The sequence below is a fragment of the Mariniflexile maritimum genome (assembly GCF_009746565.1).
Lineage (GTDB): Bacteria > Bacteroidota > Bacteroidia > Flavobacteriales > Flavobacteriaceae > Mariniflexile > Mariniflexile maritimum.
In genome coordinates, this window is record NZ_WRPN01000014.1 from 1 (window position 1) to 57,671 (window position 57,671).

The 57,671-nt window shown below is 36.7% G+C and carries 53 protein-coding genes and 1 tRNA gene (1 of these 54 running past the window's edge); 20 read left to right on the forward strand and 34 right to left on the reverse strand.

Going from position 1 to position 57,671, the window contains the following annotated elements:
• Positions 1-64: 64 nt before the first annotated feature.
• The 10 genes from GQO80_RS14475 to GQO80_RS14520 all read right to left on the reverse strand — a co-directional run bounded on the left by GQO80_RS14475 (position 65) and on the right by GQO80_RS14520 (position 11,195).
• Positions 65-514, reverse strand: a complete 450-nt coding sequence (locus tag GQO80_RS14475) for a hypothetical protein (RefSeq protein ID WP_157209083.1) — start codon at positions 512-514, stop codon at positions 65-67.
• Positions 515-521: 7 nt separating this feature from the next.
• On the reverse strand, positions 522-1,439 hold the full coding sequence (locus tag GQO80_RS14480; RefSeq protein WP_026726497.1) for a helix-turn-helix domain-containing protein: 918 nt from the start codon (positions 1,437-1,439) through the stop codon (positions 522-524).
• Positions 1,440-1,515: 76 nt separating this feature from the next.
• Positions 1,516-1,884, reverse strand: a complete 369-nt coding sequence (locus GQO80_RS14485; RefSeq protein WP_051604491.1) for a DoxX family protein — start codon at positions 1,882-1,884, stop codon at positions 1,516-1,518.
• 1 nt (position 1,885) lies between these two features.
• Complete coding sequence (locus GQO80_RS14490) at positions 1,886-2,809, reverse strand: oxidoreductase (protein WP_157209084.1); 924 nt, start codon at positions 2,807-2,809, stop codon at positions 1,886-1,888.
• Positions 2,810-3,081: 272 nt separating this feature from the next.
• Positions 3,082-6,255: an efflux RND transporter permease subunit gene (locus tag GQO80_RS14495; RefSeq protein ID WP_157209085.1), complete on the reverse strand. Its 3,174-nt coding sequence runs from the start codon at positions 6,253-6,255 to the stop codon at positions 3,082-3,084.
• Between the two features lie 78 nt (positions 6,256-6,333).
• The gene (locus GQO80_RS14500) at positions 6,334-7,401 is read right to left on the reverse strand and encodes an efflux RND transporter periplasmic adaptor subunit (RefSeq protein ID WP_157209086.1); all 1,068 of its coding nucleotides are present in this window, start codon (positions 7,399-7,401) and stop codon (positions 6,334-6,336) included.
• Positions 7,402-7,406: 5 nt separating this feature from the next.
• The gene (locus tag GQO80_RS14505) at positions 7,407-8,747 is read right to left on the reverse strand and encodes a TolC family protein (protein ID WP_157209087.1); all 1,341 of its coding nucleotides are present in this window, start codon (positions 8,745-8,747) and stop codon (positions 7,407-7,409) included.
• 3 nt (positions 8,748-8,750) lie between these two features.
• Positions 8,751-9,347 carry a TetR/AcrR family transcriptional regulator gene (locus tag GQO80_RS14510; RefSeq protein ID WP_157209088.1) on the reverse strand — a complete coding sequence of 199 codons (597 nt, stop codon included), beginning with the start codon at positions 9,345-9,347 and terminating at the stop codon, positions 8,751-8,753.
• A gap of 263 nt (positions 9,348-9,610) precedes the next feature.
• Positions 9,611-10,837 (reverse strand): site-specific integrase, encoded by a 1,227-nt coding sequence (locus tag GQO80_RS14515; protein WP_157209089.1) that lies wholly within the window; start codon positions 10,835-10,837, stop codon positions 9,611-9,613.
• A gap of 273 nt (positions 10,838-11,110) precedes the next feature.
• Positions 11,111-11,195, reverse strand: a tRNA-Ser gene (locus GQO80_RS14520).
• Positions 11,196-11,385: 190 nt separating this feature from the next.
• Here GQO80_RS14520 and GQO80_RS14525 point away from each other — a divergent pair.
• The 3 genes from GQO80_RS14525 (at position 11,386) to GQO80_RS14535 (ending at position 14,696) form a co-directional block, all read left to right on the forward strand.
• Complete coding sequence (locus tag GQO80_RS14525) at positions 11,386-12,015, forward strand: NAD(P)H-dependent oxidoreductase (RefSeq protein WP_157209090.1); 630 nt, start codon at positions 11,386-11,388, stop codon at positions 12,013-12,015.
• A 74-nt stretch (positions 12,016-12,089) separates the two neighbouring features.
• Positions 12,090-13,283: a DegT/DnrJ/EryC1/StrS family aminotransferase gene (locus GQO80_RS14530; RefSeq protein ID WP_157209091.1), complete on the forward strand. Its 1,194-nt coding sequence runs from the start codon at positions 12,090-12,092 to the stop codon at positions 13,281-13,283.
• A 285-nt stretch (positions 13,284-13,568) separates the two neighbouring features.
• On the forward strand, positions 13,569-14,696 hold the full coding sequence (locus GQO80_RS14535; RefSeq protein WP_198037793.1) for a T9SS type A sorting domain-containing protein: 1,128 nt from the start codon (positions 13,569-13,571) through the stop codon (positions 14,694-14,696).
• Between the two features lie 70 nt (positions 14,697-14,766).
• Here the strand turns inward: GQO80_RS14535 and ribB are convergent, their stop codons facing one another.
• From ribB to GQO80_RS14570, 7 genes are all read right to left on the reverse strand, one after another.
• The gene (gene ribB / locus GQO80_RS14540) at positions 14,767-15,912 is read right to left on the reverse strand and encodes a 3,4-dihydroxy-2-butanone-4-phosphate synthase (protein ID WP_232333201.1); all 1,146 of its coding nucleotides are present in this window, start codon (positions 15,910-15,912) and stop codon (positions 14,767-14,769) included.
• A gap of 31 nt (positions 15,913-15,943) precedes the next feature.
• On the reverse strand, positions 15,944-17,905 hold the full coding sequence (locus tag GQO80_RS14545; RefSeq protein WP_157209094.1) for an LptF/LptG family permease: 1,962 nt from the start codon (positions 17,903-17,905) through the stop codon (positions 15,944-15,946).
• Between the two features lie 11 nt (positions 17,906-17,916).
• Entirely contained in the window at positions 17,917-18,558 is a 642-nt protein-coding gene (locus tag GQO80_RS14550; protein ID WP_157209095.1) for a LolA family protein, read from the reverse strand.
• Between the two features lie 10 nt (positions 18,559-18,568).
• A complete protein-coding gene (locus GQO80_RS14555) occupies positions 18,569-20,971 on the reverse strand; it encodes an FtsK/SpoIIIE family DNA translocase (RefSeq protein ID WP_157209096.1) in 2,403 nt (800 codons plus the stop codon).
• Positions 20,972-21,037: 66 nt separating this feature from the next.
• Positions 21,038-21,406 carry a diacylglycerol kinase family protein gene (locus GQO80_RS14560; RefSeq protein ID WP_157209097.1) on the reverse strand — a complete coding sequence of 123 codons (369 nt, stop codon included), beginning with the start codon at positions 21,404-21,406 and terminating at the stop codon, positions 21,038-21,040.
• Between the two features lie 14 nt (positions 21,407-21,420).
• The gene (gene tpx / locus GQO80_RS14565) at positions 21,421-21,924 is read right to left on the reverse strand and encodes a thiol peroxidase (RefSeq protein ID WP_157209098.1); all 504 of its coding nucleotides are present in this window, start codon (positions 21,922-21,924) and stop codon (positions 21,421-21,423) included.
• 152 nt (positions 21,925-22,076) lie between these two features.
• The gene (locus GQO80_RS14570; RefSeq protein WP_157209099.1) at positions 22,077-23,234 is read right to left on the reverse strand and encodes a THUMP domain-containing class I SAM-dependent RNA methyltransferase; all 1,158 of its coding nucleotides are present in this window, start codon (positions 23,232-23,234) and stop codon (positions 22,077-22,079) included.
• A gap of 326 nt (positions 23,235-23,560) precedes the next feature.
• Between GQO80_RS14570 and GQO80_RS14575 the strand changes: the two genes are divergently transcribed.
• From GQO80_RS14575 to GQO80_RS14585, 3 genes are read left to right on the forward strand one after another with little or no spacing between them, the layout of a single operon-like run.
• Positions 23,561-24,292, forward strand: coding sequence for a class I SAM-dependent methyltransferase (locus GQO80_RS14575; RefSeq protein WP_157209100.1), 732 nt, complete (start codon positions 23,561-23,563; stop codon positions 24,290-24,292).
• A gap of 32 nt (positions 24,293-24,324) precedes the next feature.
• A complete protein-coding gene (locus tag GQO80_RS14580) occupies positions 24,325-25,002 on the forward strand; it encodes a ZIP family metal transporter (RefSeq protein WP_157209101.1) in 678 nt (225 codons plus the stop codon).
• A 57-nt stretch (positions 25,003-25,059) separates the two neighbouring features.
• Entirely contained in the window at positions 25,060-25,488 is a 429-nt protein-coding gene (locus tag GQO80_RS14585; RefSeq protein WP_157209102.1) for a DUF4268 domain-containing protein, read from the forward strand.
• Positions 25,489-25,527: 39 nt separating this feature from the next.
• On the opposite strand, the gene GQO80_RS14590 is transcribed toward GQO80_RS14585, so the two are convergent.
• From GQO80_RS14590 to GQO80_RS14600, 3 genes are read right to left on the reverse strand one after another with little or no spacing between them, the layout of a single operon-like run.
• A complete protein-coding gene (locus tag GQO80_RS14590; protein WP_157209103.1) occupies positions 25,528-26,025 on the reverse strand; it encodes a GNAT family N-acetyltransferase in 498 nt (165 codons plus the stop codon).
• A gap of 45 nt (positions 26,026-26,070) precedes the next feature.
• Entirely contained in the window at positions 26,071-26,703 is a 633-nt protein-coding gene (gene trhA / locus GQO80_RS14595; protein ID WP_157209104.1) for a PAQR family membrane homeostasis protein TrhA, read from the reverse strand.
• A gap of 1 nt (position 26,704) precedes the next feature.
• Positions 26,705-27,388 carry a DUF4294 domain-containing protein gene (locus tag GQO80_RS14600; RefSeq protein ID WP_157209105.1) on the reverse strand — a complete coding sequence of 228 codons (684 nt, stop codon included), beginning with the start codon at positions 27,386-27,388 and terminating at the stop codon, positions 26,705-26,707.
• Between the two features lie 196 nt (positions 27,389-27,584).
• Here GQO80_RS14600 and GQO80_RS14605 point away from each other — a divergent pair, with 196 nt between their 5' ends.
• Both GQO80_RS14605 and GQO80_RS14610 read left to right on the forward strand, forming a co-directional pair.
• Positions 27,585-28,667 carry a M42 family metallopeptidase gene (locus GQO80_RS14605; RefSeq protein WP_232333202.1) on the forward strand — a complete coding sequence of 361 codons (1,083 nt, stop codon included), beginning with the start codon at positions 27,585-27,587 and terminating at the stop codon, positions 28,665-28,667.
• A gap of 123 nt (positions 28,668-28,790) precedes the next feature.
• Positions 28,791-29,345, forward strand: a complete 555-nt coding sequence (locus GQO80_RS14610) for an NUDIX hydrolase (RefSeq protein ID WP_157209106.1) — start codon at positions 28,791-28,793, stop codon at positions 29,343-29,345.
• Positions 29,346-29,711: 366 nt separating this feature from the next.
• Here the strand turns inward: GQO80_RS14610 and GQO80_RS14615 are convergent, their stop codons facing one another.
• The 8 genes from GQO80_RS14615 to GQO80_RS14650 all read right to left on the reverse strand — a co-directional run bounded on the left by GQO80_RS14615 (position 29,712) and on the right by GQO80_RS14650 (position 37,383).
• The gene (locus GQO80_RS14615) at positions 29,712-31,295 is read right to left on the reverse strand and encodes a helix-turn-helix transcriptional regulator (protein ID WP_157209107.1); all 1,584 of its coding nucleotides are present in this window, start codon (positions 31,293-31,295) and stop codon (positions 29,712-29,714) included.
• Between the two features lie 129 nt (positions 31,296-31,424).
• Positions 31,425-32,111: a DEAD/DEAH box helicase gene (locus GQO80_RS14620; protein ID WP_317163244.1), complete on the reverse strand. Its 687-nt coding sequence runs from the start codon at positions 32,109-32,111 to the stop codon at positions 31,425-31,427.
• Between the two features lie 37 nt (positions 32,112-32,148).
• Entirely contained in the window at positions 32,149-32,727 is a 579-nt protein-coding gene (locus GQO80_RS14625) for a YceI family protein (RefSeq protein WP_157209108.1), read from the reverse strand.
• Positions 32,728-32,841: 114 nt separating this feature from the next.
• The gene (locus GQO80_RS14630; RefSeq protein WP_157209109.1) at positions 32,842-33,423 is read right to left on the reverse strand and encodes a Crp/Fnr family transcriptional regulator; all 582 of its coding nucleotides are present in this window, start codon (positions 33,421-33,423) and stop codon (positions 32,842-32,844) included.
• A 25-nt stretch (positions 33,424-33,448) separates the two neighbouring features.
• Positions 33,449-33,907, reverse strand: a complete 459-nt coding sequence (locus GQO80_RS14635) for a DinB family protein (protein ID WP_157209110.1) — start codon at positions 33,905-33,907, stop codon at positions 33,449-33,451.
• Positions 33,908-33,929: 22 nt separating this feature from the next.
• A complete protein-coding gene (locus tag GQO80_RS14640) occupies positions 33,930-34,598 on the reverse strand; it encodes a 3'-5' exonuclease (RefSeq protein ID WP_157209111.1) in 669 nt (222 codons plus the stop codon).
• Between the two features lie 27 nt (positions 34,599-34,625).
• Positions 34,626-36,545, reverse strand: coding sequence for a DUF294 nucleotidyltransferase-like domain-containing protein (locus tag GQO80_RS14645; RefSeq protein ID WP_157209112.1), 1,920 nt, complete (start codon positions 36,543-36,545; stop codon positions 34,626-34,628).
• Between the two features lie 223 nt (positions 36,546-36,768).
• Complete coding sequence (locus GQO80_RS14650) at positions 36,769-37,383, reverse strand: fumarylacetoacetate hydrolase family protein (protein ID WP_157209113.1); 615 nt, start codon at positions 37,381-37,383, stop codon at positions 36,769-36,771.
• Positions 37,384-37,514: 131 nt separating this feature from the next.
• Here GQO80_RS14650 and ahr point away from each other — a divergent pair, with 131 nt between their 5' ends.
• Together ahr and GQO80_RS14660 are read left to right on the forward strand one after the other, a co-directional pair.
• Positions 37,515-38,522, forward strand: a complete 1,008-nt coding sequence (gene ahr / locus GQO80_RS14655; protein WP_157209114.1) for an NADPH-dependent aldehyde reductase Ahr — start codon at positions 37,515-37,517, stop codon at positions 38,520-38,522.
• Between the two features lie 349 nt (positions 38,523-38,871).
• A complete protein-coding gene (locus GQO80_RS14660) occupies positions 38,872-40,638 on the forward strand; it encodes an ABC transporter ATP-binding protein (RefSeq protein WP_157209115.1) in 1,767 nt (588 codons plus the stop codon).
• A gap of 94 nt (positions 40,639-40,732) precedes the next feature.
• Here GQO80_RS14660 and acs read toward each other — a convergent pair whose 3' ends face one another.
• From acs to GQO80_RS14675, 3 genes are read right to left on the reverse strand one after another with little or no spacing between them, the layout of a single operon-like run.
• On the reverse strand, positions 40,733-42,688 hold the full coding sequence (gene acs, locus GQO80_RS14665) for an acetate--CoA ligase (protein ID WP_262885583.1): 1,956 nt from the start codon (positions 42,686-42,688) through the stop codon (positions 40,733-40,735).
• Positions 42,689-42,711: 23 nt separating this feature from the next.
• Positions 42,712-44,439: a sodium:solute symporter family protein gene (locus tag GQO80_RS14670; RefSeq protein ID WP_394351011.1), complete on the reverse strand. Its 1,728-nt coding sequence runs from the start codon at positions 44,437-44,439 to the stop codon at positions 42,712-42,714.
• Entirely contained in the window at positions 44,432-44,686 is a 255-nt protein-coding gene (locus GQO80_RS14675; protein ID WP_157209118.1) for a DUF4212 domain-containing protein, read from the reverse strand. The genes GQO80_RS14670 and GQO80_RS14675 overlap by 8 nt, the downstream gene beginning before the upstream one ends.
• Before the next feature lie 180 nt (positions 44,687-44,866).
• Between GQO80_RS14675 and GQO80_RS14680 the strand changes: the two genes are divergently transcribed.
• From GQO80_RS14680 to pckA, 7 genes are all read left to right on the forward strand, one after another.
• Positions 44,867-45,967: a heparan-alpha-glucosaminide N-acetyltransferase domain-containing protein gene (locus GQO80_RS14680; RefSeq protein ID WP_198037794.1), complete on the forward strand. Its 1,101-nt coding sequence runs from the start codon at positions 44,867-44,869 to the stop codon at positions 45,965-45,967.
• 163 nt (positions 45,968-46,130) lie between these two features.
• On the forward strand, positions 46,131-46,580 hold the full coding sequence (locus tag GQO80_RS14685; RefSeq protein ID WP_157209119.1) for a hypothetical protein: 450 nt from the start codon (positions 46,131-46,133) through the stop codon (positions 46,578-46,580).
• A gap of 172 nt (positions 46,581-46,752) precedes the next feature.
• Positions 46,753-47,790, forward strand: a complete 1,038-nt coding sequence (locus GQO80_RS14690; RefSeq protein WP_157209120.1) for a DUF4932 domain-containing protein — start codon at positions 46,753-46,755, stop codon at positions 47,788-47,790.
• 136 nt (positions 47,791-47,926) lie between these two features.
• Complete coding sequence (locus tag GQO80_RS14695) at positions 47,927-48,679, forward strand: NYN domain-containing protein (RefSeq protein WP_157209121.1); 753 nt, start codon at positions 47,927-47,929, stop codon at positions 48,677-48,679.
• A gap of 106 nt (positions 48,680-48,785) precedes the next feature.
• On the forward strand, positions 48,786-49,391 hold the full coding sequence (locus GQO80_RS14700) for a transcriptional regulator (RefSeq protein WP_157209122.1): 606 nt from the start codon (positions 48,786-48,788) through the stop codon (positions 49,389-49,391).
• Positions 49,385-50,098, forward strand: coding sequence for a DUF3307 domain-containing protein (locus GQO80_RS14705; RefSeq protein WP_157209123.1), 714 nt, complete (start codon positions 49,385-49,387; stop codon positions 50,096-50,098). Before GQO80_RS14700 ends, GQO80_RS14705 begins: the two co-directional genes overlap by 7 nt.
• Positions 50,099-50,495: 397 nt before the next feature.
• Positions 50,496-52,115 carry a phosphoenolpyruvate carboxykinase (ATP) gene (gene pckA / locus GQO80_RS14710; protein WP_157209124.1) on the forward strand — a complete coding sequence of 540 codons (1,620 nt, stop codon included), beginning with the start codon at positions 50,496-50,498 and terminating at the stop codon, positions 52,113-52,115.
• Between the two features lie 239 nt (positions 52,116-52,354).
• On the opposite strand, the gene GQO80_RS14715 is transcribed toward pckA, so the two are convergent.
• The 3 genes from GQO80_RS14715 to GQO80_RS14725 form a co-directional block, all read right to left on the reverse strand.
• Positions 52,355-53,302, reverse strand: coding sequence for a phosphoribosylaminoimidazolesuccinocarboxamide synthase (locus tag GQO80_RS14715; RefSeq protein WP_157209125.1), 948 nt, complete (start codon positions 53,300-53,302; stop codon positions 52,355-52,357).
• Positions 53,303-53,516: 214 nt separating this feature from the next.
• A complete protein-coding gene (locus tag GQO80_RS14720; protein ID WP_157209126.1) occupies positions 53,517-54,029 on the reverse strand; it encodes a hypothetical protein in 513 nt (170 codons plus the stop codon).
• Positions 54,030-54,290: 261 nt separating this feature from the next.
• Entirely contained in the window at positions 54,291-55,244 is a 954-nt protein-coding gene (locus GQO80_RS14725) for a PhoH family protein (protein ID WP_157209127.1), read from the reverse strand.
• A gap of 241 nt (positions 55,245-55,485) precedes the next feature.
• Between GQO80_RS14725 and GQO80_RS14730 the strand changes: the two genes are divergently transcribed.
• From GQO80_RS14730 to GQO80_RS14740, 3 genes are all read left to right on the forward strand, one after another.
• Positions 55,486-56,352 (forward strand): SAM hydrolase/SAM-dependent halogenase family protein, encoded by an 867-nt coding sequence (locus GQO80_RS14730; RefSeq protein WP_157209128.1) that lies wholly within the window; start codon positions 55,486-55,488, stop codon positions 56,350-56,352.
• A gap of 166 nt (positions 56,353-56,518) precedes the next feature.
• Complete coding sequence (gene gldF / locus GQO80_RS14735; protein WP_157209129.1) at positions 56,519-57,238, forward strand: gliding motility-associated ABC transporter permease subunit GldF; 720 nt, start codon at positions 56,519-56,521, stop codon at positions 57,236-57,238.
• Positions 57,235-57,671, forward strand: partial view of a hypothetical protein gene (locus tag GQO80_RS14740; protein WP_157209130.1) — the 5' portion only. It continues 58 nt past the right edge of the window; 437 of the gene's 495 nt are visible here — the first part of the coding sequence; the start codon lies at positions 57,235-57,237; its stop codon lies off the right edge, out of view. Before gldF ends, GQO80_RS14740 begins: the two co-directional genes overlap by 4 nt.

Below are 57,671 nucleotides of genomic sequence, written 5' to 3' on the forward strand. Positions count from 1 at the left end.
TCCATGCGTAAAAAATTGAAAAATAAATACTAAATTTAACCACAAATGAATCGATTTTGAGCGCTTACTTAGCTATGCTCACTTTCATCCGCTGCAAGTGGTTCACTTTGCCCGCCCTATCCACTATAGCGAAGGTGTGAAAATGTTCATATTTGTTACTTGTATAATTAGTAGAACTAGATACATTTTCGACATCAGAGAAAACAAACTCATTAAACCTGTAGTTCAGTGAGCCTGTATATGTCCATTTTTTGTTTTTGTATAATGGAATGTTTGAAATAAAATTTACTTCTCGCTGACTATCAATTGTACCTTTACTAAAGTTCTCATCAAATAGTTTTGAAGTGAATGCCGTTGGTCCTTGTAGATTGTATTCGAGGTTAAACATTCTTGTTTTAGGAAATTCTCCTTTAATTTTTTTACTAAAGGTAGCTTTTAAAATGGAGTCATTATTTTGAGCCAAAAGTATAGAAGCACTAATTAATGCTATGAATGTGAATTGAAGTTTTAACATACTATATTTAATTAAAAGTCGATCTGAAATCTTTGGGTGTTACCTTGGTTTTATTTTTAAATAATTTACTAAACGATTGCGGATGCTCAAAGCCTAGCTGATACGCAATCTCACTTACAGATAAGTTAGTTGTTACTAATGTTTCTTTTGCCTTTTCTATTAATTTGTTGTGAATATGCTGTTGTGTACTTTGTCCTGTGAGTGTTCTCAACATATCACTTAAATAATTGGAAGAAACGTTCATTTTTTCTGCAAAATATTGAACTGTTGGAAGTCCTAATTCTATATGTTTATCTTTTTTAAAATAGTCATCAAGCAATTCTTCCATTTTGCTCAATAAGTCATTTCCTGCTTTTTTTCTCGTTAGAAATTGTCTGTTGTAAAAACGATTACAATAATTCAACAATAATTCAAGATGCGAAACCATTACATCTTGACTAAACTGATCTATTGATGTCTGATATTCTTGCTCTATATTATTAAATATTCCTTCGAGCATTTTTTCTTCTTTTTCTGAAAGATGTAGGGCTTCGTTTACTGCATAAGAAAAAAAGCCGTAGTTTTTTATAACTTTTCCTAATGGATAATTTAAAATAAAGTCAGCATGAAAAACTAACCAATATCCTAAGACTTTGTATTTATCTTCGCTGCTTACTGATAAAATTTGTTTTGGTGCTGTCATTGCCAATACACCTTCATCAAAGTCATAGTAGTTCTGTCCGTATTTTAATTTACCACTTACATTTTTTTTCAGGGAAACGCCATAAAAATGAAGCAGAAAATGTAGTTCTTCTGTTTTTTCAGATGATTCTACATCACCCATATTAATCAAACTGATTAACGGATGAAGTGGTTTAGGTAATCCCATTAAGCGATGCAGCTCTGAAATGGAATTGATAGCGAAATGATTTACAATTTTTGCCATTGGTCAAATTAATAACAATCAACAACACTTGTTTTGAACTTACATTGTTGACTTTTAAGGTTACTATTATAGTAGATTACTTTTTCGCAAATATCCAAGCCCACGCAATAAACAGAAACTGAATAGGTAGTCTTATGATGCTTGCCACAAACTTCTCATTACCTGTTTTGTAGTAGCCTATGCCTTCAGGAATGTGAATTGCAAATAAAAATACTATCAACTTTGCAATTATCAACTTTGCAGCAATTGCTCTTGTTTTAATTGGTATCAACAGCACTGCTAAAAAAATTTCCACAATGCCACTAATAATGATTAAAGTTTTTTGAGCTGGCAACCAAGAAGGCATCATTGCAAAATACTGCTCAGGTTGTATAAAGTGCATTGACCCCATAAAAAGAAAGAAAGTTACTAACAGGTAGAGTAATACGATTTTTATTGTTTTCATATTAAAATTCATATGTAAGGTTCGTTAATTTTTCAGACACTTTCCATAATTTTTTTGCTAAATCTTTGTCATAAGATTTATCACTTGACTTTACCAATTTAGGGTATCCTTTCAATTCCATCATTTTGGTTGGTCCAAAATACTCAGAACCTTTTACATTCTCGTCTGTGGCTGCTCGTAAAATGGGCAGTGTTCCAATTTTGACATTTTGGGCAAGAATATTATTTAATATAACAGACATTAAAAACCCTGAATTTGCTTGTAGGTTTGTTTTTGTATAACCTGGATGTGCCACAGTTACAATAGTATTGATATTGTTGGTTTTCAAACGTCTGTCTAATTCATAAGCAAAAAGCAAGTTAGCCAATTTGCTTTGGGCATAAGCTTGGTCTCTGTTATATGATTTTTCAAAGTTCAAATCATCAAAGTGAATATCAGGCTTCATACTTTCTGTTTTATGAACGATGCTGCTTTGAACCGAAACTCTTGAATTTGGTGTGTTTTTAAGTATATCCAAAAGCAAGCCTGTAAGTAAGAAATGCCCTAAATGATTAGTGCCAAATTGAACTTGAAAATGCTGTTTTGTTACTTCTCTTTTGGGTGGATTCATCACACCAGTATTATTTACCAAAACATCAAGTTTTGAATACTTGGAATGAAATTCATTTGAAAAATTTCGGATTGAATAAAAGTCAGCCAAGTCCAATTGCATTAAGTCTAATTTTGCATTTGGATTTTCTTTCTTGATAGCTTCTAAAGCTTCATTCCCTTTCTGCAAGTTTCGAGCGGTCATGATAATGTGAGCCCCTTTTTTACTCAACACTTTTGTTGCTTCAAAACCAAGTCCACTGTTTGCACCTGTGATTAAGAATGTTTTTCCTTGCTGCGAAGGAATGTTGTTTGTTGTCCAATTTACATTTTCCATATTATTAAATATTTTTAATTAGAGTGTAAAATTGAGTTGTTTTCAAATTTTATAATTAGCTTAATCAAGGAATATTGTGTTTAAAACACTTGACTTTAGTTGTAATTAAAATGAATTTTAAAGTTTAATCATCCTAAAAACTAAAAAAAATGAAGGTTTTGTTTAGTTTCAAATAATAGAGAAGGTAACTAAAGAGCAGTTATATAAATAATAATAAATTGAAACTAACGAGCAATATAAAAATACTCCTCGTTAGTTTAATTTTGAGCGCCTTATTGAATATGTTTTGGATTAAATCCGTCTTCACTCAGTTCCTGATGAACATAATCGGCAACCATTTCAGCTTCATAATCTACTTTTTCTTCTTTAGAGAATTTAGAGATTAATTTTTCCATTGCTTCATATATTGCAGGAACAACAATTAAAGTTAAGAATAACGATGAGATTAATCCACCAATAATTACCCAAGCCAAACCGTTTTTCCATTCAGCACCAGCACCAGAAGCCAAAGCAATTGGTAACATACCGAATACCATCGCAATAGTTGTCATCAAGATAGGACGAAGACGAGCGTGATTAGCTTGAATTAATGCAGTTCGGATGCTTTCACCAGCTGCTCTACGCTGGTTTGTATAATCCACCAACATAATCGCATTTTTACACACTAGACCAATAAGCATAATAATACCCAAAATGGTAAAGATGTTCAATGAATTATTAGTTAAAGCCAAGGCTAACAAGGCACCAATAAACGATAAAGGAACGGCGAATAATACCACAAACGGGTGCGCAAAGCTGTCATATAAACCAACCATAACCAAATACACTAATATAATAGCTGCTAACAATGCAACTCCTAATGTACCAAAACCTTCACTTTGGTTTTCTTGGTCACCACCCCAAATGTAACTTACACCTACAGGTTTTTCTAATTTATCTAATCGTTCTTGCCATTGTTGTACAATTGTTCCTGATGGTACCCCAATATTTTGTCCTTGAACCGTAACCGAAGCCGATTTATCTCTACGTTCTAACTGGCTTGGTCCTGAACCTTCGGTAATAGTTGCAAACTGACTTAATTTAATTTGTTGACCAGCATTGTTTACAAAGATTAAGTTACTTACATCATTAATATTTTTTCTGTCGAATTCGTTATACTTAATGTTAATATCATATTCATATTCTCCAGCTCTAAATTTACCATCAGTATTTCCACTATAAGCCGTTTGCATAGTCATACCAACAGTTTGAAGTGTTAATCCTAAAGAAGACATTTTATCTCTATCAACTTGAACATTAATTTCTGGATTACCATCTTCAACAGTTAATTTAATTTCATTTGTACCTGGAATTTGACGTAATTCAGCTTCAGCCATTTTTGCAAACTTCATTGCACTTTCTACATTTGGACCTAAAACCACTAACGCCAATGAAGCGTTTTCAGCAGTACCAATAATACCTACTGGAACGGTTTTTACTTTAGCTCCAATTAATATTTTTTGAAGTTCACGTTTTACTTTTGCAGCATACACTTTGGCTTCATCTTCACGTTCGCTTTTATCTACCATCTTCACATCAATCTCTGCTTTGTAGGCTGTAGCTTGTGATGCTCCCATACCTTCGCTGGTTTGACCTACGGTTGTAAATTGTGTTAAAACATCTTTTTGATTTTTTAAGAAAGCTTCCGCTTTTTGAGTCATCAAGTTGGTTTGTTCTAATGAGGCCTCTTTTGGCATTTCAATTTGAACTAAAAACTCACCACTATCAGAAGAAGCGAAGAATTCACCACCAATAAATCCTGCAGGAATTAAAGCAATTGAAGCAAAAAAGATAAATGAAACAATAGCTAAAGTAGTTTTATAATGATCTAAACACCAAGTTAATAAACCTGAAATCCAGTTAGTAAAACGAGTTAAATAGTTTTCAAATCCAAGGATGATTCTTCCGAAAAGATTTTTTCCTTCAATTTTTTCCAATTTTCCAAAACGAGATGACAACCAAGGAATAATTGTAAACGAAGCCAATAATGATAATAGAGTTGAAATTACAACCGTCATACAGAATTGGGTAATAATGTTAGAAACCAAACCAGTACTCATAGCAATAGGCAAGAATACTACTACGATTACCAATGTAATTGAAGTTACTGTTCCACCAATTTCGGCTGTTCCGTCATATGCGGCACGAATACGGCTTTTACCCATTTCCATATGCCTGTATATATTTTCGAGTACAACAATGGCGTCATCCACCAAAATACCTACAACCAACGAAAGTCCTAATAAACTCATTAAGTTTAAGGTATAACCTAAAAGTGAAATTCCAATAAAAGTTGCAATTAACGAAGCTGGAATCGATACCATTACGATTAATGAGTTTCTAATACTATGTAAGAAGAAAAGCATTACTAATGCCACCAAAATAACCGCAATTAATAAATCGTGAATTACTGAATCGGCAGCTTCAAGTGTAAAAATAGTACTGTCTTTGGCAACGGCTAATTTTAAATCGTTTACTTTATATTCGGTTTCAAGTTGATTAATAGTACTCATTACTTTTTCACTTACCGCAACAGCATTTGCATCAGACTGTTTGATAATTTGCAAGATGATAGCACTTTTTTGGTCAACACGAGCAATTTTCTCAGCTAGTTTTTGAGTGTCTTGAACATCGGCTATATCTTTTAAACGAATTTGAATTCCGCTTTGTGATGACACTACCAAATTTCTTAATTCGTCTACATTTTTATATTTTCCAGCTAAACGGATTAATATTTTTTGATCGCGGGTTTGAATATTTCCAGTAGGGAAATCTAAGTTTGATGCTAAAATCATTTGCTGAACTTGTGGAACAGATAACCCGTAACCCTGCATTTTAGTTGCATCAAGATTTACTTGAATTTCTCGTTCTTGACCGCCAATGATATTTACTTGCGCAACGCCTTCAACACGTGATAAAACTGGCGATATTTTTTTGTCAATTAAATCGTAAAAAGCAGCTTCGTCCATTTTTCCATTTGCTCCCAATGTCATAATAGGCATATCGCTTAATGAGAATTTTGTCAGTGCAGGTGGATCAGCGTCATCAGGTAAATCACCTAAAATAGCGTTGATTTTTCGTTGCGCATCGTTCATTGAAATATCAACATCAGCATTAGATGTTAACGTAATTGAAACGATTGACAAACTTTCGTATGATTTCGAATCAATTTTTTTGATGTTTTCCAAAGATGCAATCGCATCTTCCACTTTTTTGGTAACCGTATTTTCAATTTCACTTGGCGAAGCACCAGGATATACGGTAGAAACCGTAATTACGTTGGTTTCAAATTTAGGAATCAATTCGTAACCTAAATTGCTATAACTGAATAGTCCACCAAGTGTTAGAATTGTAAACAATACAATTACTAACGACGGACGTTTGATCGATATTTCTGCTAATTTCATTTTTTTTATTTGCTTTAGGCTTTAAGCTTTAGGCTTTAAGCGGTTTCTTTATGACTTTAAGACTTTCGGCTTTAAGACTTATTTAATAACTTCAACATTGCTTCCATCTTGTAAGTTGATTTGTCCGGTTATAATTACAATTTCTCCGTTAGATAATCCGTCTAAGATTTCTACTTTGTCTCCTAAAATTCTACCTGCTGTTACTTTTTTAAGTTTTGCTGTTCCGTTTTCAACTACAAAAATTTCGTTGCTGCTAACACTTCCAACAAATGCATTTCTTGGTACAATTTTCAACATTTGTTTTTGTTGGTTTGAAGCAAATTTTGCTGTTCCATACATACCCGCTTTTAAGTCGTTTGAAGTATTGTTTGTGATTTCAATTTCAACTGGGAAGTTTAAACTTGCATCTGCTTTTGGAGCAATAAAAGTAATTTTTCCAGAAAATTCTTTATCAGGAATCACATTTGAACCTACTTTAATTACGCTTCCTACTTTTAAACTTGCAACTTGATTTTCATTAACCGTTACGTTTAATTTTAATTTAGAAACATTTACAATTTCGAATAAATCGGTAGATGGCATTCCTGTCAATATCGAACCTGGTTCAATGAATCTTTTGTTGATAAAACCACTGATTGGTGCTTTAATTTTAGTGTCGTCAACATTAATGTTTGCTTGAGTTAAATTTGCTTTTGCATTTACCATTGCTAATCTTGCTTGGTCTAATTGTTGTTTGGTTACACCACCAGTTTTAAAAGCATTTTCAAATCTAGTATAATCTGCAACAGCATTTTGATATACTGCATTTGCGTTTTGTGCATTTACATTTATTACATCACTTCTTACAATAGCAAGCGTTTGTCCTACAGTTACATAATCACCTTCTTTAACCAAAACTTGGGTTACTTTTCCAGATTTTTCAGCTTTGAAGATTAATTCTTGAATAGGTTCAAAGTTTCCGTTTGATACGAAATCTAATGAAACTTCCTCTGTTTTTACAGTATCAATTTTTACAGAAACTGACACGTTTTTTTCGGCAACAATTGCTATTTTTGCTTCGTTCTCTGCTTTGTTTTTAGTTAATATAAATCCAATTAAACCTAATGAAGCTAAAATGATTACTATGGTTATTATTGTCTTTTTCATTTTAATTATTTATTGGTTAGTGTTTTAAGTTCGCCTTTTGATTTTATGAATTGAATTTCTGCTAATTTGTATTCTAAAATAGCATTAGTATAATTGTTTTGTGCTTCAACCATTGCGTTTTCAGCATCTAATAAATCGGTTAATGCAGCTAAACCTTGCGTGTAATTGTTATTGGTATTATCAAAAACTTCTTGAGCAAGTTGAGCGTTTTCTTTTTGATTGTCGATGGTTATCAAACTGTTTTCAAGTTGTTTTTTTGCATTATCAAAAGCTAAATCCAGTGCTAATTTTGTGTCATCAAGGTCAACTTTTAAAGAACTTAAAGAGTTGTTAGCTTGTCTTACTTTTGCTCTTGTTCCAAATCCAGTAAATAGTGGAACTCTTAAACTCAATCCAATAGAAGCAAAATCTGACCAATAAACGCCATCTAATGGTTTTGCAAATAATGGCATTTCTGGACCTTGACCGATATAGTTGTAACTTCCGCTTAATGAAAGTGTCGGATAATAGGCTGCCTGAACTGCCTTTTTTTGGTACGTTAGTAATTGTTCTTGTTTTTTTAGTAACAAATATTCGGTTCTCCCCGTAACATCAGCTATTGATGATAAATCTTGTGGTGTAACTTCGAAAGCAGTATTAGGAATGATGATTTTGTTTTCCATTGGCATTCCCATATAAAATTTTAAAGCATTTTCTTGAAGCGAAATCGCATTTAAAATTTGTTGACGTTGTGAATTGATATTATTTACACGAACCGTAATTCTATCAAAATCAATTTTTTTAGCCAAACCATTATCATATTGACCTTTGATGATGTCTTTTACTTTGTTTGTATTTTTTAAGTTATTATCAATCACAATAAGTTTTTGTTGCTGCACATACACTTGATAATACGCATTTGCAACACGTTCAATAACTTGTTCTTCGGTTAATTGGGCATTTACTTGATAAAATTCTCTAGTAGATTTCGCTGCTTTCAAACCTGTAAAAACAGATTGATCAAATAAAGTTTGGGAAAGTGAAACGCCTGCAATTGAGTTCCATTCTTGTCCAAGTGGTGCTAAAATAGTAGTTCCTGGTGCTCCAAAAAAATCGCCAGGTAAAGCATTTAATTGAAGAATAGGATTGTATGTCATGCTTCCATTAGCCGAAATTTGCGGTAAAGCTCTTGAACGAACTTCTTGAATTTTATACTCGCTATTTTCTACTTCTAATTTTGCTTTCTTAGCTTCTGCTTTGTTTTCAAGGGCAAAAGTGATAGCATCTTTTAATGTTAGTGGTGCCACTTCTTGCGCACTTACCGACAGTGTAAAAGTTAATAATGTTATGAGGATTGTCTTCTTCATTGTTTATATAATTGGGTTTTTAAGGTGTTTTTCTAATTCAATAATTCCAGCTAATGTTGCCATAGCTCTAATGTGATATTCTAATGCTTTATGCTCTAGAATATGAGAGTCTTTTTCTAGTATGATGGTTTCATTTATATTAAAAATTAAAATCTGATAAAATTTCACATAGTCATCAATAGCTACATCCTCTCTATATAAGCCTTCTTTGATTCCTTTAATGATGTTTTTTCGAAAACAAACTGATAAAATATCAATTTGTACTATGTTTACTTTTTCATAGATATCAGGATAATGTTTTTTGAGTTGATAAAGTAGTGAGGTATCCGCTCCTTTAAACATTTCTCTGAACATTCTTTTCATTTCAAAATTATCTTCTATAGCATTAAAACCTTGTTCATCAATTATAGCTATAATTTCTTGTACTTCTTTATGAGCCAGTTCTATAGTGTTTTCTATCAGATCATCTTTGTTACTAAAATATTTATAAATAGTTTTTTTAGATATTCCCATTTCACTTGCAATATCATCCATTGTTACACTTTTGAAACCTAACTTCAAAAACATATCTTTTGATTTACTTATAATTTGTTCTTTCATCCGTATTATTTTTTGACAAATATAGACAAGAAACTCTGAAACTAAAATAGTTTCCAAGTTTTTATGAAATAAATAACATTTAAAGATTTAATAATGAAAGATTTAATTAAGTATTATGGCTTGTTTTATAGTAATCTTAAAGTTTTATAGATCATTTAGGTTTTGAAAATATACTGATTAAAAGGTTATTAATCATGAAAATATGTTTGTTTTAATTATCAATACTATAATCTATTTTAAATAGAAAAAGTGGAGGTAATTCTCTAAGAAATTTTAGTTAAGGATAATTTACCTTTCAAAATCTTCATATCCTCACTTACTTTTCTATCTAATACTTTTGCATAGTGTTGGGTAGTTCTCAAATTTTTATGCCCAAGCATTTTACTCACACTTTCAATAGGAACACCATTAGTGAGAGTTACAGTTGTTGCGAAAGTATGTCGGGCAATATGGAAGGTTAGTTCTTTTTCAATTTCGCAAACAGCTGCTATTTCTTTTAAATAGGCATTCATTTTTTGATTGGATAAAATGGGGAGTAATTTATCTTGATTATTACTTTGTGGATGGTTTTCATATTTATCGATTATCATTTGGGTCATTGGTAGTATTGGAATTTTAGAAGCACTTTCGGTTTTTTGTCTATGAGTGAATATCCATTGCTCTCCATCAATACCAAAGCTGATATGCGACTTTGTTAAGTTTTTGACATCTATGTAAGCTAAACCAGTAAAGCAGCTAAAAAGGAAGATATCGCGAACTAAGGATAGTCTTTCTGTTTTAAATTCTTTTTCAATTATAGCTTGAACTTCTTCTTCGGATAAATAAACTCGTTCCACTTCTTTTACTTTTGATTTATAGTTAGCAAATGGGTTTTTATCGAGCCAATCATTAGCCAAACATATCTTGATAATCTTATTGAAGTTCTTGATGTATTTAACCGCCGTGTTATTAGCACAGTTTCTAACACTTCTTAGCCAAAACTCGTAATCGGAGATAAAAGCATGATCAATCTTTGTAATATCGATATCTGAAATATTGTATTTCCATTGCATAAATTCAATGGTATGCTTGAGTGATGTCGTATAACGCTCTAATGTACCCGAAGCATATTCTTTACCAACTAATTCTTTTATTTTGTTGTTGTGGTCTTGGAAGATAGGAACGAGCATTCTTTGACGTTCTTCAGTACCAAGTAACTTATTTTTGAAATTTTCTATAGATAGGGTCTCGTTTCGATGAAGCAGTTCCATTTGTGCATCTAATACTTTTGATTTCATTAAATCAAGGTAACTATTGATTGAACGAGCTTCATCTGTTGTACCTTTCATTTTAGCTAATTCGCTTGACCATTTTGATTTTTCTACAAACTTTTTGGTACTGAATTCAAGTCGCTTCCCGTCAACTGTTAGTCTTACATAAATTGGAAGTAGTCCATTTGCATTGGCTTTTGTGCTTTTGGCATAAAAGTGAAGTGTGATTTTTGTTTTCATTGTGGTGACCAATTAATTATTACTCAATTTAAATTCCTAATTGAAATCAAACAAGATGTTTACTGACTGAACAAGCTATTGAACCAGTCGTTGAACCCAATGTTTGTAGGTGTTGAGGTAATTTAGCGAGACCCTAATTTTTGAATTTTCTAGGGTCTCGATTTTATCTCGATTTAAATAAGATTGAATGAATAATTTGGAATGTCTGCAAAAGAAAAAACCCTGTAAATCATAAGATTTACAGGGTTTTGCTACCGTTTAGGATTTTTTCAGCGGAGAAAGAGGGATTCGAACCCCCGGAGGTATTACCCTCAACAGTTTTCAAGACTGCCGCAATCGACCACTCTGCCATTTCTCCAGTATGTTGGTCTTGTTAGGTATTCCCTGAATGCGGGTGCAAATATAATGTCCTTTTTCTTTCTTTTCAAATAAAAAACATGATTTTTTAAAAATAAATCCCTCAGTTTTTACTTTCAGTATTTTTTATGTACCATTTCATCGAAAATAACCGTTCCAAAGCGTATTTTTGCCAAAATTAAAAAGGCATTATGCAAATTATTGAACATCTAAAATGGCGCTACGCCACCAAAAAGTTTGATCCAACAAAAAAGCTTGCTCCCGAAAAAATAGATATTCTTAAACAGGCTTTCAACCTAACCGCAACGTCTTTTGGCCTGCAAACCATCAAATTGGTCGTTATCGAAAACCAGAGCTTAAGAGCTCCTTTGGTCCTTCATGCCTACAACCAAAAACAAGTCTTGGAAGCTTCCCATTTGCTTATAATATGCGTTCAGGAAGATATTCTGGACACCGATGTGATAACCTATTACGACCATATCAAACAAAAAAGAAGCACCTCCGAAACCATCTTAAAACCCTACAGGGACGACCTCATTAAAACCATGCGTACAAAGTCTGTTGCCCAACGTCTCGAATGGTCCAAAAACCAAGCCTACATCGCCTTAGGCAACTTAATGACCGTTTGCGCCATAGAACGTATCGACTCTTGCCCCATGGAAGGATTTATACCCGATGCTATCGACAGCACCCTCGAACTTAACAAAATAGGATTGAAATCGGTACTGCTCCTCCCCGTTGGATATCGCTCGGAAACCGATATATTTGCAGATTTCGCTAAAGTGAGAAAACCAATTGAAGAAACCATTATAGAACTGTAAAAAACAGTTCCAACAACGCCTCAATGCCTAATTTAAAACAGGTAACCTAAAACATCAAATTAAAAATACACGCTATGCCAGGATTTGAATTATTTGGAAATTTAGAAAAAAAAGAAGTAACCGATGTGCTTGAAAACGGTGTGCTGATGCGCTACGGTTTTGACGGTATGCGCAACGGCCATTGGAAAGCTAAAGAGCTTGAAAAAGAGCTACAAAACACCTTTCAAGTAAACCATGCACAATTGGTATCAAGCGGAACAGCTGCCATTTCGGTTGCCTTGGCAGCAGCAGGTATTGGCGCTGGCGACGAGGTTATTTTACCAACCTTTACTTTTGTAGCCAGCTTTGAAGCCGTTATGATGCTGGGCGCTATTCCTGTTTTGGTGGATATTGATGACACCCTAACCCTATGTCCAAAAGCGGTTGAAAAGGCTGTAACACCAAAAACGAAAGCAATTATGGTGGTACAGATGTGCGGCAGTATGGCCAACATGGATGCGCTCCAAATAATATCCAAAAAACACGATTTACTGCTTATAGAGGATGCATGTCAAGCCATAGGCGCAACTTACAAAGGCAAGCCGCTAGGTAGTATAGGCCAGTTGGGGTGCTTTTCGTTCGATTTTGTAAAAACCATAACCTGTGGCGAAGGTGGCGCGGTTATTACCAACAACAAACAATACTACACCAATGCCGACCATTACAGCGACCACGGGCATGACCATACTGGCACCGATAGGGGTGCCGAATCGCATCCTTTTTTAGGGTATAACTTCCGGATTTCCGAACTTCATGCGGCGGTTGGGTTGGCACAGATAAAGCGGTTGCCCGAGTTTTTAAGTATTCAAAAGAAAAATTATAGTATGCTTCGCGAAGCATTGGCCCAAATTCCTGAGGTTACCTTTAGAACGGTGCCAGAAGGGGGTATAGAAAATTTCAGCTTTTTAAATTTCTTCCTGCCAAGTTTGGAAATTACCACAAAAGTTTCGGAACAATTTAGCCAACAAGGCATTGATGGCTGTTTTCATTATTACAACAATAATTGGCACTACGTTCGTAAATGGGCACATTTAAAAGAACTAAAGTCGTTGTTTCCTGTTCCCAATGAAGTGAAAGAGGGCTTAAAATACCTTCAAACGAACGATTTTTCCCAATCCGATCATTATGTATCCAGAAATCTGTCGTGTTTAATAAAATTATCGTGGACTGAAGAGCAGGTGCAAGCACGCGCCCTTAAAATGGTTGAAATTATTAAAAGTATTTTATAGTATTTACTTCACGTAATTTTAATACAGATAAAATTAAAGCATAAACATTTGATTATTAGTAATTTATTTTCTAATTTTAAATTATTGGAAATGCCTTACGCAGGACTCCATTATTTAATTTAAGGCATGGTTCCTTTTTTTAATAAAAGGGTATGTTTGAAATAGTTCCTTTTTGAATTGTTAATAGCAAAAATACCGTTCAATAGAAGTAATTGTAATTGGAAATGCTCACATTTTCAATACAATGAGATGTAACTATATATTAACCATTAAATGCCAATAATTATGAAACAAATGCTACTTTTCGCGACTTGCACCCTGTGTTTGTTGGTCGTTTTCCCTTGTGCTTCGCAAACTGTTTACAAACTAGACCAACTTTTAAGTTATGATAACGACTCCAACGTTCCGGCCGTTTGGGAACAGCAAACCACATTGCAATTTACCTATGCCAACGGTGGCAATAAAGAAACCAAGATACTGGCACTATCTTTTCCTGAAGGCGATAATTTGTACCAAGTAATTAAAACCTATAATGCAGGCAATTATGTTCAATTGGAAGTGGTTCAATATTGGAATGAAAGTTTATCGCAATGGTATGATGCCTCACAAACCATTTACACCTACGATGAGTCAAATAATTTAATTGAGGAAAAAGCTCAAACATACAATCCCATTACAATGGGATATCTCAACAATTATAGGGTTTTGAATGGTTATAGCGGCAATAATTTAACAACCGAAACCCGCCAAACATGGAATATAGGCACCAATACTTGGCTAAACATCGAAAAAAACGATTATACCTACTCGGGTAATTTGCCCACTTTAAAAATCTCCAGTACTTGGGATACCCCAAGCATGTCTTGGATACCCAACGAGCGGGATACCCCAACTTACTCAGGTAATTTGGTTACCAATGTTAAGGTGGACAAATATAATGGGGGCGTTTGGGAAGATTACGAAAGGATTGCCTTTACTTACAACGGGCAAGGTTTGGAAACGGAATATTTAAGCGAAATATGGAATGGTGCCGCATGGGTAAATGAATATAAAGACACCAGTATTTATGATGCCAATGGAAACCGTTTGGAATTTATTGAAGCCGTTTGGAACGGTACCGAGTGGGTTGGCGAACAACGGGTTGTAGCTTCTTATTCTATTGCATCGCCTTTAGCAACACGTTCCTTTGAAGTTGAAAGTTTCAAGGTATATCCAAATCCAGCATCCAATTTTATTACTGTTTCTTCTAATATACCTATTAACAATTTTGAAATGTATGATGTTTTGGGCAAAAAAGTCTTGTCTTCTTCTGAAGGCAAACAAATTAATATCGAGCACTTAAAATCTGGGGTTTATATATTAAAAGCATTTGGAAATAACCAAAGTGCAACCCAACGCGTGATCAAAAAATAGAAATACAACAAAGGTAATTACTTAAATGAAGAGGTTGGTTTTAAGTTTCTGTGCTTAAACCGGCCTTTTTTTAATAGTTTATATAATCTACAATCTCAATGCCATAACCAATCAAACCAACACGTTTACGCTGTTGCGTATTGGAAATTAAACACAATTTATGGATATCCAAATCGTGTAAAATTTGTGCACCAATACCAAAATCGCGTGTATCCATAGCGAGTTTTGGCGCTTTAAAAATATGATTGGGCTGTTGGTTTTCTTTTATTACCGCCAACCTATTCAAAATATCCATAGATGGTATTTCTTGATTGATGAAAATAACAGCGCCTTTGTTCGCATCGTTAATCACTTTAAACATGGCCTCTAGTTGCTTATCCACATTATTGGTAAGTGTGCCTAAAATATCATTGTTGATTAATGATGAATTTATACGGGTAGGTACTTCTTCCTGTGCGTTCCAGCTACCTTTTGTTAAGGCAATATGTATTTGGTTGTTTGTGGTTTGTTTGTAAGCGCGCAATCTAAAATTGCCAAAACGTGTTTCAATTTGAAAATCTTCCTTTTTCTCGATTAACGAGTCGTGCTGCATTCTATAGGCCACCAAATCTTCAATGGAAACAATTTTTAAATCCAGTTTTTTGGCAACTTCAATAAGTTCGGGTAGGCGTGCCATGGTACCATCTTCGTTCATAATCTCTACAATGACGCCTGCGGGTTTTAAGCCTGCAAGTCGGGCAAAATCGATGGCAGCTTCGGTATGTCCTGTACGGCGCAGTACCCCGCCCTCTTTAGCCACTAACGGAAAAATATGCCCTGGCCTCGACAAATCGAAAGGTTTTATATTGGGGTCTGTAAGTGCTTTTACTGTTTTGGCCCTATCAATTGCTGAAATACCGGTGGTTACCCCGTGCCCTCTTAAATCTACCGAAACGGTAAATGCCGTTTCCATGTGGTCGGTATTGTTTCTAACCATCATGTTAAGGTCCAATTCTTTGCAACGATTTTCAGTAAGTGGCGTACAAATAAGCCCTCTACCTTGAGTTGCCATGAAGTTTATCATTTCGGGAGTCACTTTATCGGCTGCAGCCACAAAATCGCCTTCATTTTCGCGGTTTTCATCATCAACAACAATAATTACTTTGCCGTTTCTAATGTCTTCTATGGCTTCTTCAATAGTGTTTAATTTAAAATTGCAAGCTGTGTTTGGTATCATGGTTTCAGTTATCATAGCGCAAAGATATTGGTTATTTTAAAGAATCAAGGCAATTTTGTTTCAAGTCTTCCTGAATTTTAACATTTAAGAAAACGTGGGTGATAAAGTAAAACGGAAATCCTATAACCAACAAAAATGGGTTTGGATTTTTATCCTTGTTTTTCAAATGCTTATAGAATTTGAATATGTTTAGCAACGATTTAATATAGTAAACTACAAATAAAAATATCGACACATAACATAGTTGTATGGATGCTATGGCCAACGATGGCAGTTTATTGTTTTTAAACACAAAATGAAGAATGAGCAACACTACCCCCAAGACGTATAAAGTAATGGCGAAATTTGAATGGTCTTTATAATCTTTGACCATGCGCTCTGAAACATCAAAACTCGTATCCAAACACAAGCCCTGTTCGCGCAATTGCTGGGTTGTTATACCTCGTTTATTAAGTAGGTTAAGTGCCTCAAATCGGGCATTTTCATCTAGGTTTAGTGTTTGGTAGTTTGTAATTACGTTTAACAAGGCGTCATTCTTATAAGCGTTTAAAAAGGTGTAACTCACACTGTCCTTTTCTTTAATATGGAACACTTTTTTTAAGGGCTCTAAAATACTGTCAAATTCAAACAATCCTTTATCGGCGGTGGCACGCTTGGTTAAAAATATGCCAAGTGGCAGCATGACCAATGTAGAAAACCAACTTGCCAATATGGGGTTGAAACTTCCGTTTCGGGCACTGTTTGTAGCAAAAATACCAATAAAATGGTAGGTTAAAAACAATATGATGGCCACGACCATGGGAAGCCCAATACCGCCCTTACGGATAAGAGCCCCAAGGGGCGCGCCCACAAAAAATAGGATTACACAGGCAAAACCCAAAGCAAATTTTTCGTGCAGGGAAATAATGTGCTTGTTTAACCATTCTTTTGAAACCTTCTGGTTTGCTTCCTTAGTTTCTATAAGTTGTTTTGCCGCTGAAAGACTGTTTAGTGCCATATCAACCATTTCTTGTTTTTTTGTGGTATCAAATACGTCTAAAATGGGCCCTAAATAAACAGAGTCTTTTGAAACTTCTTTTAGCATGGCGGTGTTGGCAACATTGGAATACCGCAAAAGGCTTTGTGAAAACATATCTTGTTCAAGGTCTTGCTTTTTTTCCAAGGAATCGATGGTCTTGTTCAATCCAACAACATTTAGCATGTTGTACTTGTCGGTTTGGTCTTGTTCATCAAAATCGACATTATTCATTTGCGACAGGTCGATATTGATGATGTACTTTTGAAATTTGCTTTTGGCAAAAGGTTTTTTCTCCCTTGATTTCAGGCTTCTTGTGGAAACATCGTTATAATAATTGCCGTCGCGTAAAATAAGCTTTAAAACGTTTGAATCTTTTTCGCTGGCAAGTTCGCCCGTTTTCGACCTAATTACGGTGGCATTGGTTCGCCCGTTGGTGCCTTTTATATGAATGGTTACATCGTCAAGATACTGGTCCCTATCCCCGTGCTTGTTTGTGAATTTAAGATTGTAAGTACCTACATCGTTAAATTGCCCTTTGGCCAGTAACATGGCGGGTTTTAATTTTGCAATGTTCCTGCGAAGGTTATAGGAATTGACTTCCGACCAAGGAATAACGTTGTTTGAAAAGAAAAAGGTAACAATGCCCAGAATTACGATAAAAATACTTAGCCCAGACATGGCACGTTGTAATGAAATACCAGTTGATTTCATGGCGGCAAACTCGTAATTTTCGGCAAAACTACCAAAAACCATGATGGAAGCCAGCAAGATAGTGAGTGGCAATACCAACGGAATAAGCTTGGGCATAAAATAGACCAAAAACTTAACAATAACCTCTATATCAAGGTCTTTACCAGACAATTCCCTGATATACAACCAAATGGTCTGTAAAACAAAAATCAGCATGAGTATAATAAACACGCTGAAGAAAGTTTTAAGATAGGTTGTTAGTATGTATCGGTCTAATATTTTCAAGTGGCCGTTGCTTAATTAAGCTTGTTAATGTAGTAACCTTTATATTTACTGGCATCAAAGGTAAATAAGGTTTTTGACAAAGGCTCGTTTGTTTTAAAAGAATTAACGGTAAGGGTGGTTTTTGTACCGTTTTTGCCTATTTGCATTAAATTATAAATATGCTTGGTTTGTGTATCGATGCCTAAAAGAATGTATTTTATTTCAGATTTAGAATCAATGGGCGTAAGTTTTACTAACTGTATTTTTCTGCCGTTAATATTTTGTTCAATATCCATAACATAGGTATAACCATCTTCGTAAAAGGATAGCATTTTACTTGGTGTAATAGCTCCTTCATCGTTGTCTTTTTCTGTTGAAATGGTTACTTCTTCATCTTCAGTACTAATATTATAAAGTTTTTTGCCATCAAATAATCTGGTAACTCCCAAAATGTTCAATTTATACTTCTCCCCTTGCATCACCACATCGCCCTTGGTTTCTTGTTTAATTTTTTCGGCGGTATTTTCTAGCACATATTTAAAATCTATGGAAACATTATCGTAGCTTTTTACTTTTTGTGATACTTGATTTAACAGTGTTTTCGCTTTATTTTGAGAAAAAACGCTAAGCGATAAGGTAATGAATAAAATAGTTATGGTGTTTTTAATTTTCATTGGTATTGAATTATAAAATTTCATTTTCTAAATGTTTGTCTAAAGCGGTTAGGTCGGTTATAAGCACTTGTCTGGCCTTGCTTCCTTCAAAAGGGCCAACAATGCCGGCGGCTTCCAACTGATCGATTAACCTACCCGCCCGATTGTATCCTAACTTTAATTTTCGTTGTAACAACGAAGCAGAGCCTTGTTGTGCCGTAACGATCACTTCGGCCGCTTCCCGAAACAGTTTATCACGGTCTTCAATATCTATATCAAGACTTGTGCCACTTTCCTCCCCTATATATTCTGGTAAAAAGTAGGCGTTCGGATAGGCTTTTTGCGACCCGATAAACTCTGTAAGTTTTTCAATTTCTGGCGTGTCAACAAAGGCACATTGTACACGAATCAAGTCATTTCCTTGTGTAAAGAGCATATCGCCCCTGCCTATAAGTTGGTCGGCACCAGAACCATCCAGAATAGTGCGGGAATCTATTTTTGACGTTACCCTAAACGCAATACGTGCGGGGAAATTCGCCTTAATTATACCCGTAATAACGTTTACCGACGGGCGTTGGGTAGCAATAATTAAGTGAATACCTATGGCGCGCGCCAATTGTGCCAATCGTGCAATGGGTGTTTCTACTTCTTTGCCGGCAGTCATTATCAAATCGGCAAACTCATCAACCACTAGCACAATATAGGGCAAAAACTGGTGCCCTTCGTTAGGGTTTAATTTCCGTTCTTTAAACTTGGCATTGTATTCGGCGATATTTCTGCACAAGGCGTTTTTTAACAACTCGTAGCGGTTGTCCATTTCAATACAAAGCGAGTTTAATGTATTGATTACCTTGGTGTTATCTGTAATAATAGCATCTTCACTATCGGGAAGTTTCGCTAGATAATGCCGTTCAATTTTATTAAAAAGCGTTAACTCCACTTTTTTAGGATCTACCAAAACAAACTTTACTTCCGCAGGATGTTTTTTATAAAGTAACGATGTAAGTACCGCGTTTAAACCCACCGATTTTCCTTGCCCGGTTGCACCTGCCATAAGTAAATGGGGCATTTTTGCCAAATCGACCACAAAAGTTTCGTTACTAATGGTTTTTCCCAAGGCAATGGGCAGTTGCATTTCGGAGGTTTGGAATTTTTTTGAAGCTATTACCGACCGCATTGATACTACGGTGGCGTTTTTGTTGGGCACTTCAATACCTATGGTGCCTTTTCCTGGAATGGGCGCAATAATACGAATGCCCAATGCCGAAAGCGATAATGCAATATCATCTTCCAGATTTTTTATTTTTGAAATACGGATGCCCGCATCTGGTACAATTTCATACAGCGTTACGGTGGGCCCAATGGTAGCTTTGATGCTGGCAATACCAATGCTGTAATTTTTTAAGGTATCAACTATTTTGTTTTTATTATCCTCAAGCTCCTGTTGGTTGATGGTAATACCTTCAGAATCATACTTTTTTAGAAGGTCTAAGGGGGGAAATTGGTATTTTGAAAGCTCCAGGGTAGGGTCGAATTGTCCAAAATCTTCCACCAATTTATTGGATAGATTGTTGCTTTCTGAAAGTTCTTCGGCTACTTTTTCAACTTTCATTTCAATGTCAACATCATCTTCAAACACTTCATTTACAGGTTGTTTTACTATTAAAGGCGCTGTTTGAAGGGGTTGGTTTATTGGTTTAGGTTCTTTTTTTATAGGAACAGCTTCTTGTTCTGAAGGAATATCGAAAGCTGTTTTTATGGCAGCAGCTTCATCGGACAAATTATTATCGAAAGCAACAACAGGCTCGTCATCCGGATTGGAAAAATCGTTTTTAATTTTACTTTTAGCAGACTGGAACACGTTGATGAAATTCTCAAAAGTCAATTTAAAGCGTACCGCCAAATAGGTAATTAGTCCAAACAACAACAGCAACAAAGTACCTGTGATGCCTAAATAGTCTTGCAAATACTTATTAACCTCAAAACCCACGGTACCACCTAAAATATCTAGCGAATCGCCAAAAAAACCGAATAAAACAGACAACCAAACTACTATCAATAAGCCCCAAAACCAGTGCTTGAGCAATTTGGATTTGCTTAAATTCATTAAAACATACACGCCCGATAAAAATATAAGTCCTGCAATGATGAACGCCGCAATACCAAACCCACGCTGTATGAACAAATCGCTTAACCAAGCTCCCGATTTGCTTAACCAATTTTCGGTTTTCACTTCCCGCGATGTAAAATGTGAAAGCGTACTTTGATCGGCATCACCCGAAAAGAAGAAAGAAACAAAGGCAATGCATAGCAAAATGCCAAAAATGGCAAGAAAGCTACCAACCACCAATTTTTGTTGGTTCGACAACTTTAAACTTGGCATCTTTAATTTTTTATTTGATAGGTTATCGGTTCCTGTTTTTTTCTTCGCCATTAATGCGCTATTATTTTTTTGGACAAAAATACAAATTACTAACGTTAATCCTAAAGTTATAGTATTTTAAAAAATCTTGGGAATGTAGATAATTAATCCGATAATAATGGCAAAAAAAGCCGCAAAAAACACTGCTCCCGCAGCAATATCCTTAATTAAACCAATTTTTTTGTGATAATCGGGGTGTACAAAATCGGCCAGTGCCTCCACAGCGCTGTTTATGCCTTCTAGCCCCATTACCAGTGCAATTGCCAAAAGCTGCACCATCCATTCGGTTGAAGAAATATGAAAAAAGAATCCTGCCGCCGCAGTTAATAAAGCAATGGCAAACTGCACCTTAATGCTCGCTTCGTTATTTATAAGTAAACGTGCGCCTTTAAAAGCATAGCCTATACTTTTTAATCGTTTGGTTAGGAAGGATTCTTTTTTGGTCATTTACCGTTTCAGGATTAGGCCTGTAATGCCTTTAAAGCATCTTTATAATTAGGTTCATCAACAATTTCGCCAACTTGTTGGGTGTATAAAACCGTTCCGTTTTCATCTAAAACAATAACGCAACGCGCATGCAGGGCTTCCAAAGGGCCGTCAACAAAATTGAGCCCATAAGTTTTGCCAAAGCTTCCATCTTTAAAATCGGATAAGCTAATTACATTTTCCAAACCTTCAGCACCACAAAAACGTGCGTGGGCAAAAGGCAAATCGTGGGAAATGCACAGCACCTTGGTATTTTTTAATTGACCAGCTTCCTTGTTGAACTGTCTAACCGATTGTGCACATGTACCCGTATCTATACTGGGAAATATGTTTAAAACCAACCTGCTTCCTGCAAAATCGCTTAATTTTTTTGTTGATAGATCGGTTGCCGTTAAGCTAAAATCTGGTGCTTTTGTTCCTACTTTAGGAAGTTGGCCCGATGTGTTGATAGGGTTTCCTTTTAATGTTACTGTTGCCATTTTATTGTGTTTTAATTTTAGATAAAAATACTAATTATTACGTGTTATGAATGAATTGATGTTATAATTTTTCATTGCTTTTACAAAAACCGAAATGCAGCTCAAGCGCCAGATGGCCTCTATTAGGTACGATATGTGCGCCAAAATAGCAACTACGCCATGTACTTTCCTTTCTTGCTACCTTCATACATAACGTATTTTACAAAACGTGCTTCCAACTTGGCATTAAACAACTGGATTTTTCGCGAAGGGCGCAAACCTACGTGCTTTAGGGCATCGAGGTTGCTGGTAATAAACCAAGCGTCGGTATTGGGGTAGCTTTGTTTAAGGGTATCGCCAATGTTTTTATAAAACTCCTGCATATCAATATTTAAGCGCTCGCCATAGGGTGGGTTAAACACCATATGCAATTTTGCGTCGCCGCCTTTTTGGGTCTTAAAAAAGTCTTCATGCTTTACTTCAATAAAATCATCCAATTGAGCATTTTTAACATTTTCTATGGCTTTGGCAACGGCACTGGGCGCTTTGTCGTAGCCAACAATTTTATGATGGAAATCGCGTGTTTTACCCAGTAAGGACGCTTCAATTTTTTCAAACAGATCGACGTCCCAATCTTGCCAACGTTCAAAAGCAAACTCTTTGCGCATGAGGTTTGGCGGAATGTTGCAGGCTATCATGGCCGCTTCAATAAGCAGGGTGCCCGAACCGCACATGGGATCCATAAAATCCGATTGTCCATCCCAACCCGAAAGCATGATCAAACCTGCTGCCAGCACTTCATTCATTGGAGCGATATTGGTTGTCAGTTTATATCCGCGTTTGTGTAGCGAATCGCCCGAGGAATCTAACGAAATGGTGCATTGCTGCCTATCGATATGTACGTTTATTTTTAGGTCTGGAAATTTTAAGTCCACGTTAGGCCGCTCGCCCGAAGTATCCCGAAATTTATCAACAATGGCATCCTTGGTTTTTTGGGCGATGTAAAGTGAATTTGTAAACAGCTCGGAATGGATGGTCGCATCAACAGCAATGGTTCCGGTTGGTTTTACATATTTTGCCCAATCCATTTCGTACAGGTTTTTATACAAGTCGTGTTCGTTTTTTACCGAAAATGCATGAATGGGCTTTAATATTTTTATAGCGGTGCGCAACCCTAGGTTGGCTTTGTACATAAACCCTTTATCGCCTACAAACGCTACGCTTCGCACGCCCGTTTTTACCTGTTGCGCACCCAGTTGCGTGAGCTCGTTTGCCAACAAATCTTCAAAACCAAACAAAGTTTTGGCTACCATATTGAAATTTTCTTCCATTTTTTAAGTCGAATAGATTGCAAAAATAACGTAATTTTGCGGTTAATTAACGAGCAATTGCTGATAATGGGTTAGGGATTACTCATTTGTTTATATTTTAAACTAATGAATTCGTGAATGCTTTGCATTTGAAGCGGCATCCTTTTTAAAACTGGTTACCAGTGCACCTTAATAAGTACTATGGGTTGGCAAATTGCACTATGCTTGATAAACGCCATGACGTTTTAAAAAGATATAGCGGAAAGCCCGACCCCTCCCGATAGCTATCGGGATTGGGGGGTAACCCTAAAACAATTAAAAGATTTCTGCCTTCGCAGGAAGTTAAGATGAATAAAGACACAACAACTTGGTTTACTTCGTGGTTTGACACACCTTTTTACCATATTTTATATAAAGATAGAGACGATACCGAAGCACAGCATTTTATGGACAAGCTTACCGGTTACTTGAACATTCCGGAAGGTGGCAGCATATTGGATCTGGCCTGTGGAAAAGGGCGCCATTCCATTTATCTAAATTCTCTAGGCTTTGATGTTACAGGTGCCGATTTGAGCGAAAACAGCATTGGTTTTGCCAAACAATATGAAAACGACACCCTACATTTTAAAGTGCACAATATGTGCAAACCCTTTAACAAACCGTTTGATGCGGTTTTTAACCTATTTACCAGTTTTGGGTATTTTGAAAGTGATGCGGATAATTTAAGCACCATTAAAGCGATTAAAGCCGATTTGAACGCCTCTGGTTTTGGGGTTATCGATTTTATGAATAGCGACTTTGTAATGGCAAATTTAGTGCCCGAAGAGGTTAAAACGGTTCAAGGCATTAATTTCCATTTAAAACGTTATGTAAAAGATGGATTTATCATAAAAGATATTAATTTTACCGCCAATGGTAAGGATTACTGCTTTCATGAACAGGTTAGGGCTTTTACACTTGCCGATTTTGAAAAGCTTTTTGATGCGGCCGATGCCTATTTATTGGATGTTTTTGGCGATTATAAATTAAGCAAGTTCAACAAAAACACCTCCGAACGATTAGTGATGATTTTTAAATAGAATATTAATTAAATTTAAGTGCACCTGTTTAAATGTATAAATTTATATTTCCTGTACTGGCGGTCATTATCGGGTTTATTTTAGCCAACCTAACCCAAAAGCACAAATCGTGGAACACCAAGCTCCTGCTTTCCTTTAGCGGGTCGTTTTTGTTGGCATTAACCCTTTTTGAATTGTTGCCGGAAGTTTACGAACATTTGGAAAATAAAAAACTTGCCGGTTTGTACATTATGTGCGGTATCATGCTGCAGCTTATTTTGGAACTGTTCTCAAAAGGTGCCGAGCATGGGCACGTGCACATCCATAAACATGGTGCGGCATTTCCGTGGTCGCTGTTCATTAGTTTGTGCATCCATAGCTTTTTGGAAGGTTTTTCAATACACGACCACAATGATATGGTATATGGCGTTTTGGTCCATAAAATACCCATAGCCATGTTAATTACCATGTTTTTGTTCCAATCGCACTATAAAAAACCCCAAATCGCGGTGTTTTTATTGGTATTTGCTGGCATGACGCCCCTGGGCACATTTATTTCGCATACCTGGGAAACGGCGGCCCATTATTCACAAATTATGAACGCCCTGGTAATTGGTATCTTTTTTCATATTTCTACCACTATTTTATTTGAAAGTGGCGATGGCCATAAGTTTAACCTATCAAAATTTATTTCCATTGTCGTAGGGGTTGGTGTGGCCTATTTAATTTAACAGGACGGAAGACAGGTAACAAAATATTGAAACCTGAACCTTTTTTAAACTTTTTTCATGTTTAGCAAAGAAGAATCGCGCTTATTACGACAGGAATTCTGGACGAGTTTCGGGAAATCGTTTCCACGGAAATGGATTTTATACGACACTAAATTGAAAGGCTTTTCTTTTAAATTTCATTTTGACACCAAAACGGCCCTGGTGGCCTTGGATTTGGAAGACGATTTAGAATCGAGAATAAACTATTGGGAAAAATTAATCGCCTTAAAATCAATTTTAATAAATGATTTTTTGCCGGAAGCTATTTTTGAGGAAGCCTATATTCTTGAAAATGACAAGGAAATATCGCGAATTTATGTTTCCTTGGATAAAAAAGTATCCATCCACAATAAAAATAGTTGGCGCGATGTGATGCTGTTCTTCAATGAAACCATGAATTTGTTTGAAGCGTTTTTTGAAGACTATAAAGATGCCATTGAAAACTAAGATTTTTCATTTTTAATTCTTCATTTTCATTTTTAATTATTAATTATTAAGCTCCTTAATCATCACATAATCATCCATATAAAAACCATTTCCTATATCGGCCTTTAAAGGTTCCAACTTAACAAAGCCCCATTTTTCGTAAACATTTATAGAATTTGTATTATTAACATTTACGGTTAACCTAATGGTTTTTAATTGATAGCCTTTGGCTTTTTCCAGAATAAAACCCATGGCTTTTTTTGCTATTTTTTTACCACGGTAAGAACTTAATACATAAATTTTGCTCAAAAAAAGTGACGTTTCTTCTTTTTTAATCGCGATATAGCTTACGGGCATTCTATCAAAAGTGATTAAAAAATACTCGAAACCTAGTTCGACCTGCTGCTCAATAGCCTTGGCTGTCTGGAATTTTTCGAGCATATAATCAATTAGCGGTTTTCCAACCATAGGAATATAATATTCGCGCCAAATAGTATCGGCCAAGGCTTCAATTTGCAGAAACTGGGAAGCTGTTTGGGCGGGAATAATTTCAATCATAATTCAAGTTTATATTAATACGATTCCCGCCTGGGCAGGAAGTTATTATATCACATAAAAAAATATCATAAAAAAATGAAATACAGCACCGGCAAGCACAAACAAGTGCCAAATAACGTGGTTATACGGAATTTTTTTAATGGCATAAAATATAATGCCAACGGTATAGGCCATTCCGCCGGCAAATAATAGCAGTACGCCATTGCTAGCCATTAATTTTGATAAATTTGTAAAATCGAACACGATTAACCAGCCCATTATCAAATACAGCAAGGTTGAAAACACCTCGAATTTTCCTGTAAAGAATAGCTTTAAAATGATTCCGCAGGCCGCAATGCCCCAAACTACATAAAAAAGGGGCCACCCTAAACTTTCGTTGAGCACAATTAGGAGTACTGGCGTGTAAGTGCCCGCTATCAAAAAATAAATACTGATGTGGTCAATAATACGGAAAAGGTGTTTTTTGTTTTGGTCCTTAACGGCGTGGTACAAGGTAGATGCCGTAAACAGAACAACGATTGAAAGTCCGTAAACCATAACGCTAAACAGGCTCCAGGCGGTTTTTTGGGTATCGTAAAGCGCTAATAGAAACAGCCCTATCAAGCCAAAAACAGCACCAATGGCGTGGGTAGTTGCGTTTAGTTTTTCCTGTAATGGGGTTTGAACAAATTCTGGCACGTTATTTCTTGTTTTTTTCCTTATCCAACCAAATATCGGTCAAATCGTAAAAATTGTATTCTTCTGCCGCCTTTTGCCTAACCAACAAACCGCTTCTAAAACTTCGTTGCAAAATATCCTCGATTAAATAATCTTCATAAACATTTTTGGGGTCGAAAGGTTTTTTCAACGAAATATCAAACATACCGGCGGTGGTATTGTACCAAAAGGCGCGCCAACCACTGCGCAGTTCCTTAACCAGTCCGAATGTTGTTTTGCCCGTTTGGCGATGAATCAACTTTACTAAAATCTGTCCTTCTGTTCGGGATAGTTTTTTTAATTCCTCCGAAAACTCACCTTCAATATATTTCTGGATTATTTTGGTATAACGCCGCTTATCACTCGCCTTTTTCATCGATTCCAAGCGCGCGTTCAACGAATCCAAACGTTCGGAAGCCATTTTTGCATACGGATAGACTTTCAAGGTTTTTCGGCGTAGAATCAAGTACCGAATGCGATCTTCCTTACTGGCAAACTTTAAATTGCCCATAATATAAATCGGGTTCAGGTTTACTATGGTTTGCGGTACGGAATCGCCTTCAATAAACATATACTCGTATTCGGTAGTATCGTCATCAACCGCAGGCACCTGGGCAAAGTAAAAAGCAGGAAAAAGTACAAACAAATATGTTATAAAATGCTTCATAGATCCATTGGGGCAATAATGTTTCAAAATTAACAATTTACTATGTTTAAACCATTTTTTCATCTGTTTATTTTAGGGTTGAAAAAATTAAAACTTCAAAATAACAAATTACCCAATTACCAAGCACAATAATCATTTTAATGCCTTAGGTTTCTATTTATATTGTTATTTTAGTGCAAAAATTTAATAGCATACCATGAAGAGCATTCTTAACAAAAAATCGATGGATTTTTTAGAAAACTACCTAAATAACGCATCCCCAACGGGCTATGAATGGACAGGCCAAAAACTGTGGATGGATTATTTAAAACCTTATGTTGATGAATTTATAACCGATACCTACGGTACCGCCGTGGGCGTAATTAACCCAAAAGCCAACTATAAAGTGGTTATTGAGGGGCATGCCGATGAAATTTCGTGGTATGTAAATTACATATCAGACAACGGACTTATTTACGTGATAAGAAATGGCGGCAGCGACCACCAAATCGCGCCCAGTAAAGTGGTAAATATACACACCAAAAATGGCATTTTAAAAGGTGTTTTTGGTTGGCCTGCCATACACACCCGTAAAAACGATAAGGAAGAAGCCCCAAAACCAGACAACATTTTTATTGATTGTGGTTGCAAAACCAAGGATGACGTTGAAAAATTGGGCGTTCATGTGGGTTGCGTTATTACCTATCCGGATGAATTCCATATATTGAATGGCGATAAATTTGTGTGTCGTGCATTGGATAACCGTATGGGCGGTTTTATGATAGCCGAAGTAGCGCGCCTATTGAAAGAGAACAAAAAAACCTTACCATTTGGTTTATATGTAGTAAATGCAGTGCAGGAAGAAATTGGCCTGCGTGGTGCCGAAATGATAACACAAACCATTAAACCAAACGTTGCCATAGTAACCGATGTAACCCACGATACCACCACGCCCATGATTGAAAAGAAAACCCAGGGCGATCTGGAAATGGGCAAAGGGCCTGTAATAGCCTATGCCCCAGCGGTACAACAAAAATTACGCGATTTGATAACCGATACCGCCGAGGCCCACAAAATACCGTTTCAGCGCAACGCCTTATCGCGTGCTACCGGTACCGATACCGATGCGTTTGCGTACAGCAATGGCGGTGTTGCCTCTGCCTTAATTTCGTTGCCGCTTCGTTACATGCACACAACCGTGGAAATGGTTCACAGGCAAGATGTTGAAAACGTTATCAAACTTATTTATGAGAGTTTGTTGAATATTAAAGAAGGCGAAACGTTTAGTTATTTTAAATAATATGTTAATTGAAACGTCGGTGCTGAGGCAGCAATGACTGAAGCAATCTGTTTGTTATAAACTTAAAAGTGACCCCTAATGAGATTGCTTCGTGCCTCGCAATGACGTTTTATTATATGAAAAATGGACGAATACATCGATATTGTAGATAAAAACGGAACATTTTTGGGTAAAACCGAATTAAAATCCATAATCCACCAAAAAGGCTATTATCACCATACTTCCCACGTTTGGTTTTATACCAAAAATGGCTATGTATTACTGTCGCAACGTTCGGTAAAAAAAAGCATTTGCCCCTTGCTTTGGGATGTTTCGGTTGCGGGCCATATCGATGCTGGAGAAACGGCCAAACAGGCTGCCATAAGGGAAACCAAGGAAGAAATTGGTTTGGATATTGTTGAAAATGATTTAAAGCCTATTGGTATCTTTCCGTGCTTTCAATCGTATGAAAACGGGGTTGTTGACAATGAATTCCACAACACCTTTTTGGCCGAACTTAATGTGCCCATTTCAAAATTAACACCACAAGTAGATGAAGTTGAGGCCTTAAAATTGGTTTCGATTGAAACGTTTAAAAAACTTATTGAGAACATTGGCGAAAACAATCATTTTGTGCCTTCCAATAAAGATTATTATGAAACTGTTTTGGAACACATCATAACACTCCAAAAGGGATAAATGCCAATAGCTATGGGAACTTTAAGCATTAAATAAACAGAAACCTAAAGAGTAAAAAAAAAGGTAAAAAAAAGGAGTCTGAAACAGACTCCTTTTCAACGAATCCCTAAAACCAACTTTTTGTTAATAACAACTTTTGTTATGGTTTAACGTTATCCTTGGAAAGGGTTTCCGTTCAACCAAATTCCAACCACTTAGAAACAAAAGCTAATTAATTACTGAAAGTTCAGTTCTTGATTAATAGCGGTACAAATATCTTAAATCACCAACAAGTACCCTATTTTTTTAATACGCATTGACTACGCAACCTCAGTAAAAGGGAAATTTTTTTTGGATTTATTTTAAAAAAGCTGTTGGATACCCTTGTTAGCGTACCCGTAAATCCTTAAAAGTAGTTTTTAGATAATCTACCAAGGTTGTTTGTTTCGTGCCTAGGTTTATTTTTTTTGAAATCCGGTAACGCCGGCTTTCCATGGCCCGAACAGAAATATTGAGAAAAACCGCAATTTCTTTATTCTTAAAGCCCATAAACAAGTAATACGCTGTAATAACCTCAGAATCATTTAATTGCGGGTGCCGTAATTTCATTTGCCTGAAAAACTCAACATTCAGGTTGTTGATCAATTCCAAGTGGTTTTCACTTTTATCCAAAAGTGTTGAGGAGTTTACTTGAAGTGACCGATACAAGCGTTTGATTTTTTCGCGCTGCGTAGGAAGATCATGTATGGTTGCAATATCCTTAATCTCTTTTTTTAAATTGTTTATATACTCTTCCAACCCAATTACCTTTCCGGTTAATTTTTCGTTATTCGACTTTAAATACGCCAAATTATTTACCCTATTTGAACAATCACTTAATTTATGCCTGTTTTTTTTGCGATAAATTAAATAGAAAATACCCAATGCAGCCAACATAAAAAACAACAACAATGCCAATGCGCCATTTCTAAACTTTTTATCGTTTTCAGTTTCAAGCTCCGATTCAGCTTTTAGTAATGGTGCATTTATGTCCATACTGGCATCCACAATGGTGTTGAACATTTTATTCTCAAAAAACGAGATGGAATCTAAATATATGCGGGTTTTATCCAAATTTCCGATAAACTTAAATGCATCTGCCTTTAGGCTAAAATAATCCCTTATCAACTCATTGTTCATGTAGTTTCTAAGTTTTGTTGTATTTGCTAAATAGTAATTGGTGGAATCGATTTGTTTCTTTTCAAAATAAGCTTCAGCAAACGACAGGTCGATGGCCGATTTAAAGGACAAATAATTATATTTCACAATGCTCTCATCGTCTTTTACGGTTTTAAAAGCCTTATAATAAAGTTGCGCCTTTTTAAAATCGTCTAATTGTAGGTAATTTAAAGTTAACATGTAGGTTGCGAACATATAGAAATAGCGGACATCCTTAATGTTATTGTACTTTTCTAAATTGCTCAATAACTGCGCGTTGCACTGTTTGTATTCGCCATTCATAAATTTTGTGTAGGCGAGCATTTGTTCTATTTCAACAGCTCCATAATTATAGTTGGCAAGTTTATAAAACGTTTTGGCCTTTTCTAAATATTTATTGGCAGTGGTATCTTTTTTGGTAAAATATATGTTTGAATACAGTTCTAAACAGGCAAATCCTGCTATGCGGTAGTTTTTTTCCTTTTCGGCATATTTTAGGGCCAAAATATAACTTTGGTACAGGTATGCATTTTCGCTGTAATCGTCGTGTATCAATGCCTTGATGCTGTAATAATCGGCCAATTTTCCAGCAATGGATTTCTCAAGTGGTGGCGGGATGGAGTCGAGAAATGCCTGTGCCCTTGCTGAAGATTCGTTTATGTGAACGTTGGCCGAATCGATAAAACGAGTGTAATTTTCACCCTTGAAATCTTGACAATGTGCTTTAGAGGCCATAAAAATCAGGCACACTAAAACAAAGTTCTGTATGTTCATATTGTTGTTGAGAGATGCGAACAAAACGTTTTTGTTTTTTTTGTAAATAATTACTCCAAAAATAACAAAGTATTTTACTAAAAAAACTAAAACTAAATAAAAAATAGCTTTTTACTTACTTTTTAACAATTAGGGATGCTTAATCACCTGTGCTAAATACATAAAGGACTCTTGCCAACGTTCAAACCGTGCATCGAATTTATGCGAAAAAACAAGGTATTGGCACTTACCTATGCTTTCTGGGGTTCTGGTAACTTCGGCAAAATGGTTGTTTCTAAATAAAAAATCGGCATCATCAACAATACACATTTGCAGTTTGTTAAGGTTAATTCCGTTCAAATAAAAAATACGGTTCAAGCGTTTGGGAGTGGCAATTACAATATCGGTTCCTAAATATAGTTCTTCCCGTTGTAGCTCTAGGTTGTGTTCTTCATAAGCACAATAAACCCGCAAATTGGTATGTGTGGCAAACTTGCCAAATTGTTCGGCAAGTGTTAAAGCAGCCTGTTTGTCTTTTACAAAAATGAGTGCGCGTGGAGCATCCTCAAAAGCTTCCTTTAATGTATTGATAACACTTATTATCAAGCTGGTTGTTTTGCCGGAGTTATCGGGAGCAATAACAAACAAACTGCTGCCCGATTTAATTTTTGAAAGAATTTTGGCCTGCAACGCATTAGGTTCCACAATGCCGTTGTGCTGTAAGGCATCGTGTAACGGTTCTATAATTTTTTTAAAGGACATGGTATTTTTTATAACAAAACAAAGATAGGCTTTTAATTTGGCAGTAAATTTTTGGGAAACAAAAAAAGCGCTCATTACTGAACGCTTTTTTAATTGCTATTACTATGCACTACTAGAACTCTAAATCTGCTACCAAATCGAATTCGTCGTAAATGGCTTTATCTTTTAAACCATCAAAGAAGCTGGTGGAGCCGTAACGCACATCATATTTTGTCCTGTCAACCTTTAACGAGGCCGTGGCTTTATTGCCGTAAATAGATATGGTGAAATTTACAGGACTGGTTTTTCCCTTAATTGTTAAATCGGCCGTAACGTTGTAGGCGTTTTTACCTGAGGCCGACACTTTTTTGAATACCAAGGATGCGTTTGGATGGTTTTCAACGCCAAAAAAATCATCCGATTTTAAGTGGCCATCCAATTTGCCTTTGTATTCGCCTTCTAAATCGGTACTGCTTATTGTGGTCATGTCCATTACAAATTCACCACCAACCAATTTGTTGTTATCAAATGTTAATGAGCCCGATTTCATGGCAATGGTGCCTTCATGCGAACCCGTAACTTTGTACCCTTTCCAAACCACTTTGCTTTTGTCGGTTTTAACCTCTTTTTTTTCCTTAGCTATGGGAGCAAAAGAAAATGCCGTAAAAGCTACTAAAGCTACTAAAGCCAATTTTTTAATGGTGTTTTTCATATTCATAAAATTTTAAGATTAGTGATATTATTTTTACACTACAAAGGTCGGGAACATAACCCAAACACAAAATAACGTAGTTTATTAAATAATGTTAATCTTGTTTAACAATTTTTATTCCAAACTAAGCTGGCTTTTAATTTTACTAAGGAATTCTTTGGTAATACCAAGGTAGGAAGCCACCATATATTGCGGGATACGTTGCTCAATTTCAGGATATTGCTCTCTAAAATACAGGTATTGTTCTTTTGCTGAAAGGCTAAAACTTCTAACAATACGTTTTTGCGACGCTGCAAATCCTTTCTCTATTATTTGTCGAAAAAAACGTTCCATTTTGGGAATTCTGCTAAACAACACTTCCATAGAATCGTATGAAAACATGGCCAATTCTGAATTTTCCAAACATTGGATGTTAAAATCGGCGGGCGTTTGGGTCACGAAACTGCCCATATCCGAGGTCCACCAATCTTCAATCGAAAACATTACAATATGCTCCTGCCCTTCTGCATCTACATAAAAGGTTTTCATACAGCCCGACAAAACAAAACATTGGTGCTTGCACACATCGCCCTGTTGCACCACATACTGCCCTTTTAAATACTTTCTAACCGTAATTTTAGATTCTAAAAAATCAATTTCCTCATTGGTTAAATCAATGTAGTTGCTTATGTATTTTAATAGCGGTTGTAGTTTCATGTTTTTACCTCCAAGTTTACCCAAATTACAAATAACGCTCTTTTATGATGTTTATATGCCAAAGATAATGTTCCAAAACAAAAAAAGCTGTGGCACTGGCAGATTGGTTTTTGTTATTAACATTCCCTACTAGTTGCAAATCTTCATTGGTTAATGAATTTAACAATACCATAAAACTTTCCCGTACGGTAACAAATTCTTCAATTAACGATTCGATATCCTTGGAATTTGCTTTTGAAGCAGGCGCATAATCGTTCTCATTGAAAGCTGGCAAAGACGTTTTATCGCCTCTAGCTATACAAAAACATCGAAATTGAAAAACGCGTTCAGTATCTATAAGATGCTGAAACACTTCTTTAATGGTCCATTTACCTTGCGCATAAGCTGTATGCAGTTTTTCAACGGGAACGGAATTGAAAAAACTTAAAACATAGGCTGTATTCGTTTTAAATTGCTCCAATAAATTGGTTTTAATTGAAATCATGTTTTACAATATTATTAATATGTTATTTATCAAGCAGATAGCCCCAGTTCAAATGTTTGCGTTTGTCCAAGCGCCCCAATATTTTTAGAAACACTAAAGCCGTAATTAACGCATCGCCCGTGGCCGTATGGCGATCTACGGTGGGTACGTTGAGCTCTTTGCACAAATCGTCTAACGATAATGGTTTTAGGTTTTCTTGATAAATAATGTGCTTTGATTTTTTGTAAAGATAGCCCGTATCTATAAACTTGTTTTTCAACTTGCCCAAACCATGCCTTAAAAGCATTTCGTTCATCATATTTCTGTCAAAATTGGCGTGATGCGCAATTAGCACATCGTTTTTTATATAGGCTAAAAACAATTTTATGGCTTCCAGTTCGGTGACTTTTTCCAGCGAGCCCGTTTTCATTAACCCGTGTATTTTTACGCTTTCTGGTTTAAAAATGTCTTGTTCCAAATACAGTTCCAAACTGTTGTTAACTTGAATGGTCTTGCCAACAAACGCTACCGCACCAATAGATAGGATGCGGTCTTCCTTTTTGTTGAATCCCGTGGTTTCGGTATCAAACGCAATAAAACGCGTATTTGTAATGGGCTCTTGTTTTTTTATATTGGAATTAAAAGCATGAAGATAATCGTTCCAAAAATCAGGAAAGTTCTGTTTCTTTTTAAATAACCAATTAAAATTCATTTGTTTATGTTAGTAATTTAGAAAATATCACATAAAGTTTTTTAAATCAAAACGCATTTTTAAGGTTTCCTGTATTTCATGAATGGGCTTAAAACAGCGCTTTAGCTTTAATTTTTCCTCTTTTGTCAAGGTTTCCAGTTCGATGATTTTTCCGGAATTGTTGTGCAGCAGCCCTTGTTTGGTCTTGAATTTGGACAAGGCCTTGAATGCATACGAACACGATTCGTACATTTCCTTATTGTTGGGCTCTATTTCGGCCAACTTTTCAAAACGTTCGGAGGTGTTGTTGATGTCCTTGATATGATTGCTTAAAATAAGCAATCGGGCAGCATCAATAAGAGGCATTAAAGCTCTGCTCTTTATGTTGAATAGGTCTTTTTGGTCGCCGTTCTCCTCAACTAAAAATTGCTTAAAAAACCCAAGTGGTGGTGGGTTTTTCAATGCATCGCGCCCCAAAAACTTAAAGAACAACGATGTTTTGTCGAGCGTTTCATAAATGGTATCCGATAATTCATCTACCAACATTTTGTCGCCGTAAACCGAGGTATAATCAAAAAAAATAGAGGCTAATAAAATGGCTTTTTCATCCGGATTTAAAATCCAACTTTCAAATTGTGCCTTCCATTTGGTAAGCGATTTGCACCACTCCACATTGCTTGCCATCATATCGGCCTCACAATATTCAAACCCAATTTTGTTCAACGACTTGGTTACCAATTTGGCCAATTCTAAAAAATAGGCTTGGGTGGCCTCATAGTCCGCTTCGGGCACATCTTGAAAAACAATGGCGTTATCTTGGTCGGTAAATAAAAGTTGCTCTTTTCTGCCTTGGCTGCCAATGGCCATCCAAGAGAATTTAACGGGCGGTGGCGTTGGCATTTTTTTTAATGCAATTTCTATGGCACTTACCGTAACCGCATCATTAATTTTTGAAATGATTTTAACTATGTGCGACAGCGGTATGTTCTGTTCCAAATAACTCTTTAAAAGGGTATTGGCCTTTAGCCGGGTTTCCCTTAGTTTTCTGGTGCGTTTGGCACGTTTTATTTCCTTTAAAATAACCGCTGGGTTATTGCCCAAGCTTGCCAGAACATCGTGGTGGGTTAAAACCCCAACCAGTTTTGAGTTTACCGTACCATCTTTGGTAATGCACAAATGCCCTATATTGTGCTTTATCATTAGCAATTGGCCATCGGCAACCGTTAATCCTTTTTTGCTGGTAATAACCGGCGAACTCATAATATTTGTAACAGAAGTTTCAATAGGAAATTTGCCTGTTGCTATCTTGTTTTTGATGTCGCTGTTGGTAATAATGCCCAACGGATTTTTATTAGAGTCAATAACAATGATGCAGCCAATTTTATAGGTACTCATTTGTATAGCAGCCTCTTTTAATGTGGAATTTACCTCACAGGTAATGGGGTTTTTGGTATAGTTTGCCGTTTGAAAATAAACCATGTCCTGTGCCGTGTTTGGTAGGTAATCGACAAATATTTTTCCGGTTTCCTCGGCTGTATAGGGGTCGTAGGCATTGGTAGCAAAGGCCGTAATTAAAAATTTATAAACACTGGCGTTGTTTTGCGTAACCAATTGAAACGTGTCTATGGGTATGGCATATACTATGGACTCTTCGTTTGCCGTTGCCGTTAATTTGTATTTTTCCTTGGTAATTAGTGGCCTCACGCCAAAAATATCGCCTGCATCGCTTATGTTTACAATTTCCTGAACGTTGTTCGCATTGGTATGGAAGGAAGTAATAGCGCCATTTCTAACCATATAAAAATGCTCGTTGAAAGCATCGCCTTTTTTAAACAGGGTATCGCCTTTTTCTAAATAGATAATGGATACCTGTTTGGAAATAACCATCAAATCCTCATGCTTCAGAATATTGAAGGGCGGGTAATTTTTCAGAAAATCGTAAACACGTTCTGCAATGGAATTTTTCATTGGTCACATTCGTTGGTTGAAACTATACGCTTAAAAACAAGCCTTTAAGTTTTACAAATTTAATAGTTGTAATGGCTGTTTAATTACTGATTATTAAGTTGTTAAGGCGTTTTGACTAAAAACAAATGACTTATCAACCCAAAAATTGTATGCCATTTTAACCTTTGGTCTTTAAATGACGGGATTAATTGGTGCAATAAACTGTTACGATGGGTTTACAGCGTTAAATCAGTTTAAAATCCAACAACAATTCACCTTCAATGGAAGCTTGTATATGATCGCCTTTTACATTTAAACCGGCTCCTAAGGCAGGCGTTCCCGTAAAAATAAGATCGCCCGGTTCCAAGGTCATGTAGGTAGAAACAAAGGCAATAATTTCACTAAAATCATAAATCATAAACGCCGTATTGCCCACTTGCTTTTGTTCGCCGTTAATCAGCAAATCAAAATTGATATTGTTTAAATCGGAAAAATCGGTAACCGGCTTAAAGTCGGAAACAGGCGAAGCGCCATCAAAACCTTTTGCCAATGCCCATGGGCCTTTATTGGCTCTACTGGCGGCAAGCACATCTTTGGCGGTATAGTCGATGCCCACGGCAATCTCAGAGATGTATGAAGTGGCATCAGCAAGAGCAATGTTTTTTCCTTGTTTGCCAATTTTTGCAACCAGCTCCACTTCATAGGCCAGTTCTTTTGTGATTGAAGGAAAAACAACATCTTTATTGTTGGTAACCAAGGTGCTTTCTGCTTTTAAAAATATGGTTTGTTCGCCCGTTTTAAGAGTTTTTACTTCAGCTTTATCGCTAACGTAGTTTTTACCGATACCAATAATTTTCATAATGTGTGAAATGTTTAAAATTAAGTTGTAAATTTAGGAAATAAGCCTCGAAATATTAAGCTAAATTTAACTTCTTATTCATAAATTTTTGTGAAGTTTTGAGTATATTGATAAAATTAAATTAGAAGATTATGAAAAAAATAAACGCATACGCTGCCAGGGAAGCGGGAGCTACATTAGAAAAATTTCAATACGAACTACCCACCCTAGGCGACGAAGAAGTTGATATAAAAGTGCTGTATTGTGGGATTTGCCATTCCGATTTAAGCATGATCCATAACGATTGGGGCATGACCCAATACCCGTTGGTGCCCGGACATGAAATTGTGGGCGAAGTAACCGCTTTTGGCAATGCCGTAAAAGGCTTGAAAATAGGCGATAAAGTTGGTATGGGCTGGAACTCGGCTTCTTGCATGCACTGTAACCAATGTTTGGATGGAAAGCAACACTTGTGCTCTAGTTCTGAAGCTACCATTGTGGGTCGCCATGGCGGTTTTGCCGATGCGGTTAGAGGCCATTGGTCGTGGGTTATCCCCCTACCAAAAAACTTAAACATGGCTAAAGCAGGCCCCTTATTTTGTGGCGGCATTACCGTATTTAACCCCATAGTGCTTTCGGGCGTGCAACCTACTGATAAAGTGGGCGTTATAGGTGTTGGCGGTTTAGGGCACATGGCCATTAAATTTTTAAGGGCATGGGGCTGCGAAGTAACGGCATTCAGTTCTAACCCAAACAAAAAGGAAGAAATTTTGCAAATGGGAGCGCACCATGTGGTAAATTCCACAAAACCAGACGATTTACAAAGTATTGCTGGTACTTTAGATTTTATTTTGAACACCACCAATGTGACCTTAAACTGGAATGCCTATTTGGGCACTTTGGCGCCACAGGGCAAATTGCATACCGTTGGTGCCGTTTTGGAGCCCATGGCCATACCTGCGTTTAGTTTGATTATGGGTGAAAAATCGGTTGGCGGAAGCCCCATTGGAAGTATTGCATTAACCAAAAAAATGTTGGAATTTTGTGTACGGCACAACATTTATCCAACGGTGGAAGAATTCAAGATGGAAGATGTGAACAACGCACTAAAACACCTTGAAGATGGAAAAGCACGGTTTAGGGTGGTACTTAAAGCATGAGATTGTTTAACTTAATATATTATTTTTATCATGGCAAAATCACTAGATGCAAAGAAAAATGTAAAAAAAGAGCCGCTTTTAACGCCTAAAGAAAAAAAAGCAGCCAAACTCGCAAAAAAAGCAAAACGCGATTAAATGCTAAAAAAAGCATTATAAAACTTTAATAACCACTTTTATTAAGGTGGTTTTTTTTTTGAAAAACCACCTTGAAGCTATTTTATAAAATCCAAGTTTTTAGTTCTTAAATAGCTTCAACCAAATAACCAATAAAAAATAACTATCAACCAAGTGCCAGAAACCAAATTAAGAATAGTTATTTTTACACCGTCTTTCTATTGAAAACCAAAGTATGCAACACCTAAAAGCAACTTCAAAAAACCCAGATAAATCAAAAGTCACCATGGCGCAAGCCTTCAAAACCATAATTTGGCCACGGCGAAATTTGGTTTTTATTGGTTTGGGCTTGATAGTTATAAAAAGTGTATCCGGACTGATATTGCCATGGCAAAGTAAGGTTTTGCTTGACGAAGTAATTCCAAACAAAGATTACAGCCAACTTTACATACTCATTGCCATTGTTTTAGCCGCAATTTTGGTGCAGGCGGTCTCGTCGTTTTTGTTAACTCGCATTTTAAGCGTTCAAGCTCAATATTTAATTAGCGAATTGCGCGCACAGGTTCAAAAAAAGGTCTTGTCGTTGCCCATCAGTTTTTTCGACAACACCAAATCTGGTGCCTTGGTATCGCGCATCATGAACGATGTTGAAGGCGTGAGAAACCTTATTGGCACAGGTTTGGTACAGTTGGTAGGCGGCAGTTTTACGGCCATAGTATCGCTGGTCATTTTAATAAAAATAAATCCGTGGATGACCCTTTTTGTGTTTGTGCCGCTCTCCATATTTGGATACATCGCTTTAAGGGCGTTTAAATACATTCGACCCATTTTTAGAACACGAGGTAAAATAAATGCCGAAGTAACGGGCAGGTTAACCGAAACTTTAGCGGGCGTTCGGGTAGTAAAAGCCTTCAATGCCGAACAACAGGAGCAGGTTGTGTTTGAAAAAGGCGTTGATAAACTCTATCAAAACGTAAAAAAAAGTTTAACAGCAACGGCGTTTATGACGAGTGCCTCCACATTTTTAATCGGGGTTGCCACAACCGGTATCATGGGCATTGGTGGGTACTATATGATTAAGGGCGAAATGACCACGGGCGATTTTTTGTTCTTCACCCTCATCCTCGGTTTTATGATTGCACCCATTGTACAAATGAGCAATATTGGCAGCCAACTTACCGAAGCTTTGGCGGGATTGGATAGAACCGAAGAGCTTATGAATATGACTGCGGAAGAAGACAACCAGCAACGAACCATTGCATTGAAAGAACTGGAAGGTTCCATTGAATTTTCCGATGTATCGTTTTCCTATGAAGCCGGCAAAGAGGTTTTGCACAACATCAATTTTACAGCACCAGCAGGAACGGTAACAGCGTTGGTGGGTAGTTCAGGTTCGGGAAAATCAACCATAGCAGGTTTATCGGCTAGCTTTTTAACACCAAAATCTGGAAAAGTAACCATCGATAACCAGGATTTATCAAAAGTAAAACTAAGCACTTACCGCCAATATTTAGGCGTTGTTTTACAGGACGAGTTTTTATTTGAAGGCACTATTCGCGAAAACATCCTGTTTCCCAGGCCAAACGCTACCGAAACCGAATTGCAAAACGCTGTAAAAGCTGCCTATGTAAACGAATTTACCGAGCGGTTCGATGATGGTTTGGATACGCTAATAGGCGAACGCGGTGTGAAACTATCGGGCGGACAGCGGCAACGTTTAGCCATTGCACGGGCTATTTTGGCAAATCCGAAAATTATTATCTTGGATGAGGCGACTTCAAGTTTAGATACCGAAAGTGAAGCATTAATTCAAAAAAGTTTGTCTGAACTAATAAAAAACAGAACCACCATTGTTATAGCGCACCGCTTGAGCACCATTAAAAAAGCAGACCAAATTTTGGTTATAGAAGCTGGCAACATTGTAGAACGGGGCAACCATGAGCAATTGATTGCTTTACAAGGAAGGTATCACGATTTATATACCTATCAAGCAAAAATTTAAAAATAGATTGAACTCGCTATTTTTTTAAAATAAAAAGCAAAGCGAGTTCAATCTATAATTAACAAGCATCAACCATAAGGCAATAAATCAACCCCTACAATGCATTGTCCATAATATCCTGCACCACCTCGGGATTCAACAAGGTACTGGTATCGCCCAAATTACTGGTGTCCTTACAGGCTATTTTTCGTAAAATACGGCGCATTATTTTTCCGGAGCGTGTTTTTGGCAAACCTTGAGTAAATTGTATTTTATCAAGTTTTGCTATCGGCCCAATGTGCTCGGATATGATCTGGTTAATTTCGTTACGCAAATTATCATGAACACGCGTTTCACCAAAATCTTTTAAAATAACAAATCCGTACAAGGCGTTGCCCTTCACATCGTGCGGGAAGCCTACTATGGCACTTTCTGCCACTGCTGGATGTTCGTTAATGGCATCTTCAATAGGGGCGGTTCCTAAATTATGGCCGGAAACGATAATAACATCATCCACACGGCCTGTAATTCGGTAATAACCAACCTCATCGCGCAAGGCACCATCGCCCGTAAAATATTTATTTTCAAACGTTGAAAAATAGGTTTCCTTGTAACGCTGGTGGTTACCCCAAATGGTACGTGCTATACTTGGCCATGGGAATTTGATGCACAAACGCCCTTCTACCTGATTTCCTTTCAACTCGTCCCCTACTTCATCCATCAAGGCAGGCTGGATACCAATAAACGGCAAGGTGGCATAGGTAGGTTTTGTGGGCGTTACAAATGGAATGGGCGAAATCATGATACCGCCCGTTTCGGTTTGCCACCAGGTATCGATAATGGGGCTTTTCTTTTTCCCTATGTTATCGTTGTACCAATGCCATGCTTCCTCATTAATGGGTTCGCCTACCGAGCCTAAAACTTTTATGGAGCTTAAATCGTATTTTTCGATTAATTCGGTGCCCTGTTTTGCCAAGGCTCGAATGGCAGTTGGTGCTGTGTAAAATTGGGTTACTTTGTGTTTTTCAATAATTTGCCAAAAACGCCCGAAATCCGGATGGTGCGGTACGCCTTCAAACATAATGGTAGTGGCACCGTTTGCCAAAGGGCCATATATAATGTAACTATGCCCGGTAATCCAACCAATATCGGCGGTACACCAGTACACGTCGGTTTCTTTATATTGAAAAGCATTTTTAAAGGAATAGGCTGTATAAACCATGTAACCTGCCGTGGTATGCACCATGCCTTTTGGCATGCCCGTAGAACCCGAAGTGTATAAAATGAATAGTGGGTCTTCAGCATCCATAACTTCTGCTTTACAAACGGGCGAAGCTTCATCTAAAAGGGGTTGCAACCATTTATCGCGACCTGCTTTCATGTTGATTTTTGAATGGGTTCGTTTTGCAACTAAAACACTTTTAACCCCCGGACATTTTTCCAAAGCCTCGTCTATGATGCCTTTTAAATCGATGGATTTTGCGCCACGAAAGGAGCCATCAGAAGTAATTACCATTTTACAGTCGCTATCGTTAATTCTGGTTGCTACCGCTGTTGCGGAAAAACCAGCAAATACGACCGAATGGATGGCGCCAATGCGGGCACAGGCCAAAATAGAAATGGCCAATTCGGGAATCATGGGTACATAAATGCACACGCGATCGCCTTTTTTGATGCCTTCATTTTTAAGTACGTTTGCAAACCTGTTAACACGCTCGTGTAATTGGTTATAGGTGATGTGTTCGGCAGGTTCGTCGGGATTGTTGGGTTCGAACAAAATAGCGGTTTTGTCGCCACGGGTTACCAGATGCCTGTCGATGCAGTTTTCGGTAATGTTAAGTTTGGCCCCTTCAAACCATTTAATATCGGGTTTTGTAAAATCCCAGCTTAACACTTTATCCCATTTTTTGCGCCACATAAAATGTTCTTCGGCTACTTCTTCCCAAAAATTTTCTGGTTCGCGTATCGATTTTCTGTAAACTTGATAGTATTCCTCTAAATGTTTTATATGATAATTGCTCATTATTGTATGTTGTTTATTTGTGAGTCGTTTAGGTGTTAAATTGTTAATCAAAAATCGTAAATCGTAATTATTCAATGGTCGGAAGCTTCTCCTGCCCCACTTGGAATACGAATAAGTTCTACAATATCTTGAACCTCTTGGGGCGGTTGGGGCGTAAATTTCATAATAACTATGGAAACCAAAAAGTTAAGAAGCATGGCAATGGTGCCAAAACCTTCGGGCGAAATGCCAAACCACCACTCGTTTTTATCTGGAACGGCATCATCAAACCATCCTAACTTAAATTTAACCATGTACAATAACATGGCGATAATTCCAACCACCATGCCTGCAATGGCGCCTTCTTTATTCATTCGCTTATAAAAAATGCCCAAGATGATGGCCGGGAAAAAGGATGCCGCAGCCAACCCAAAAGCCAATGCCACTACGGCGGCGACAAACCCTGGTGGATTGATGCCAAAATAGCCCGCTACACAAACTGCAGCCACCGCCGATAAACGCGCAGCAATTAGCTCGCCTTTTTCGGATATTTTAGGGTTGATGATTTTTTTTATTAAATCGTGCGATACCGAGGATGAGATGACCAATAAGAGTCCCGCAGCGGTTGATAAAGCCGCGGCTAACCCACCGGCTGCCACCAAGGCAATAACCCAATCGGGCAATTTTGCAATTTCTGGGTTTGCCAATACCATAATGTCGTTGTCAACCACCAATTCGTTTTGGTCTTTGTTGGCAACGTATTGGATTCGACCGTCGTTGTTTTTATCAGTAAAGGTTATCAAGCCTGTTTTTTCCCATTTCTTGAACCATTCCGGAACGTTTGCATATTCTTTATTTGAAACCGTTTCAATTAAATTGGTTCTTGCAAAAACGGCAACCGCCGGTGCTGTGGTATATAAAATAACGATTAACAACAAGGCTAATCCGGCAGATTTTCGCGCATCTTTAACACGCTTCACCGTAAAAAACCGAACAATGACATGGGGTAACCCTGCCGTACCTACCATTAAAGCCAGTGTAATGGCAAACACATCCATCATCGATTTTGAGCCTTCGGTGTATTCGGCAAAACCAAGCTCAGTGCTTAAACCATCCAATTTGTCCAATAAATAGGTTCCAGAACCATCGGCCAACTGACTTCCAAAGCCCAGTTGCGGAATGGGATTTCCCGTCATTTGAATAGAAATAAAAATAGCCGGTACCATAAAGGCAAAAATCAACACACAATATTGCGCTACTTGCGTATAGGTAATGCCTTTCATACCGCCCAAAACGGCATAAAACAATACGATGAGCATACCTATAATAACACCTGTATTGATATCGACCTCCAAGAAACGGGAAAAAACAATGCCCACGCCACGCATTTGACCTGCCACATAGGTAAATGATATTAATAGCGCACAAAAAATGGCAACGAGTCGCGCTGTTTTTGAATAATAGCGATCGCCAATAAAATCGGGTACGGTAAACTTCCCGAACTTGCGCAAATACGGTGCCAGCAACAAGGCCAAGAGCACGTAACCTCCGGTCCAGCCCATTAGATAGACGGCGCCATCATACCCAGCGAACGATATTATACCCGCCATAGATATAAAGGAAGCGGCACTCATCCAATCGGCTGCTGTTGCCATACCATTTGCCAATGGCGAAACGCCACCACCTGCAACATAAAATTCCTTGGTGGAACTTGCCCGCGTCCAGATTGCGATTCCTATATACAAAGCAAAAGTGGCACCAACCAAAATGTAGGTCCAATTTTGAACGCCTAGGGCACTCACAAAAAACAGACTATTCATCATACCCATATTTTTTATCGAGCTTATTCATAAGGCGAACATATACAAAAATAAGTACCACAAACACATACATGGCACCTTGTTGTGCAAACCAAAAGCCTAATTTAAAGCCTCCTACTTTTATTCCGTTAAGGGTGTCCTTAAATAAAATTCCTGCGCCGTATGACACCAGAAACCATATAAACAACAGTATGAGCACATACTTGATGTTTTCTTTCCAATAGGCCTTTGCATTGTTTTTTGTCATTTTAAATTTAGTTTAGTGGTTGGTTGGTTTTTATTTATTTGGAATTGTAACGGATGTGAATTTCCAAAAAAATGTTTAATATATCAACAATTTGTTTATTATTATTGCTAAATATATCATTTTCGTACTATTTAGTTTAAATTTTTTAGAAGTATATTTACCGCATTAAATTTAGTTGTATTGCAAACTACTCGTTTATATTTTATTGATGCCGTAAGAGCCTTTGCTATTTTAATGATGCTGCAAGGGCACTTTATTGATACGCTTATAGACCCAATTTATAGGAATACCGATTATATTGCCTATAACGTATGGTCGTATTTTCGAGGCATAACGGCACCTACTTTCTTTACAATATCGGGTTTGGTTTTTACTTATTTGTTATTGCGTGCCAATGCCAAAGGCGAAGCCAGGAAACGTATTAAAAAAGGTATTTCCAGAGGATTGTTGCTTATTTTTATTGGTTATAGCTTGCGTGTTAATTTAGTAAGCTGGTTTACAGGGTATTTTAGTCCGTATTTTTTGGTTATAGATGTGTTGCAATGCATTGGCCTATCGCTTATTTTATTGGTGGGGCTGTATATGCTGTTTAAAAACCACAGTTATATTTTTTCTGTTGTACTATTTGTTATTGGTTGTGCCTGTTTTTTATCTGAGCCTTTATATAGAAATTTAGAGATAACCAATGTGCCACTTGTGTTGGCAAATTATATGACCAAAATGAACGGTTCTGTATTTACCATTTTACCGTGGTTTGGCTATTCGGCATTTGGGGCCTTTTTATCAACGGTATTTTTTAGGCATGCGCACCGTAGCCGTTTTAAACTGTTCACCATTATTACGTTTTTTGTGGTTGGGATTTTCCTTATTTTTTATTCAACCGATTTCCTTTTTTGGCTTCACCGAGTTACAAATATAGAATTGCTGTACAGAAGCGCCGATTTTAACTATTTATTTATTAGGATGGGCAACGTACTGGTGCTATTTGGTATGTTTTATACCTTCGAACGCTATTTAAAACAATCCATAATCTCAAGAATTGGCGAAAAAACGCTTTCCATGTACGTCATCCATTTTATCATTCTCTTTGGAAGTTTTACCGGCTACGGCTTAAAGCAATTCTACAACCAATCGTTAAACCCTACCGAATGTGTAGTGGGCGCCTTACTGTTTATTTTGGTGGTTTGCCTCATTTCCTTCCATTACGCCAAAACCAATACGTTTTTATACAGTATGGCAAGAAAGCTTACCAAACCTTTCAAAAAGCAAAAAATTCGGTAACGGCATTTTTTCTGGGCCTGTTTTCAACCCGTGTTCTTTTTTAGCGATTATCTAGCAAATAATGTACCTTTGGTACTATATAACTTGAATGGCCGCGGTTTATTCATTTTTATATATTAAAGTTGGCTGTAATTAAGACCAATCCGCAATTTGAAACTAAAACATGAGTAAAAGAGGAAGCAGAAATGCGATTAATTTTGCAGGAAAAAATTGGGGACACGGTCGAATTAAGTCATCGAAAGACAAACAAAAACGGAAAAAAAGTTTAATGGAAATTCAATTTTCTGAATTGTGTCAAAAATTTGATTTTGATACACAAAAAAATCCTCGGACTAATGCAAAACTTGAATCTGAATTTAATACTCATAAATCCAGAAAACGGAAAGAAATAATCAAAAAAGCGGATTTATATAAAAAATACTGCAAAGAGAATAATGTAGAATTTAATATTGTTGAGTTTCTGTTGGATAAGATTTATATCAAAAAGTTTTATTTAAAAACAAAAGCACCTGACAAAATAGAAAAGGAAAAAACAAAAACAAACGGAAATAGAATAGCTGACTTTTTAACTAACGAAATCATACTTAAATTAAAAAATCTGAATAAAAAATAACTACAGCCAACACAGTATATAAAAAATTGCTAGTTTTAGCTAAACCAAAGTTAGTTGCTTTGTTTGCTAGCTTCTGATTTTGCTACGGAAAACCCACACACGCAAAAACGCCACAGCTCATATACCAAACCGAATTTGAAATAAAATTAGTTTTTATTAGAAAACACAATAAATGAAAAAAATTATTTTGCTAATTCTGCTTTTGGCTTCATCAAAAGGTATCGGACAAAAATCGGAATTAAACATTTCAATTGACGAAAGAATTGAGACAATCTATTCAATAGCATTTTTAGATAATTATTTTTTAGTCAGCAATCACGATAACCTCTATAAATCAAAGTTGAGAAAAAATCTCGATGCCCTGAAAAACCATAAAGCAGTAATTTTATTTGACACGTTAACTAAAAACCACGGATTTAATTTTTATAAAGTTACAGACTGGGCGCTACAGTTCGATAAATTTCCTGAATTAAATAAAGTAAGAGAAGTAGCAAAACCTTATCCTTTCGCCGAAAGCAATGATATAATTGAAAATTTCAAAAAAGAGTTTATTTCTTTCAACCAAGATTCATTGTTTCAAGTATATTTAACTGAAATTAAACCATTAAATGAAAAAGTACTTAATCAAGTAAAAGCATCTAAATCTATTCAAGAGCTTCCAACCTATTTAGAAACATATTACGGAACTAAATTGGGTTCATATAATTTAATCCTTTCGCCTTTAGTTCATTCAGGAGGTTTCAATGCAGAATTCATAGAAAATGGAAAAAAACAAGTTTATGCCATAATTGGACCCAATGGAGAAATTGAACATATTCCGTATTTTGGTAAAGATTATATAGAAATGGATATGATTTTACACGAATTCGGACACTCGTTTGTAAATCCTTTATTGGAAAAATACGCTTCTGAAATAGAAAAACTTAAAGATAAATATTATACCCAAAACTTAATAAAAGCAGGAAATCAAGAAGGATATAGTGAATGGAAGTATGTTTTTAACGAACTTTTGTTAAGAGCAACAACAATAAAAATTACAGAGAAGCATTTTGGAGCAAAAAAAGCAAAAGAACTTTTAGACTATGAAATAGCCATTGGATTTTCATTGGTGGAAAATTTTGTGGAAATTTTAAAAACTTATGAAAAGAACAGAGAAAAATATCCAAACTTTAATAAGTTTTATCCCATTTTAATTGAACGAATGAAATAAAAGCCATTTCCCAACACCTTATTATAATCCAATGGCTGGTTTTAGCCACTTACAAAAACCCTAACGTTCTTTCTATCTGTGATATATTTGCTAACTTTAATGCTTAAAACACGCTACACACAACAAACAAAAAAATATGGATACAAATCTAGCAGTATTAATTGATGGCGATAACATCCCTTCGGCCCACGTTAAGGAAATGATGGAAGAAATAGCCAAATATGGCAACCCTACCATTAAACGGATTTATGGCGATTGGACCAAACCACACCTGTCAAAATGGAAAAACCTGTTGCTTGAAAATGCCATAACGCCCATTCAGCAATACGGATACACCACAGGAAAAAACGCAACCGATTCTGCCATGATCATTGATGCCATGGATATTCTGTACTCTAGTAAAGTAAACGGTTTTTGCCTCGTTTCCAGCGATAGCGATTTTACACGACTCGCCGTTCGATTGCGCGAAGCGGGCATGCAAGTTATTGGTATTGGCGAAAAGAAAACACCCAACCCCTTTATTGTGGCTTGTGATAAGTTTATTTATGTTGAAATTTTGAAGAACAAGGCCGACCGTCAAGATATTGATGTGGAAGCCGCCAAAGACAACGTGGACACCATTACCCAAAAAGACATTGAACTGATTGCCACTACCATTGCCGACGTATCCGACGATGATGGTTGGGCCTTTCTTGGCGACGTTGGCAGTTTGTTACAAAAAAAACAACCAAATTTCGATTCCAGAAACTTTGGTTTTGATAAGCTTACGCCTTTAATAAAATCCATAGACCGTTTTGAACTGGAACAGCGCGAAAACCCCAAAAGCCGCTATAAATTAATTTTTGTGCGTCTTAAAAAAACCGCTGCCCCCAAAAAAAAGCGACGCTAATGCTATTTATTAATCCATATATAATTTAAAATATATTTAAAAAAGCATATATATTTTATTATATGCAAAAAAGCATATATATTTGAATAACTCAAAAAAGCCAAACATGATAGCAATTATAACCGGGGATATTGTCAATTCCAGACAAATAGGTGCCAAACAATGGCTTCCAGAACTAAAAAAAGTACTGAACACCTATGGCGAAGAACCCAAACACTGGGAAATATACCGAGGCGATAGTTTTCAAATAGAAACAAAGCCACAGGATGCATTACAGGTTGCCATCCTAATAAAATCGGCTATAAAACAGTTTAAAACCTTAGATGCGCGACTTGCCATAGGCATTGGTGAAAAAACATACCAATCGGATAAAATAACCGAATCGAACGGAAGCGCATTTATGTATTCGGGCCATTCGTTTGAAAAGCTCAAAAAACAAACGCTCGCCATCAAAACCGCTTGGAACGACTTCGACAACACCCTTAATTTAATGTGCGACCTTGCTTCGCTAACCATGGATGCGTGGTCGCCAACCTCGGCACTCATTATTAAAACCGCATTGGAATGTGACCCAAACACCAACCAAGAGGCACTCGCAACCATGCTCAATAAAAAACAAAGCAACATTAGCACAAGTTTAAAACGGGGCGGATTTTACGAAATACAGAAACTACTTCATTACTACCAACACGAAATAGAAAAACTATGTTAACACTGGCCTTAAAATTTATAGTGGCGCACTTAATGGGCGATTTTTTATTTCAGCCCGATACATGGATTGCCCATAAAAAAAAGAAAAAACACGCATCAAAGTACCTGTATGCACATATTGCCATCCATACGGGGTTATTAATTTTGGCGCTTCAATTCAATTTTAGTTATTGGTTGGGCATGTTGCTCATCATCGGTTCGCATTATGGCATCGATGTGGCTAAGCTTCATTTAGAAAAAAAAGTGGAAGCCCGAATCTTGTTTTTTGCAGACCAACTATTGCATTTTGCGGTTATTTTTGGCGTGGTTCAATATTATCAACCGTTCCAAATTGATATGGCTCCAATATATACGGCCCAATCGCTATTGCTCATAACGGCACTTTTAATAACAACTTACGTGTCGTCTGTCATCATTAAAACGCTCATGTCCAAATGGAAATTAAAAGAAACTTCCAAAAACCAAGCTGGAAAGTACATAGGCATTTTAGAGCGATTGTTTATTTTCCTGTTCATCGTAATTAATTATTGGCAAGGCATTGGCTTTCTATTGGCCGCAAAATCGATATTCCGTTTTGGCGATTTAACAAAAAGTGAAGACAGAAACCTAACCGAATACATTTTAATAGGTACCCTTTTAAGTTTTGGCATAGCCATAGCAACGGCCATGGGCTATAACTATTTGGTGGATTTAGCCAACCATTTATAAACACCCTTTGAAATGCAGTTTTTTTTAAATTCATTTAAAAGAAACAATTGCATGTCGTTTCAAAAAAAAACAGCCATCTAAACATCATAAAAAGAAAAAAATCCAGTTATTTCTTTACGTTGGTATTTTATAAAATTTTCAACTTTATTTTCCGAAAAAAAAATAAAAAAAATAATTTACCGTATTTTTGGGAGTGAAACGCAAACGATTTCGAGAAAATTTTTCAACAATTTTTCTTTTTAAAACACTAAAAATCAATACTTTGTGAAATAAAAAAAGTTTTAATCAATAACACTGTTTAACTGATATTTGTCATATCCTTAAGCTTTTTGTTTCGTTAAATTTGTATAGAAAATAAATAAAAAGATTACTAATAAATATTTAAAAACAAATTACAATGAAGAATATCAAAATTATTCAGGAGTTACACGATTTGGGAATTACAGGTTATCATGAGGTGGCATACAACCCTTCATATCAAGAATTATTTGAATCTGAAATTTCACATAAAAGGAAAGGATTTGAAAAAGGAGCTCAAACATCAACAGGTGCCGTAGCCGTAAAAACCGGTGTTTTTACAGGACGTTCCCCTAAAGATAGATATATTGTAAAAGACGATATTACTAAAGACACCATCGACTGGAATTCAGTAAATATGGCAACCAGTAATGAAGTGTACCAAGAATTAAAAGGTTTGGTTTTAGAGCAACTTTCCTCTTCGCCTAAATTATATGTTGTAGATGCATTTTGCGGTACCAACGCCGATACCCGCCTAAAAGTACGCTTTGTTATGGAAGTGGCGTGGCAAGCACACTTTGTTACCAATATGTTTATCAGGCCATCCATTCACGAGCTAGAAAACTTTGGAGAACCAGACTTTGTAATTATGAATGGTTCAAAAACCGTAAACCCTAACTGGAAACAGCACGGATTAAATTCTGAAAACTTTGTGGTATTCAATTTAACCGAAAAAATACAAATTATTGGTGGTACTTGGTACGGTGGCGAAATGAAAAAAGGCATATTTGCCATGATGAACTTCTACTTACCATTAAAAGGCATTGCATCCATGCACTGTTCTGCAAACGTGGGTGAAAAAGGTGATGTTGCTGTGTTTTTCGGACTTTCAGGAACCGGAAAAACTACCTTATCGGCCGATCCAAAACGTTATTTAATTGGTGATGATGAGCACGGTTGGGACGATAATGGCGTATTTAACTTTGAAGGTGGTTGCTATGCCAAAGTAATTGATTTGAGCGAAAAGAACGAACCAGACATTTGGAGAGCCATTAAAAGGGATGCCTTACTAGAAAACGTGGTTGTTGACGAATATGGCGATGTAGATTACTATGACCATTCCATTACCGAAAACTCAAGGGTTTCTTACCCCATTTACCATATCAATAAAATTGTATTGCCCTCAAAAGCAGGACACGCCAGCAAAATCATCTATTTATCTGCCGATGCTTTTGGTGTGTTGCCTCCAGTGTCAATTTTAAACGAAGACCAAGCACAATACCATTTCTTATGCGGGTTTACATCAAAATTAGCCGGAACCGAAAGAGGCATTACCGAACCAACCCCATCGTTTTCTCCTGCCTTTGGTGAAGCGTTCTTAACATTAAGACCAACCATGTACTCATCTACATTGGTTGCCAAAATGAAAGAACACAACGCAAAAGCCTATTTAGTGAACACAGGCTGGAACGGTACCGGAAAACGAATTTCGTTAAAAGATACACGTGCCATTATTGATGCCATTTTAGACGGTTCTATTGATAAAGCCGAAACGGTTGATATTCCTTTCTTAAACCTAACGGCACCAAAAGCATTACCAACGGTAAGCAATATTTTAGACCCAAGAAACACCTACAAAGATGTTGCAGAATGGGAAACAAAAGCTAAAAAACTAGCGGCTCTTTACATTAAAAACTTCGAGCAATATTGCGATACCCCAGAAGGACTTGCTTTGGTTCCAGCTGGACCAACCTTAGAAGACAAAGCTGTAGAAGCCTAATTTTTTAAAGTTATAACAATTAAAACATCTGTTTGTAGGTCCAAGGAACTTACAGGCAGATGTTTTTTTATAATGAATAGTCGTATAATTTGAAAATTGTCGGGTTTACCAAACGCCCTCCATAGAAAAATTTTCGTGTGGAAATAAATTAGTTAACGATTAGGCCATCACTTGAAGCACTTTTGCCTAAAATTGAATTTGCACCTTTATAGAATTAACTATAAATTCCATTTGAAATTTTAATGCTTCAAATACGCCAATACATTCCGTTCGATGCGTTCCTGGATGTTTGAAACATCGCCTTTTACAAAAGTTTCGCCGGTGATGTTTTCGTAAAGTTCAATATAACGTTCGCTAACGGTTTCAATATAGTCGTCGCTCATAAACGGTACGGTTTGCCCTTTTAGGCCTTGGAAGTTATTGGCTATAAGCCATTGGCGCACAAATTCTTTGCTTAATTGTTTTTGGGGTTCGTTTTTGGCTTGACGGTCTTCATACCCATCGGCATAAAAATATCGTGAAGAATCGGGGGTGTGTATTTCATCAATCAATACAATGTTGCCTTCTTTTGTTTTCCCAAACTCGTATTTGGTATCCACTAAAATCAACCCACGTGATGCTGCAATTTCACTACCTCGTTTAAACAGTTTACGGGTATAATCTTCCAACACCACATAATCGGCTTCACTTACAATGCCTCGCCTTAAAATGTTTTCCCTAGAAATATCTTCATCATGGTTGCCCATTTCCGCTTTGGTTGCCGGCGTAATGATAGGTTCTGGAAACGCATCATTTTCTTTCATCCCTTCGGGCATCGCCACACCGCATAACTCACGTTTTCCTGCTTTATATTCGCGCGCCGCATGTCCAGACATATAGCCACGAATAACCATTTCCACCTTAAAGGGTTCGCACAAATGCCCTACGGCTACGTTTGGATCGGGGGTGGCGGTTAACCAATTGGGCACCAAATCTTGGGTGGCTGCCATCATTTTGGTGGCAATTTGGTTTAGTATTTGCCCTTTATACGGAATACCTTTTGGCATTACCACATCAAAAGCAGAAAGCCTATCGGTGGCAATCATGACCAATTGTTCGTCGTTTATGTTGTAAACTTCTCTTACTTTGCCTTTATAAACGCTTTTTTGACCAGGAAAATTGAAATTGGTGGTTGTGATTGTATTCATTAGAAGTAGCCCATTGTTAGTATTGCAAATGTAATTTGTTTAGTGATGCCAAACAATAACTAAATAAAAAAAGCGCACTAAAAGACTTGTTTACGCTGTATTGAAGAACGGAAGCAATCGTATGCGGCTTGCCAAAATACTTTTTTGACATACATCATACAGATTGCTTCCGTTACGCGCAGTGATTTGGCGAACAAATCAATGCATTGCTTATTTAATTAAACCTAATGTTATAGGTAACCCCCACGCCTACTGTTTGCAGATCAAAATCGTTATCAGCAAACGTGTTTTGATAGAAGGCATACAAATTCCAGTCTCGGTTGTGGTAACCTATTTGAGGGTTTACATATAAACCACCCTCGTTATTATCCACGTTTGTTAAAAAACCATAACCTAGGTCGGCACCAAAAAACAGCCCTTTTGGTGTAAAGTAATAGCGAACAAATGCCGCTGCGGGAATAACTCCAAAATCGTCAACACCATCTTTTCCAAAGAAGTGGCTATAACCAGAGGCGATACCAATACCAAAATTGGGGTTTACCAAATATTGCCCGCGTAAATCCAAACCTACATTAAAAGATGCAATATCGTTTGCATCGCCTACCGGTACTCCTGCAGTAATTCCTGCTTTTAACCAAGAATTGTCTGGTGTGATATCGATGTCCGTTTGTTGCGCGAACAATTGACTAAACCCGAATAATCCGGCAATTAAAATGACTTTTTTCATGTTGTTTCTTTTTTAAATGATTATGTTACAAATCTCAGTAATCTATCAAGAAAACGTTTTACATGATTTTCAATAAAATTTACAGAATTAAGGGAATGGGATTTGAGGGGATGTTGGGTTATTGGTTATTGGTTATTGAAAACCAAATAATACAACAACTCGATTCTTTAAAAACGACGCCATCCTAAATTTAATAAGGCACTGCACTAATAACTTAATGTCTCAATAACTCAATTTCTTTATTTCTAAACAACTGCATTACTATTCAATATTTTCAATGCTTTTATAGGCTTCAATAACCTTTTTCACCAAACGGTGACGAATTACGTCGTTATCATCTAAAAATATCATGCCTACGCCTTCTACGTTCTTCAATATCAACAATGCTTCTTTTAATCCGGAAATGGTTCGGCGTGGTAGATCTATTTGTCCCGGATCGCCCGTTAATAAAAACTTGGCATTTTTTCCCATACGGGTCAAAAACATTTTCATTTGGTTGTGCGTAGTATTCTGGCCTTCATCTAAAATTACAAAGGCATTATCCAAAGTGCGACCGCGCATAAAAGCCAATGGGGCAATTTGTATGGTACCATTTTCTATGTACATGGCCAATTTTTCGGCAGGGATCATATCGCGCAGGGCATCGTACAAAGGTTGCATGTAAGGGTCTAGTTTTTCTTTTAGATCGCCCGGTAAAAACCCCAGGTTCTCTCCTGCCTCAACCGCAGGTCGTGTTAAAATAATACGCTTAACTTCCTTGTTTTTAAGTGCTTGAACAGCCAAAGCTACCCCCGTATAGGTTTTTCCGGTGCCTGCTGGCCCAATGGCAAAAACCATGTCGTTTTTTCGCATGCTCTCTACCAATTTGCGTTGGTTGGCGGTTTGGGCCTTAATAAGCTTGCCCCCAACACCGTGCACCAAAACATCGCCACTGGAAGCGCTGGTGGCATAATCGTCGCTACTTTTACTGGTAAGTACGCGCTCGATCACGTTCTCGTCCAATTTATTGTATTTGGCAAAATGCTGAATGAGCATATTCATACGGCGGTTAAATTCCTCCAGTAATTCATCATCACCAAAAGCCTTGATTTTAGTGCCCCGAGCTACAATTTTAAGTTTGGGAAAGTATTTTTTTAAAAGTTCGATATTGGCGTTATGTGCTCCAAAAAAATCTTTTGGCGTCACTTCTTCAAGTTCTATGATTATTTCGTTCAATGGCGTGGGATAGGTTAAAATTTGTATTAGATTATTGCGAATAATCCGTTTTCAATTAAAATGATTTGTTAAATTTATGCTGCTATTTTAATGTGATAAATGGCTTTGATAAACCTACATTTTTCATGTTAAATATAAAAATGAAAACAAAAAATTTATGTAGGTTTGTTGCTCATCCGTTAAAACTCAAAAATAAACAAATTTGAGTGCACAACCTTAAAAACATATCAACAATTTGCCCATGGCGATTATTACACTAACTACCGATTTTGGTGAAAAAGATCACTTTGTAGGTGCTACTAAAGGGGCCATTTACTGTGAATTGCCAGATATTAGAATTGTTGATATCTCTCATTCCGTATCACCCTTCAACATTCTTGAAGCGGGCTATATCATTCAAAATGCCTATCGCAGTTTTCCCAAGGGCACGATTCATTTAATTGGTATCGATTCTGAAATTAACAAGGAAAACAAGCACATTGCCATAAAACTGGACGACCATTATTTTATTTGTGCCAATAATGGCATTTTAAGCATGATTTGTGCTGAAATTGTGCCCGAAAAAATTGTGGAAATCAATATTCACGATAAAATACACACCAGTTTTCCTGTGCTCGATATTTTTGTGAAAGTAGCTTGCCACATTGCTCGTGGCGGCACCCTTGATGTGGTAGGTAAAACCATTACGGAAATTAAGCCCATTAAAAACATCAAGCCTTTTGTAAACGACGACAAAACCCAAATTGTAGGGAGCGCGATTTATATTGATAACTACGGAAACGTGATTACCAACATAAAAAAATCTTTTTTTGAGACCATACAAAAAGGGCGTGCTTTTGAAATTTCGGCACGAAGCCACAAATTCAAGAAAATATACCATAAATATAGCGACATCGTGAATTTTGATATTCCTGAGGAAAAACGCCATGACGAAGGCAAAGGTCTTGTGGTTTTTAATTCGGGCGGTTTTTTGGAAATTGCCATTTATAAAAGCAACACCACCACAACGGGTGGCGCTTCAACTTTAATGGGGCTGGATTTGATGGATTCCGTTAGCGTAAATTTTAGCACCGAATCCATTTTGCCCAAAGAACTTGATGATTTTTAACCCGTACAACAAACTTCATAATTCCAAAATTAAAAAATAGTGCTTAACCCTGTAACATTGTGATAATTCTTAGTAATTTTGACCCTTGAAACCAAAAAACCTGAACCGTAAAACCATTAAGCACTTTCTACCTTTAACCTCTAACTTTTAACTTCCAAAACAACCCATGTTCGCCATTTTAAAAAAAGAAATAAACTCATTTTTTGCATCGCCCATAGGTTATTTGGTTATTGCCATTTTTTTGTTGCTCAATGGGTTGTTTTTATGGCTGTTCAAGGGCGAGTACAACATTTTGGATTACGGATTTGCCGATTTATCAGCCTTCTTTTTGCTGGCGCCCTGGATTTTAATGTTCCTCATTCCTGCGGTAACCATGCGCAGTTTTTCCGATGAAAAAAAACAAGGCACCTTGGAATTGCTGCTCACAAAACCCATTTCGCACACCAACCTTGTGTTGGGCAAATTTTTTGGTGCGTTTATATTAATTTTAATAGCGCTTTTTCCAACCTTATTATATGTGTTTACGGTTTATGCACTGGGCAATCCTGAGGGCTATTTAGATGTAGGCAGCACCTTGGGCTCCTATTTTGGATTGCTTTTTTTAATTGCATCGTACACCGCTATTGGTATTTTTACCTCAACACTTTCCGATAACCAAATCGTGGCTTTTATTAGCTCTGTTTTTATTTGTTTCTTATTTTATATTGGTTTTGAGGGTATTGCCGATTTTACATCGAATAATTTTATCGAACAATTGGGCATGAACGCACACTACAAAAGCATGAGCCGTGGTGTTCTGGATACACGCGACATCATCTATTTTTTAAGCGTTGCCAGCTTCTTCTTAATACTTACAAAACTTAACATTAACAACGAAAAAAAATGATTTTTACACCAGCATTCGTCATCATTTTAATAGTCCTTTTTATTCTGGTTTGGCTATTTACCAATACCATCGATAAGCGCAAGTGGTTGAGCTTTATCATAAGTTTGGCACTTACACCGGTTGTTTATTTTTTTGTGTTTTATCCATTGCTCAACATTTTTAGTAGCTACCACCACGAAAAGCATTTTGATGCCGAAGCATGGGCAGAAAAACCAGCCTATCGTTACGAGATGAGCAACGAAATAACCAATAAAAACCTGTTTTTAGGTAAAACGAAAAAAGAAGTAAAAGCCATTTTGGGCACCAGTGAATGGTATGGTTGGGACGATAGCATTAAGGCCAATTCGCCCGATAAATGGAATTACAATTTAGGCTACAAACCAGGGGCGTTCAACATGATGCAAGAGTGTTTGGAACTGGAATTTAAAAACAA

Excerpts from the sequence above, each read along its gene's own strand:
- GQO80_RS14615 (WP_157209107.1), bottom strand. The coding sequence starts at position 31,295 with ATGAACATACAGAACTTTGTTTTAGTGTGCCTGATTTTTATGGCCTCT.
- GQO80_RS14570 (WP_157209099.1), bottom strand. The coding sequence starts at position 23,234 with ATGGAAGAAAATTTCAATATGGTAGCCAAAACTTTGTTTGGTTTTGAA.
- GQO80_RS14590 (WP_157209103.1), bottom strand. The coding sequence starts at position 26,025 with ATGATTGAAATTATTCCCGCCCAAACAGCTTCCCAGTTTCTGCAAATT.
- GQO80_RS14550 (WP_157209095.1), bottom strand. The coding sequence starts at position 18,558 with ATGAAAATTAAAAACACCATAACTATTTTATTCATTACCTTATCGCTT.
- GQO80_RS14480 (WP_026726497.1), bottom strand. The coding sequence starts at position 1,439 with ATGGCAAAAATTGTAAATCATTTCGCTATCAATTCCATTTCAGAGCTG.
- GQO80_RS14495 (WP_157209085.1), bottom strand. The coding sequence starts at position 6,255 with ATGAAATTAGCAGAAATATCGATCAAACGTCCGTCGTTAGTAATTGTA.
- GQO80_RS14630 (WP_157209109.1), bottom strand. The coding sequence starts at position 33,423 with ATGAAACTACAACCGCTATTAAAATACATAAGCAACTACATTGATTTA.
- GQO80_RS14635 (WP_157209110.1), bottom strand. The coding sequence starts at position 33,907 with ATGATTTCAATTAAAACCAATTTATTGGAGCAATTTAAAACGAATACA.
- GQO80_RS14645 (WP_157209112.1), bottom strand. The coding sequence starts at position 36,545 with ATGAAAAATTCCATTGCAGAACGTGTTTACGATTTTCTGAAAAATTAC.
- GQO80_RS14720 (WP_157209126.1), bottom strand. The coding sequence starts at position 54,029 with ATGAAAAAAGTCATTTTAATTGCCGGATTATTCGGGTTTAGTCAATTG.
- GQO80_RS14685 (WP_157209119.1), top strand. The coding sequence starts at position 46,131 with ATGAGTAAAAGAGGAAGCAGAAATGCGATTAATTTTGCAGGAAAAAAT.
- GQO80_RS14640 (WP_157209111.1), bottom strand. The coding sequence starts at position 34,598 with ATGAATTTTAATTGGTTATTTAAAAAGAAACAGAACTTTCCTGATTTT.
- GQO80_RS14490 (WP_157209084.1), bottom strand. The coding sequence starts at position 2,809 with ATGGAAAATGTAAATTGGACAACAAACAACATTCCTTCGCAGCAAGGA.
- pckA (WP_157209124.1), top strand. The coding sequence starts at position 50,496 with ATGAAGAATATCAAAATTATTCAGGAGTTACACGATTTGGGAATTACA.
- tpx (WP_157209098.1), bottom strand. The coding sequence starts at position 21,924 with ATGGCAACAGTAACATTAAAAGGAAACCCTATCAACACATCGGGCCAA.
- GQO80_RS14625 (WP_157209108.1), bottom strand. The coding sequence starts at position 32,727 with ATGAAAAACACCATTAAAAAATTGGCTTTAGTAGCTTTAGTAGCTTTT.
- GQO80_RS14690 (WP_157209120.1), top strand. The coding sequence starts at position 46,753 with ATGAAAAAAATTATTTTGCTAATTCTGCTTTTGGCTTCATCAAAAGGT.
- ahr (WP_157209114.1), top strand. The coding sequence starts at position 37,515 with ATGAAAAAAATAAACGCATACGCTGCCAGGGAAGCGGGAGCTACATTA.
- GQO80_RS14555 (WP_157209096.1), bottom strand. The coding sequence starts at position 20,971 with ATGGCGAAGAAAAAAACAGGAACCGATAACCTATCAAATAAAAAATTA.
- GQO80_RS14525 (WP_157209090.1), top strand. The coding sequence starts at position 11,386 with ATGCAAATTATTGAACATCTAAAATGGCGCTACGCCACCAAAAAGTTT.
- GQO80_RS14705 (WP_157209123.1), top strand. The coding sequence starts at position 49,385 with ATGTTAACACTGGCCTTAAAATTTATAGTGGCGCACTTAATGGGCGAT.
- GQO80_RS14505 (WP_157209087.1), bottom strand. The coding sequence starts at position 8,747 with ATGAAGAAGACAATCCTCATAACATTATTAACTTTTACACTGTCGGTA.
- ribB (WP_232333201.1), bottom strand. The coding sequence starts at position 15,912 with ATGATACCAAACACAGCTTGCAATTTTAAATTAAACACTATTGAAGAA.
- GQO80_RS14700 (WP_157209122.1), top strand. The coding sequence starts at position 48,786 with ATGATAGCAATTATAACCGGGGATATTGTCAATTCCAGACAAATAGGT.
- GQO80_RS14580 (WP_157209101.1), top strand. The coding sequence starts at position 24,325 with ATGTATAAATTTATATTTCCTGTACTGGCGGTCATTATCGGGTTTATT.
- GQO80_RS14485 (WP_051604491.1), bottom strand. The coding sequence starts at position 1,884 with ATGAAAACAATAAAAATCGTATTACTCTACCTGTTAGTAACTTTCTTT.
- GQO80_RS14500 (WP_157209086.1), bottom strand. The coding sequence starts at position 7,401 with ATGAAAAAGACAATAATAACCATAGTAATCATTTTAGCTTCATTAGGT.
- GQO80_RS14650 (WP_157209113.1), bottom strand. The coding sequence starts at position 37,383 with ATGAAAATTATTGGTATCGGTAAAAACTACGTTAGCGATAAAGCTGAA.
- GQO80_RS14610 (WP_157209106.1), top strand. The coding sequence starts at position 28,791 with ATGGACGAATACATCGATATTGTAGATAAAAACGGAACATTTTTGGGT.
- GQO80_RS14530 (WP_157209091.1), top strand. The coding sequence starts at position 12,090 with ATGCCAGGATTTGAATTATTTGGAAATTTAGAAAAAAAAGAAGTAACC.
- GQO80_RS14605 (WP_232333202.1), top strand. The coding sequence starts at position 27,585 with ATGAAGAGCATTCTTAACAAAAAATCGATGGATTTTTTAGAAAACTAC.
- GQO80_RS14675 (WP_157209118.1), bottom strand. The coding sequence starts at position 44,686 with ATGACAAAAAACAATGCAAAGGCCTATTGGAAAGAAAACATCAAGTAT.
- GQO80_RS14585 (WP_157209102.1), top strand. The coding sequence starts at position 25,060 with ATGTTTAGCAAAGAAGAATCGCGCTTATTACGACAGGAATTCTGGACG.
- gldF (WP_157209129.1), top strand. The coding sequence starts at position 56,519 with ATGTTCGCCATTTTAAAAAAAGAAATAAACTCATTTTTTGCATCGCCC.
- GQO80_RS14560 (WP_157209097.1), bottom strand. The coding sequence starts at position 21,406 with ATGACCAAAAAAGAATCCTTCCTAACCAAACGATTAAAAAGTATAGGC.
- GQO80_RS14575 (WP_157209100.1), top strand. The coding sequence starts at position 23,561 with ATGAATAAAGACACAACAACTTGGTTTACTTCGTGGTTTGACACACCT.
- GQO80_RS14670 (WP_394351011.1), bottom strand. The coding sequence starts at position 44,439 with ATGAATAGTCTGTTTTTTGTGAGTGCCCTAGGCGTTCAAAATTGGACC.
- GQO80_RS14715 (WP_157209125.1), bottom strand. The coding sequence starts at position 53,302 with ATGAATACAATCACAACCACCAATTTCAATTTTCCTGGTCAAAAAAGC.
- GQO80_RS14600 (WP_157209105.1), bottom strand. The coding sequence starts at position 27,388 with ATGAAGCATTTTATAACATATTTGTTTGTACTTTTTCCTGCTTTTTAC.
- GQO80_RS14695 (WP_157209121.1), top strand. The coding sequence starts at position 47,927 with ATGGATACAAATCTAGCAGTATTAATTGATGGCGATAACATCCCTTCG.
- GQO80_RS14535 (WP_198037793.1), top strand. The coding sequence starts at position 13,569 with ATGAAACAAATGCTACTTTTCGCGACTTGCACCCTGTGTTTGTTGGTC.
- GQO80_RS14515 (WP_157209089.1), bottom strand. The coding sequence starts at position 10,837 with ATGAAAACAAAAATCACACTTCACTTTTATGCCAAAAGCACAAAAGCC.
- GQO80_RS14660 (WP_157209115.1), top strand. The coding sequence starts at position 38,872 with ATGCAACACCTAAAAGCAACTTCAAAAAACCCAGATAAATCAAAAGTC.
- GQO80_RS14730 (WP_157209128.1), top strand. The coding sequence starts at position 55,486 with ATGGCGATTATTACACTAACTACCGATTTTGGTGAAAAAGATCACTTT.
- GQO80_RS14620 (WP_317163244.1), bottom strand. The coding sequence starts at position 32,111 with ATGAGCGCTTTTTTTGTTTCCCAAAAATTTACTGCCAAATTAAAAGCC.
- GQO80_RS14510 (WP_157209088.1), bottom strand. The coding sequence starts at position 9,347 with ATGAAAGAACAAATTATAAGTAAATCAAAAGATATGTTTTTGAAGTTA.
- GQO80_RS14475 (WP_157209083.1), bottom strand. The coding sequence starts at position 514 with ATGTTAAAACTTCAATTCACATTCATAGCATTAATTAGTGCTTCTATA.